Source organism: Roseovarius sp. YIN77 (assembly GCF_057219155.1).
In genome coordinates this window covers 1-55,824 of record NZ_JBXVVI010000014.1, presented here as the reverse complement: position 1 = coordinate 55,824, position 55,824 = coordinate 1, and the positions used below count along the sequence as shown (strand labels likewise).

Genomic DNA, 55,824 nt, shown 5'->3' with positions numbered 1-55,824 from the left:
GGCGGGCTCTGAACGGGTAATGTTTGCGGCACCCTGCCCGGAAAGCAGCGCTATATCAAGCGTGGCCAGGTGTGCGACGGGCTACACCCGGTGATACGGACTGCCAGCCAATATTGATGCGGCGCGGTAGAGTTGTTCCGTCAGCATCGTGCGGGCCAGCATGTGGGGCCAGACCATCTTGCCGAAACTCAGGGCAAAATCGGCTTCTGACCTCAGCGCCGGGGCAATGCCATCCGCGCCACCGATGATAAAGGCCACGTCGCTGCGCCCCATATCCCGCCAATTGCCAAGTTGGTTGGCGAAATCGGGCGAAGTCATCACCCGGCCACGTTCATCCATCACACAGATCAGCGCGCCACTTGGGATGGCGCGCCGCAACAGTTGGGCCTCGGCCTCCATGCCGCCACCCTTTTTATCTTCAACTTCATGGATGATCAGGGGCCCCAACCCCAAGGCGCGACCGGTTCTGTCGAACCTAGTGACATAATCGTCGATCAGCTCGCGTTCCGGGCCCGCGCGCAGGCGGCCCACCGCGCAAATGTGAACTTTCATGTTGGTGAGGGGCCTAGTTCTGGCCCGCGGCCGTCCCCAGCCACATTTTTTCTAGCTGATAGAATTCGCGCACCTCGGGACGGAAGACATGCACAACGATGTCGCCCGTATCGATCAGAACCCAATCGCCCTGATCCTTGCCTTCCATCTTGGACAGGATACCAAATTCCTGCTTCAGATCGTCGGCCAGATGTTCCGAAATCGCTGCCACTTGACGGTTGGACCGGCCAGAGCAGATAACCATGTAATCAGCCATGCTCGACTTGCCGCGCAGGTCTATTTGCACGATCTCTTCGGCCTTGTCGTCTGTCAGAGAGGTCAGGATACGCTCTAGCAACTGTTCACCAGAGTAATTTGCTGTAACGCCCACAGCTTGGGCATGTGCAGCGGCTGTTCCGCCAGCCACGTTCTCAGCATATGTCAGGACAGTGTCCTCCTTTCCATCGCGCCGAACAACACCCCGGCGCAGGGCGTAGGTTCAAGATAACATCGCGAATATGAATTCTCAATGACGGCTGACGCAGATGTGACATTTTGGCAGCAGTCAGTCGGCAACTGCTGGCTTACCAGGATCTTCGTCCTTATCCGCTAACATCCGAACCTCCCGTTGCGGGAACGGAATGTTGATATTGTTGGCCTGGAACGCATCCCATAGCGCCAGATAGACATTGCCGCGGATGTTGGTCAGCCCGCCTGTGGGGTCAGTAATCCAGAACCGCAGGATGTAATCGACGGAACTGTCGCCAAAGCCCACGATATGACAGACCGGGGCTTTCCAACTGAGCACCCGTTCGACGCTTTTGGCGGCCTCAATCGCGATCCGGCGCACATCATGCGGGTCATCGCCATAGGCGGTGCCGAAATAGATATCCAATCGCACCAGATCATTGGAATGTGACCAGTTCACAACTTGGCCGGTGATCAGGTCCTCGTTCGGGATCAGGTATTCGCGCCCGTCGCGGGTGACAACGGACACATAACGTGCGCCCAGGCTGTCGATCCAGCCAAAGGTTTCACCAAGGCTGATCACATCGCCGGGCTTGATGGATTTATCCAGCAGGATGATGACGCCCGAAATCAGGTTTGACACGACCTTTTGCAGACCGAAACCGATACCAACACCGATGGCACCGGACAGAACCGCAAGGCCCGTCAGGTCAAAGCCGACGGCCTTTAACCCGATGAAAAACGCCGCACCATAGAGGATCAATTGCAAAAACTTCGCCGCCAAGACCTGCATGGAGGGCGAGATATCCTTGTTCGACTTGATCTTGTTGGTCGAGGTGGTGGCGATCAGCCGGGCCGCGACAAACAGGATGCCGGTGATCACCAGCGCCTTGAGGATCGCATAAAGCGACAGGCGAAAATCCCCGAACTCAATCGCCAGATTGTCCAGAACCGCCATCGTCGCTTCGACAAACCCAAGATAGTACAGGACGACATAGGTCCAACCGCCCAACCGCACGATCCGGCGCAAAAAGGAATTGCGGATCACCTGCGCCAGAAGTGCAATCGCAAACCAGGCAAAAGAAATCGCAGCACAAATCGCAATCAGCCGATAGCGTGATGGAAACATCCCCAAAACATCGCGCATAACGATCAGGGCGGCGCCAGTCATCAGGATGAACAGCATCAGCTTGATCCGGCGGTACAAGATCAGCATCCAACGCAGTTGCCATTTTGGCCGGCCTTCCAGGCCACGCATCCACTCATGTATGCGGGGGCTGACAACATAGTTGATCCCCCAAGACAGCGCAAAAATTGCAACCAGAATTCCCACTTGCGTCAGGCGCGAGGGCAACAACAGGCTGTTGGCAAAGATCAGGACTTGATCAATGAAGCTCTGAACTTCTGGGGTGATAATCTCTGTTTCCTGCTCCATACGGGCACTCTGGCATGACAACCGGTGGGCGACAATAATTTTCCATTGCCGCCGCGTGTCTGCCCGCCTATGCCGGAAGGATGAGCGACTATCTAATCCTGTGTCTGGCCGGGTTTGGGGCAGGCATTATCAATGCCATTGCGGGCGGCGGAACGTTTCTGACATTTCCGGCGCTGATCTGGGCAGGTGTGCCGCCCGTGGTCGCCAACGCGACCAGCGCGGTTGCGGTCTTTCCGGGCTATGCGGCCTCGGTTTTAGGGTTTCGCGAAAGTGTATCCGACCTGCCTGCAGGGTTGTTGCGGCGCTGTCTGATTTGGGCTGCGCTGGGCGGGTTGATCGGTGGCGGGCTTTTGCTGGTATCCTCCAACGCGGCCTTTTCCGTGATTGTGCCGTTCCTATTGCTCTTCGCGACCCTTTCCTTTGCCTTTCAAAAGCAGGTCTTGGCTTGGACCCGCCGCAACGGAGGCGGGCTGGCGCTGGGTGGAGCCACTGGCCTGATGGTCGTGTCGACCTATGGCGGCTATTTCAATGGCGGGTTGGGCATCGTGATGCTGGCGCTCTTTGCGCTGTGGGGGATGACGGATCTGGCGCAGATGAACGGGTTGAAAAACGCGCTGTCGGTGGTGGTGTCGGCGGTGTCTGTCGCGGCCTTTGCATTGGCCGGGATCGTCGTCTGGCCACAGGCCCTAATTATGGCCGCGGCCAATATCGCCGGGGGCTATGCGGGCGCGCGGCTGGCCCGGGTGTTGCCACCGGTGATCACGCGCACTGTGATCATTGTGATCGGGGCGGGGATGAGCCTTATTTTCTTTGCGCGGCTAATGTGATCAACATCAGCTTGATGGAATCTTTCAACGGGTGTAAGGCAGCCTCATGAAACGCATCTATGATATCGACGACCGCGCCTTTTTACCTTGGCGGTTTTATGGACAGTCGCTTTCCATCACTGCCGGGCTATGACGCCCTGTGCGGGGTTTTCCCCCGTACCGTTTCGCCATTGGACTTTCAAAATCTGAACATATGGGAGAGGGCACATGTCCCCCAAAACACTCTATGATAAAATCTGGGATGCGCATGTCGCGCATGAGGCAGAAGACGGCACTTGCCTGCTGTATATCGACCGCCACCTGGTCCACGAGGTCACCAGCCCGCAGGCCTTCGAAGGGCTGCGCATGACCGGCCGCAAGGTCCGCGCACCGGAAAAAACCATCGCTGTGCCGGATCATAACGTCCCGACAACGCTGGGGCGCGAAAACCCGGAGCAAATGACCCCGGAAAGCCGCATTCAGGTCGAAGCGCTGGACAAAAACGCCAAGGATTTTGGCGTGCATTACTACCCGGTCTCTGACGTGCGCCAAGGCATCGTACATATCGTTGGTCCCGAACAGGGCTGGACCTTGCCGGGCATGACGGTTGTCTGCGGTGACAGCCACACCGCCACCCACGGCGCCTTTGGCGCACTGGCCCACGGCATCGGCACGTCCGAGGTGGAGCACGTTCTGGCCACGCAAACGCTGATTCAGAAGAAATCCAAAAACATGAAGGTGGAAATCACCGGCAAGCTGCGCCCCGGCGTCACCGCCAAGGATATCACCCTGTCCGTCATCGGTGAAACCGGCACTGCAGGCGGTACCGGATATGTCATCGAATATTGCGGCGAGGCGATACGCGATTTGTCGATGGAAGGTCGCATGACCGTCTGCAATATGGCGATCGAGGGCGGCGCGCGCGCTGGCCTGATTGCGCCGGATCAGACCACCTATGACTATGTTCTGGGCCGCCCCCACGCGCCAAAAGGCGCGCAATGGGAGGCCGCGCTGGATTGGTGGAAAACTCTTTATTCCGACGATGACGCCCATTGGGACAAGGTCGTCACCATCCGTGGCGAAGATATCGCGCCGGTCGTCACCTGGGGCACCTCGCCCGAGGATGTGCTGCCGATCACCGCAAGCGTGCCTGCAGCCAGCGATTTCACCGGTGGTAAGGTTGGCGCGGCGCAACGCTCGCTCGATTACATGGACCTGACCCCGGGGACCCCGTTGTCAGAGATCGAGATCGACACAGTCTTTATCGGATCATGCACCAATGGCCGGATCGAGGATCTGCGCGCCGCCGCTGAAATCCTGAAGGGCAAAAAGATCAAGGACGGCCTGCGTGCCATGGTCGTGCCGGGATCAGGTCTGGTTCGCGCCCAAGCCGAAGAGGAAGGTCTGGCCGATATCTTTATCGAAGCGGGCTTTGAATGGCGTATGGCGGGCTGTTCCATGTGTCTGGCGATGAACCCGGACCAGCTGGCCCCCGGTGAACGCTGCGCGGCCACGTCAAACCGCAACTTTGAGGGCCGTCAGGGCCGCGGTGGTCGCACCCACCTGATGAGCCCTGCCATGGCCGCCGCTGCTGCCGTCACCGGCAAACTGACCGATGTTCGGGAGATGATGTAATGCAAAAGTTTGAGACCCTCACAGGAATTGCGGCGCCGATGCCGCTGGTCAATATCGACACTGATATGATCATTCCAAAACAGTTCCTGAAAACCATCAAGCGTTCGGGCCTTGGTGTGAACCTGTTTGATGAAATGCGGTTCAATCAGGATGGCACGGAAATCCCCGATTTCGTGCTGAACCAGCCGCAATATCGCAAGACGCAGATTCTGGTCGCGGGCGATAACTTCGGCTGTGGCTCCTCTCGTGAACACGCGCCCTGGGCGCTGGCGGATTTCGGGATCAAGGTGATCATCTCCACTTCTTTCGCCGACATCTTTTATAACAACTGCTTCAAGAACGGCATGTTGCCGATTGTGCTGCCCGCCGATCAGGTCGAGGTGTTGATGAAAGATGCCGAAAAAGGCGAAAACGCCCGTGTGACCATTGATCTGGAAAACCAGACTGTGACCACCTCGGATGGCGAGGCGTTCAGCTTTGAGGTCGACGCCTTTAAGAAGCATTGCCTGATCGAGGGGCTGGATGACATCGGTCTGACCATGGAAAAATCCGCCTCTATCAATACTTACGAGGCCGCCGCCGCACAGGCCCGCCCCTGGGTCTAAGGCCGCTTCTGCTACCCCTAGCGGGTGAAAGCCCCACAAACACAACATCTGGAAGGGTCCCGTTTTCGGGGCCCTTTTGCTTGGGTGAAATGATGCAAAGTCGCACCAGTTTCTCCACGAAATTGCCGCAATGAGTCGATCAAAGTTAATGAAACCTTGCGACTTATGGGGAAAGTGGGCAAAAATTGGGCAAAAATAAGGCACAGCGCCACATTTGGCGCGAGATGACGAAAAAAAACGGGGGGCTGCAATGCACAGCGCCCCAGCTGGTTGAGGGCGCAAGGCAGTGATTTCTCGGCTCATAGGTGCGATTGTTCGCGCGTTTTTGACGGTGTTGCTGATTGCAATGCCGACATTGCTGTTGCCGGCCCCACCCCCCGATACGGCCCAGGTCGTGATGCTGATTGCGCTGTTTGCCGGTGGGTTGGTCTTTATGGATTATGCCTCCAGCTGCCCGAGCCTGGTCGAATTTCGCGACGCCCCGCCGTTCAACCGGGTACGGTTTTTGTCGCTGTTTTTAACCGTCTTCCTCTTGACCATCATCGCACGTGGGCGCACCGACCCGACCACGCTGACACAATTCACTGCCGCCGTGGGTGCCCTGATCGGCCACACGATTGATTTCCCCTACAGCCCGGTCCGGCTGGTTCTGGCCATGTTCCCGGATGGCACTGATCCGCGCAGCATCGCGCTTATTCGTGTCAATGCCGGGATGGCCTATTTGATTTCGCTGATCTCTTTGGCGGTGTTTGTGATCCTGATCCGCGTTCAGGGCTGGCCCAAAGGGGGCAAGTTCAATGTCTGGGTCAACCTGCCCACCTTTGACCCCACAGCCGGGGGCGATGTCGTCGACCGCCTGACACGGGACGCACGCATTAATATTTCCATGGGCTTTTTGCTGCCCTTCATGATCCCGCTGGTGGTGAAATCAGCCGCCTCTCTGTTTGATCCGATTGATGCCAATTCGGCGCAATCCATGATCTGGATCGTGTCGGCCTGGGCCTTTATCCCGGCGAGCCTCTTTATGCGCGGCATCGCCATGGGGCGGATCGCTGATATGATCCGCGAACAGCGCAAGCTGTCCTATCAGCCGCCTGTCGAGGCCGAAGATTACGCAGCAGCGTAAGGCGCGCGACTACAAAGGCCAGAACACGGGGATCAGGGCAGAGGCCAAGAGGCCAACGCTCAAGTTCAGGGGAATGCCCACTTTCATGAAATCGGTGAACCGATAGCCGCCCGGGCCATAGACCATCATGTTGGTCTGATAGCTGATTGGCGTCGCAAATGTGGCGCTGGCGGCAAACATTACCGCAACCACTAGCGGGCGTGGATCGACGCCCAGTTGGATTGCCAAACCAATTGCTACCGGGGTCAACACCACCGCCACCGCATGATTGATCAATTCTGACAGAACCGAGGTCAGCAAATAGATTGCCCAAACTATGAAAAAGGGCGGAAGCCCTGCGATCTGCGGCGCGATATGTTCCACGATCAATTCAATCGCCCCCGATGTTTCCAGCGCCGTGGCCACAGCCAGCATGGCAAAGATCAGCGCCAGCAACCGGCCATCAACGAATGAAAATGCCTCATCCGAATCTATGCAGCGGGTCAGGAAAATCATCGCCATGGACAGAACAGCCAAAAGCAGGATTGGCGCAACGCCCATTGCCGCCAATACGACGATTCCCATTAGTGATGCGATGGCAATTGGGGCGTGACTGCGCCGATAAGGGCGTTCTGCCGGTTTCGAAACATCGACCATATCCATATCGGCGGCCAGCCGTTGAATATCTTCTTGCGCGCCCTCCAGCAAAAGCGTGTCGCCAACCCGCACGACCAGATCATCCAGTTTTCGTCCGATGTTCTGGTTTCGGCGATGCACCGCCAAAGGATACACACCATAACGGCGACGCAGTCGCAATGATCCCAATGAACGTCCAACCATTTTGCACCCGGGTGAGATGAGCGCCTCGACCGTTGTGGTTTGGATAGAGCTCAGTTTGTCCACCATCCGCAAGTCTTTGGATTGCTGAAGCCCCAGCAGCTCTGTCATCTGAGAACGTAACACCACGCGGTCGCCTGCTTCTAGCACCACGCCCTTCAAGTCGCGCCGCAATGACGCATCACCACGAAGGACGTCGATTAAACGCACGCCGCCTCGTTTAAAATGGTCGATATTAGTGACGTTTTGCCCGATCAGTTCGCTCTCTTCGGGGATAGCGACTTCAGTGAAAAACTTCATTGGCTTCTTGTCTGATAACATCGAGGCCATGCTGGAGCGGACCGGCAGCAATCGCGGTGCAATGAAATGCAGATAAATTCCCCCCCAGATCACCAGGAATATTGCCAGTGGAGTGATTTCAAAAATCGTGAATGGCTCCAAACCTCGTGCGCGGGCCACACCATCAACCAACAGGTTGGTTGACGTACCAATCAGGGTAAGGGTTCCGCCAAGGATCGCCGCGTAGCTTAGTGGGATCAACAATTTACTAGCAGGTATATCTAGCCGCCGGGCCAATTGAACGAAAACCGGGATCATGACCACCACAACAGGTGTGTTGTTCATAATGGCAGAGGCCAGCATGACAAACGCCAGCAATGCGGCAATGGCGACGCCGGGTCGGGCATCGGCTTGTGATTCAGCTAACTTGGTAAATTTTTCCAGCGCACCGGTGCGCACCAGTGCCCCCATGACGATGAACATCGCTGCGATGGTCCAGGGAGCCGGGTTGGACAATACATGTAAGGCGTCCTCGTAAGGCAACAACCCTGTGATCATCATTGCCGCAGACCCGGCAATGGCCACGACCTCTGCCGGGTAGGCTTCTTTCATGAAGAGGGCAAACATCACCGCAACAATGGACAAGGCTAGGATCGCCTCACCTGTGGGGGATAGAAAACTTAGGTCGATCATCTGCACCTGCCCGTAATCTGTGTTGCGTCTATCATTGCCAAACCTCCGACAGGTGACAAGCGTCACTTTCGATGGATGCTGAAACAGAACGCCAGCGCGGAGGCTGGGTTGTTAACAATTTCGCCAATTCCGTTCTGCCACCGCCGCAGGGCTGTCGGAATACCGACGTAATACTGACAAGGGTTTTGGCGTTAACGATTGGCTGGCGGGGTCAATCCAGCGGGGTGGATTGTTCCAACCGACCCCCCACCCGGATCATCCTGACCGACGTGGCTTTGCCGGTCCGGTCATCGGTTTCGACGAAGAGGCCCGACAGCGTTGCCTCACCCTCTGCCGGGGTGAACCGGCCCTTGGGCATCCCGGTGATGAAACGGCGCAAGGGTTCGGCCTTGTCCATGCCAATGACCGAATCGTAGTCGCCGCACATTCCAGCATCTGCTTGAAATGCCGTGCCTTTTGGCAGAATCTGCGCATCGGCCGTCGGGATATGCGTATGCGCCCCAACCACCACGCTGGCCCGGCCATCGCACCAATGACCCATGCCCATTTTCTCTGACGTGGCTTCGCAGTGAATCTCAACCAGGCTGGCCTGAACCTGTCCGCCCAACGGAAATTTCTTCAGCTCTGCATCGATGGCAGAGAAGGGATCATCATAGGGGCGCTTCATGAAAACCTGTCCCAGAACCTGGGCCACCAAAATCCGCCGCCCACGCCCGGCATCATAGATCCGCGCCCCCCGGCCCGGCGCGTCTTTGGCAAAATTCAGAGGGCGGATAACCCGTTGTTCCTGATCAATAAAACTTAGCATATCGCGCTGATCGAAGGCGTGATCGCCCAGGGTCAGAACATCGACGCCGTTGTCCAGCAAGGCTTTGGCGTGCGCCCCGGATAGCCCCGCGCCAGAGGTTGCGTTTTCGCCGTTCACCACCACGAAATCCAACCGCCAATCCTGCCGCAGGGTTGGCAGCCGTTCGATCACCGCATTCCGACCGGTCCGGCCAACGATATCACCAAGAAAAAGAAGTCTCATATCCCCTCGCTAGGCCAGCCGGACGGGCAGGGCAACCGGTTTTCGCTCACGCCCCCACGGTAATTCGTCAACACTAATGGGCAATCATGTCCGAAGATCGATGACTTCGGCCTCGGTCACAATCATGTCCAGCTGCTGATCAGTGGGTTCCAGAGGCAGCATGTCGGCCTCTTGCGCGGCAAAGGCAAAACCAATCGCCAAGGTAGGGCGGATGGCGCGCAGCCCTTCGAGGGAACGGTCGTAAAAACCTCCGCCATAGCCCAACCGACCGCCAGCGCGGGTAAAGGCCACCAAGGGCACAATCAGAACTTCGGGGTCCAGATACATCCCTTCCGCAGGCACACGCGCACCAAAGGGACCATCGACCATTTCACAGTCCGGTGTCCATCTGCTGAATTTCAGCGGATGTCCTGCGGCCTCGATCACCGGGACGGTCACGAAACCTGTTTGAGACATTTTCACCATGGCCGACCGCGGGTTGATTTCTGTTCGGATCGGCATGTAACCGGCAACGGTTTTACCCGAATGTGGTTCTAGAACTTCCAACAGGCGGGCCGCGCCAATTCCGGTATCGCCATGATCAAAGGCAATTTTACGCCTGGCAAAGGCGGCTTTGCGTGCTGCGGCTTTTTGTGCCTCTAATTCTGATTGATCCATTATAGCAATACCCAAGCCGCGAGCCCCAGAAAGGCGAAAAACCCAACAATATCAGTGACGGTGGTGACAAAAGCACCAGAGGCCAACGCCGGATCAATCCCCATTTTTTCAAGGGAAACCGGGATCAAGATGCCCGCAAGCCCCGCGATCACCAGATTGATCACCATGGCCACTGCGATCACAACACCCAATACAGGACTGTCAAACCAGAGCATTCCGACCACCCCCATTACGACCGCAAATACCAAGCCATTTAACAGGCCAACTATCGCTTCCCGCCTGACGACGCGCAATGTGTTGGACCCGGTCAGGTCACGCGTGGCCAATGCCCGTACAGCGACGGTCAGAGATTGGGTTCCGGCATTGCCGCCCATGGAGGCGACAATCGGCATCAACACCGCAAGCGCAACGAATCCCGCGATTGTCGATTCAAACTGGGCGATCACGGCAGAGGCCAAAATGGCGGTGATAAGGTTCACGAAAAGCCACGGAAATCGCTGCTTGGCCGTTTCCAGAACCGTATCCGACAGGCTGCTTTCCTCGCCCACACCGGCCAGACGCAAGATGTCCTCTTCATGGGCTTCGTCCAACACGGCCATCGCGTCATCAATGGTGATCACGCCGACCAGCCGATCATCCTCATCCACGACCGGGGCAGAGATCAGGTGATATTGGTTGAAGGCATAAGCCACGTCTTCTTCGGGCTGGGTGACACGGATTGGGCGAAAGCTGTCTTCGGTGATGTCGACCAGTTTGGTGGCACGCGAACGGGCCAGAATATGGCCCAGCGTGACATAGCCCGTTGGCTTCATCCGTGGGTCGGTGAGAATGACGTGATAAAACTCTTCAGGCAAATCGTCCTGTGCGCGCATATAATCGATGGCTTCGCCAACGGTCCAGTGTTCGGGGGCAAAGACCACCTCGCGCTGCATCAAACGACCAGCAGATTCTTCGGGGTAGGACAGCGATTGCTGGACTGCGGCGCGGTCCGCACTTTCCAGAGCGTCAAGAATTTGCGTTTGCTGTTCTTCTTCAAGATCTTCGACCAGATCGACGACGTCATCGGAATCCAGATCGCGAACGGCCTCGCTCAGCAGCTCATTTGGAAGGCACTCGATCACCTCTTCACGCAGAGATTCGTCGAGTTCTGACAGAACCTCCCCGTCGATCAGCCGTTCTGCCAGCAAGATGATCTCTCGCCGTTCATCGCTGTCGACCTGTTCCAGAAGGTCAGCAATATCGGCGGCGTGCAGGGGTTCGAACAGGGTTTCGAGTTTTTGGCGGTCTTGTGCCTCTACCGCGTCCAGGACCGAAGGGATCAGGGTATCGTCAAGCCAGTAATCTTCATCTTCGCGTTCTTCCGCTTCGATGAACTCTTCGACCATGCCTGTCCCCTTGAATTGGCTTGTAATCTGCGCCCGCCTTGCGCGGTTTGTCGCGACTTTAGACAAAAGACCTTCAAAGAAACAGGCATAATCCGGTGATTTACGCAGATTTCATGACCCGGTATTCTGGGCGACGGAGGACAGCACATGTCGACAAAATCTTTGCTACTGGGTCAGGTCCTGCGTTTCGCAAGTGATCCGTTTCATACACCGATTGAAGAGGCCGCCGTATGGGAGCGCCGGGGCGCCATTTTGGTCGAAGGCCAACATATTGCCGCTGTCGGTACGGCGGACGTGTTGCGCGCGGCATATCCAGACGCCCAAGTGACCGATTATGGCGATTGCCTGATCAGTGCCGGGTTCATTGATGCGCATGTGCATTATCCCCAGACCGGCATGATCGCCAGTTGGGGCAAGCGGCTGATTGATTGGTTAAACACCTATACCTTCCCCGAGGAGATGCAGTTTGGCGACAAGGCGTTCGCCGATGATGTGGCTGCCCGCCATCTGGATCTGACGCTGTCAAACGGGACAACCACCGTTGCCAGTTATTGCACGATTCACCCCGAGAGCGTTGATGCCTATTTCGAGGCCGCAATCGCGCGCGGGCAACGGGTGATTGCTGGCAAGACCTGCATGGATCGCAACGCCCCGGAGGGGCTGCGTGACACCGCGCAAACCGGCTATGATGACAGCAAACGCTTGCTGGAAAAATGGCACGGGCAGGGGCGGATCGATTATGCGATCACCCCAAGGTTTTCGCCAACCTCCACACCTGAACAGCTAGAGGCGATGGGTGCTCTGTGGGCGGAACACCCCGATTGTCTGATGCAGACCCACCTGTCCGAACAAACGGATGAGGTCGAATGGGTGCAGGGACTGTTCCCCGCCTCGCGTGACTATTTGGATACCTACGAACAGTTTGGCCTGCTGGGGGCAGGGGGGCTTTATGGCCATGCGATTTATTTGACGGATCGCGAACGGGCCCGACTGAAAGAAGTGGATGCCAGCCTGATTCACTGTCCGACCTCTAACACGTTTATCGGATCTGGCCTGTTTGACATGCCGGGGTTGATGGCAGAGGGCCAGCGGATTGGCCTGGCGACAGACACAGGTGGCGGGTCGAGCTTTTCGATGTTGCGCACCATGGCGGCAGCCTATGAAATCGGCCAGTTGAAAGGCACGCCCTTGCACCCTGCGCAGCTTTATTGGCTGGCCACGGTGGGGTCGGCGCGATCCTTGCGGCTGGATGACAAGATCGGCAATGTGTTTGTTGGGGCAGAGGCCGACCTGGTGGTTCTTGATCTGAAATCAACGGATGCGATCCGACAACGGGCCGAGCGTGCCAAGACAGAATGGGAGCTTTTGTTCCCGACCATCATGATGGGCGATGACAGGGCCACGCGGGCGGTGTGGGTGAATGGAGTTCCGCTGAAAGCGTGATGGTCTGTGTCGGAACAGTAGGTTGAAGCTATCCGAGTGGTCAGATATCACCCCTCTGTTGTGAACAGGATGTCTGGTCGTTAATGTCAACTTTCTTAAGTGGACTGTTTCTGGGATTAAGCCTGATCCTTGCGATCGGGTCGCAGAACGCCTTTGTCTTGCAGCAGGGATTGCGACGGCAGCATGTCTTTGCCGTTTGTATGGCCTGCGCATTATCGGACGCTATTCTCGTCGTGGTAGGGGTTACGTCCTTTGCCTGGGTGGCAGAGCAACTGCCCATAATTGCCCCGGCCCTGCGTTATGGTGGGGCCTTGTTTTTGACGGCCTATGGTGTGCGTAGCGCGATCTCTGCTTTGCGGGGCGGTCAGAGCATACAGGCAGAAGGCGCCAAATCCATCGGATTGATACCGACCTTGGGCATTTGTCTGGCCCTGACCTGGCTGAACCCGCATGTCTATCTGGATACTGTGGTTTTGCTAGGATCCGTTTCGGCACAATACGACAATGTGGCGCTTTTCGGTTTTGGAGCCGTGTCTGCGTCATTCGTGTTTTTCTTTTCGCTGGGATATGGCGCACGTTTGTTAACCCCGATTTTTGCCCGACCACAGGCATGGCGGGTTTTGGACGCATTGATTGCGGTTGTTATGTGGTTGATCGCCCTTAAATTGATTTTCCATTGACCCTTGCCAAGCCGGGCCAACTGCATTCAATGGCTGCATGACAAATTCAGGCATCTCAAATGGCAGCCGCCCCATGTTGGGGGTGTTTTGGATGGTGGTTACTGGCCTGAATTTTGTCGCTGTGACAGCGGTGGTGAAACATGTTGGGCAGGGCATTCCCGCTGCGCAATCCGCGTTTTTGCGATACGTATTGGGGCTGATCTTTGTCTTGCCGATGTTACGACCGATGCTGGCGTTTGTTCCTACGGCGGGCCAGATGGGGTTGTTTTGGTTGCGTGGGGCAATTCACAGTTTGGGCGTGATTTGCTGGTTCTATGCGATGACCAAGATCACCATAGCCGAGGTGACGGCCATGAATTATCTGTCGCCGGTCTATGTCTCTCTTGGCGCGGTTTTGTTTTTGGGCGAACGGTTCGCGTGGCGCCGGATCGCGGCGGTCATTGTAGCCCTCATTGGGGCGTTGATCATATTGCGTCCCGGATTTCGAGAGCTGTCTACCGGGCATCTTACCATGCTGGTCACCGCGTTGGCCTTTGCCGGGGGATACCTGATCGCGAAAAAGCTGTCGGATGACTTTTCAGCCGCGGTGATCGTTGGCTGGATGTCCATCACAGTGACCATCGGGCTTGCCCCCTTTGCCTATGCGGTGTGGGTGCCCGTTGATTTGGTGCAGTGTTTTTGGCTGTTCATGGTTGCTGCCTTTGCCACGGCCGGACACTACACCATGATCCTTGCCTTCAGGGCGGCACCGGTGACAGTCACCCAACCGGTGGCGTTTTTACAATTGGTTTGGGCAACGTTGCTGGGCACATTGGTGTTTAAGGAACCCGTGGATAACTGGGTTATGTTGGGCGGGGCGATTATCGTGGCGGCGATCAGTTTTATCAGTTGGCGCGAAGCCAAGGTCAGGCGCAAATCCATCACGCCGCCGCATGTTGCGACCAAGGTTTAGCCCCTTGTGTTTTGGGCTGTAACGAGCCTATTTGCCCCAATCGGCATCCTGCATCTCACGCAGGCGGCTGGCGGTGCGGTCAAATTCAAAACTTCCTTCGCCTTCGATATACAGCATTTCTGGCTGGGCGGCTGCCGTGCAGATCAACCGAACACGCGCCTCGTAGAGAGCATCGATCAATGTCACAAATCGCTTTGCTTCGTTGAAGTTTGACCGCCCGAGTTGCGGAATTTCCCGAAGCACCAGAACACGGACCGCATCAGCAATGGCCAGATAATCCTGCGGGCCAAGCATTCGCCCGCACAGGTCATAAAACTTTGCCCGGGCGACACCGTTGCAATATTCGGGGAGAGTGACCTCTCTTTTCTGAATATGCAGCGTCAGGGGTTCTGGTGTGCCATCACAAAGGTTGCGCCAAATGCGCCGGACTTCTGCCCGGGTTTCAGCGTTGATTGGAGAGAAGTAAACCTGCCCTCCGGCCAAGCGGCCCTGTCGGTAATCTGTCGGGCTGACCAGTTCGTGAACCACCAGGTTCTGTTTCAGGATATCGATAAATGGTAGGAACAACTGCCGGTTCAGGCCGTCCTTATACAGATCATCAGGAACGCGGTTGGATGTTGTAATGACGATAACGCCTGCATCAAAAAGGGCCTCAAACAGGCGCCCGACAATCATCGCGTCGGTGATATCGGTGATCTGCATTTCATCAAATGCGAGTACCCGGGTTTCACTGACAATCGCGCTGACCACCGGGGCAAGGGCGTCCTCGACCCCTTGTTGCCGTGCCTTATGCATGCCTGCGTGAATTTCTTGCATGAACGCGTGGAAGTGGACCCGTCTCTTTTCAGGGATATTCAGATGCTCGACAAAGAAATCCATCAGCATGGATTTCCCGCGGCCCACCCCGCCCCACAGATACAGGCCCTGCGGGACATCCTGTGGTTTATGAAAAAGCCCGCCCAGAATACCGCGCTTTTTGGCCTTGATGGTTTCCAGATGATTGCGGATATTTTCCAGTATGGGCAAAACAAGTTCTTGCGCCGGGTCCGCGGAGATATCCCCAGCCGACACTTTCTGTGCATAGATATCCGGTAAAGTCGCGCCCATACCTGCCCCAGTTTTTTTCATTCATAACCTTCCTTGATGATGTGATCCACAAGGAATGAATTGACCATGGCCGCTTTCGGATAGACGTTGCCCGAAATTGTAGGGACATCATTGATGGATTCGCGCGCACCCTTGTTTACGCCCGTGCTGATTGCGGGCTGCATCATTATCATGGTGGGCTTTGCCATTCGGGCATCGTTTGGGGTGTTTCAAATTCCGATTGCCGAAGAATTTGGGTGGCTCAGATCAGAGTTTTCCATGGCGATTGCGATTCAAAACCTGTTCTGGGGGATAGGGCAGCCGATATTTGGGGCGCTGGCGGAAAAATTCGGAGACCGGCGGGCGATTATCGCTGGCGCGATTTGTTATTCGATCGGCCTGATCCTGTCATCCTTTGCTGTCACGCCCGAAGCCATGCAGTGGCTGGAGATTATCGTCGGCTTTGGCATTGCAGGAACAGGTTTCGGCGTGATTTTGGCGGTGGTTGGACGTGCGGCCTCTGATGAAAATCGCTCCATCGCGATGGGCATTGCGACGGCAGCGGGATCTGCCGGGCAGGTGATCGGCCCCCCCTTCGCGGAGTTTTTACTGGGCTTTGTCCCGTGGCAAACCGTGTTCCTGATCTTTGCCGGAGCAATTCTGCTGGTGTTGTTTACGCTTCCAATGTTGCGCGCGCCCGAAGCGGCCAGCAAGGCAGAGCTGGAAGAGAGTATGGGACAGATTCTGCGAAAGGCGTTTCGCGATCCATCCTATACGATGATTTTCCTGGGGTTCTTTGCCTGCGGATATCAACTGTCATTCACCACCGCGCATTTCCCGGCCTTCGTGACAGAGCTGTGCGGACCCATTGCACCCGGGGGTGTTCTGCATTCCATCGGGATTACCACCACGTCGGCTTTGGGGGCGGTAGCATTGTCGATCATCGGTCTGGCAAATATTGCCGGGACCATTTTCGCGGGATGGTTGGGGGCGCGATATTCGAAGAAATATCTGCTGGCTGCGATCTATACCGGCCGAACCATCATCGGTGCGACATTCATTCTGATGCCGATCACGCCCACCTCTGTCATCATCTTTTCAATCGCGATGGGATCTTTGTGGTTGGCGACGGTTCCACTGACATCGGGGTTGGTCGCGCATATCTATGGGTTGCGTTATATGGGTACGCTCTACGGGATCGTGTTTTTCAGCCACCAACTGGGCAGCTTCTTGGGCGTGTGGTTGGGTGGCCGGATGTATGACTCTTATGGAAACTACACTTTTGTTTGGTGGGTCGGTGTCGCAGTAGGGGCGTTTTCGGCGATCGTACATTTGCCGATACGGGAAAAGCCGCTGGCGGCAGCAAAGGTGGCCTAGTCGACCGCGCGGATCAGTTTTCGTTCCAGATCGCGTAATACGATTTTTAACTCTGCACCACGCTTCAGGATCTGTCCATTCAAGCCACGCAGGGCATAAAGCTGTTGCTTGGCGCGTAGCTTTGGCCGCTTTTCGATACAATAGAGTGGGCTTTCGGCGGTGCGCTGAAACACGGCAAACACAGCAATTTCCCTTAGACAGGATATTCCGTAGTCCCGCCATTCACCTGCGGCGACCATACGGCCATACAAAGACATGATTTCACCCAGTTCACGCCGATCAAAACTGACCTGTTCCGGTACCCGGCGATGGTGGGGGAAGGGCGTTACAGACTGGTATGTCATATAGAAAGAGTGGCCCCTAAGATGTATAAAATCAATCCCCGCCCTGATTTTGCCCAGAAATGACCTGCAAAAGTCCCACAGTGGCACGCAGATTCGCCCGGTTTCTCCTTCAAAAACAGCTTTAGCGAGCAATCGCTTCTCCGGCGTTGCGGTGTTCATTGCCCCCACCCAGCCCGCATCGCCGGAGCAGATATTACGCAACACCCTCGGCCAACCAGCCGGGGGTGTTGTCCTGTCTAGGTTAGCCGCAATACACTTTTTCGATGGCGCCGTTTTTTCCGATGAGGATATTCAGGCGATCAGGCCTGTGATCCATCGTTACTGCACTGTCCCAACTGAAAATGCGATGGGGGTCGTTGAATGTGTAGGTTTCGAGTACTGATGGATCTTGGCCAACGAGAACCTGAAAGTCATTTGCCCCACATGAATCGGGTTCCGGTTGGGAATTAGCAGCGGATGATGCGTCGGTTTCCTGGCATGCGGATGCTATGACCAGAAACAACATTGCGGCTCGTCTCATTCCTTTGGGTCCTTTCGCAAATAATTCTCCCCCGAAACTGCAGTGTGCATTCCGACTTTCGGTTGAAACAAGCGTAGGTTTCGCGCATGGTGAGTGCAACGAAAAATCAAATTTGGGGGGACGTTGATGCGTACTCGTGCTGCTGTTGCGCTTGAAGCTGGCAAACCGCTGGAAGTTATGGAAGTGAACCTGGAAGGCCCGAAAGAGGGTGAGGTTCTGGTAGAAATCAAAGCCACCGGGATATGCCATACCGATGAATTCACGTTGTCCGGTGCGGACCCAGAGGGGTTGTTCCCGGCCATTTTGGGGCATGAAGGTGCTGGTGTGGTTTTGGAAGTGGGTCCGGGTGTAAAGAGCCTGAAGCCAGGGGATCATGTCATCCCGCTTTACACCCCGGAATGTCGGGAATGTGATTACTGTCTACACCCTAAAACCAACCTGTGTCAGGCGATCCGATCAACACAAGGTCAGGGGCTTATGCCCGACGGAACCAGCCGGTTTTCGATGTTGGATGGCACGCCGATCCTGCATTACATGGGCTGTTCGACATTTTCCAATCACACGGTCTTGCCCGAAATTGCACTTGCCAAAGTGCGCAATGACGCGCCTTTTGACAAAATCTGTTACATCGGTTGCGGCGTGACCACAGGTATCGGCGCAGTGATCAACACTGCTAAGGTAGAGCAAGGTTCTGTCGGCATTGTCTTTGGCTTGGGCGGTATTGGTCTGAATGTTATTCAAGGCCTGCGCATGGCAGGTGCGACCATGATTGTTGGTGTTGATCTGAACGACGACAAGGCGACCATGGCCAAGCAGTTTGGCATGACCCATTTCGTCAATCCGTCCAAGGTTGATGGCGATATTGTTGGCCATTTGGTGGAACTGACCGGCGGTGGCGGCGATTATACATTTGACGCAACGGGCAATGTTGGCGTGATGCGGGCTGCATTAGAATCTGCGCATAAAGGATGGGGTGAATCGATCATCATCGGTGTGGCGCCGGCTGGGGCAGAAATTTCGACCCGACCCTTCCAACTGGTCACCGGGCGCAGCTGGCGCGGCACGGCCTTTGGCGGTGCGCGCGGGCGGACCGATGTGCCAAAGATCGTGGATTGGTACATGGACGGAAAAATCGAGATCGATCCGATGATCACCCACACGCTGAGCCTGGAAGATATCAACAAAGGCTTTGACCTGATGCATGCAGGCGAAAGCATTCGGTCCGTGGTCGTTTATTGATCTAACCTGGATATCAGACAAGATCGCCGGGCATTGCCCGGCGTTTTTGTTGAGACTGTTTGATACTTATACCCCGTAGCGCGCCATAAACAGATCAACCGCACCGTCGGCCACACGGGCAATCTGTGCTTCGCTGGCGGCACCTTGCACCTTGAAACTGACGCGTAGCCAGAGGTCGGTTCGGCACAGGCCGATGAGTTGTTCTGCGGCAAGGTCAATGTCTTCGATCCGCAGCTCGCCGCGTTCAACCCCCAAACTCAGCAGGCGTCTCACCCGTTCGTGCCCCAAGGCGGGGCCTGTTCGATAAAACTCTCGGGCAAATTGGGGAAACCTTTCAGCCTCTCCGATTGCGAGTTGGTGGATGTTTTGTGCAAAGGGGGAAACCAGAAACCGGATCAACAAATCCACACTCTGCCGCAAGATAACTTGAATCGGACGGTCAGATTGTTCCAGATCCAAGGCAGAATCGGCCAATGCGCGGCACTGGACAGCGCACACTTCTAAAAACAGCAGGCGTTTATCTGGGAAATACTTGTACAGCGTTGCCTTGGACACCTGCGCATTGCGGGCAATATCGTCGACGCTTGCACCTTCAAAACCGTCACGCAGAAAAATATCTCGTGCGCCTGCCACCACCTGATCAAACTTTCGGCCCTTGTAGATCAGGATATTGTCCTCTGCCATTTGCGCTCCTTTCCCCACTGGTGAATATAAACTGTTGAGTTCAGTTTTCGCAAAGGAAATTCGTCACTTTAGGGGGCAAGGCTGATTGTGAATATCGACTTGTGTCGAAGCGGTATTCGATTAAGTTAGAATCATTCTAATAAGAGACATGTTATGATCCCAGGAATTAGCAATCGCCGCCGCTTTTCAGAGTTGAGTGAGCAGGAAATCATTGCCCTTGCGATATCATCTGAGGAGGATGACGCGCGTATCTACCGGACTTATGCCGAAAAGCTACGCGCGGACTTTCCGGCCTCTGCAGCTGTGTTTGATGGCATGGCTGTTGAGGAAGACGAACACCATCGGCAGCTCATTGAGCTTCACAAGCGTAGATTTGGGACCGTTATTCCGCTTATCCGCCGTGAGCATGTTTCGGGCTTTTATGCCCGTCGCCCGATATGGTTGGTGGAAAATCTGGGATTGGAACGGATGCGGGATGAGGCGGCGCGCATGGAACATGACGCGCATACCTTTTACACGAAGGCCGCGCAGGTGACGCAGGATGCGGATACCCGGCAACTGTTGACTGATTTGGCCGCCGCTGAGGCACATCATGAACATTCCGCGAATGTGTTGGAAGAAACCCATTTGGATGACGAAAGCCGTTCAGACGAAGATCGCGCGGCACATCGCCAGTTTGTTCTGACTTGGGTGCAGCCGGGGCTTGCTGGCCTGATGGATGGGTCGGTGTCGACGCTGGCGCCAATTTTTGCCGTTGCATTTGCGACGGGCGACACTTGGACAACCTTTTTGGTTGGTCTGGCGGCGTCTGTGGGGGCTGGGATATCCATGGGCTTTACTGAGGCCGCTTCTGACGATGGGGAACTGTCGGGCCGTGGTTCACCGGTAAAGCGTGGCTTTGCATCGGGAGTAATGACCACGTTGGGCGGCCTGGGGCATGCACTGCCTTACCTGATCACGGATTTTTGGACGGCGACCACGATCGCGATCATTGTTGTGTTTATTGAACTTTGGGCAATCGTCTGGATTCAAAACCGGTTTATGCAAACACCATTCATGCGGGCGACATTTCAGGTCGTATTGGGTGGAGCACTGGTTTTTGCGGCCGGGGTGCTGATTGGCGGCGGATGACGCGCTGTAGTTGGCGTCGACAATCATTTCAAAGTGCACGCATCCATGCTAAGCGCGTGTGGTGTAGTGAAATATCGATAGATATCGTCGTCGCGGACTTGATGTCGAGCATCACGCGGCGGGCCAACGGGAGTAGCATGTTTAGCAAAGAAAACATTCGGTATGAACCAATCCCCCTGCCGGATCGTGCAGGGATGAGTGACGATGAAATGCGCGAAGCGGCGCACCGGTTTCTGACCCTCATGCAAAAAAGGCACACGGTCAGGGACTATTCCGAGCGTCCGGTTGAGCTGCAGGTCATCTCGGATTGTATCGCCACAGCTGGCACGGCCCCGTCGGGCGCGAACCACCAGCCTTGGCATTTCGTTGCAATTTCCGACCCGGAAATGAAAGCGAAAATACGTTTGGCCGCCGAGCAGGAGGAAGAGAACTTTTATGATGGCGGGGCAGGAGCGGAATGGCTGAAGGCGCTGGAACCCATCGGAACCGGTGTCGATAAACCGCATTTGGAAAGGGCGCCGTGGTTGATCGTGGTGTTTGCGCAGCGTTGGGGGATGTCCAAAGATGGCGAGCGGTACAAGAACTATTACGTGCCAGAAAGCGTCGGTATCGCGACGGGGTTTCTGTTGGCCGCGCTGCATAATGCCGGGCTGGTCAGCCTTACGCACACACCCAACCCGATGAAATTTCTGAATGAACTGTGTGGCCGACCTGACGGCGAAAAACCTGTGATGATCATTGCAGTCGGGCATCCCGAGGAGGATGCGACAATTCCCGCAGTGGCAAAGATGAAAAAACCGTTGGATGAAATCTTAACACTGTGCCGCTGACCGAGGTTCATTTCCCATGATGTTGACAGGTGCCTATCGGCTGTTTTTTCCGGCTGCCGCCCTTTTTGCCGGTCTGGCTGTGCCTATGTGGCTTCTGATCCTAGGCGGGGTACAGATAGCTCTGCCGCAGGATCCATTGGGTTGGCACATACATGAGATGCTGTTTGGCTATTTGGGCGCTGCGCTGGCCGGGTTTCTGCTGACCGCAATCCCAAATTGGACCAAGCGTTCACCGCTGGTTGGGCTGCCGCTGTTGATATTGTTTGGCCTATGGCTGATGGGACGAATTGCCCTGTTCTCCCTGACAGACACAATGATAGTCGCGATTGGAGCACTGCTGTTTCCGGTCTGTTTGGCGTCGGTGGCCACACGTGAAATCTGGCTAGGAGGCAATCGTCGCAATCTGCCTGTGGCGGGGCTCGTCTGGTTGTTCGCAGTGGCTGACGGGCTGTATTTGTTAAGCGACCCGATGCTTGGCATGCGGATGGGATTTGGTTTGGCGCTGATCATGATTGTGGTGATTGGTGGGCGTGTCACACCTGCCTTTTCCCGTAACTGGTTAAAGGCGCAAGGCAGGTCGGAGGAGGTTGCCGCCTTTGGTTTGATCGACAAGCTTGCGCTCGTCACCACAATCCTTTGTGTGATATTTTGGATCTTGTTTGAGGCGACGCCCGTGGTTGGGCTGCTCGCCGTTGTCGCAGCGGTCGCACATGTATTGCGCCTGATCGGTTGGCGCGGGCATCTGGTGCGCGGTGAGGCGTTGCTTGTGGCGCTGCATCTGGCCTATGCGTGGGTGCCGATTGCCCTGATATGTCTGGGCCTGTCGGCGCTGACGGATGTGGTGACACAGGCGCAGGTGTTTCATGCGGTGGGGGCGGGGGCGATCGCCTCTATGACCTTGATCGTGATGATGCGCGCGTTGTTGGGCCATAACAACCTGCCACTGGTTGCAAACCGGATGGACCAGATCATGATTGCCGCCCTGCATCTTGCCGCAATCATCAGAATTGCCGCGCCAATATATCCCGGATCAGACGCTTTATTGCACATTGCTGGTCTGTTCTGGGTGCTTGGGTATCTGTTGTTCCTGTTGCGATATTTGCCGATTGCTTTGCAGCCGCGCCACGAAACGTCGCATTAGGGGTGGCAGAGCGGCATCTTGCTGATAGGACTGAGAACAAGAATTGCGAACGGAGGCCGAGATGGAAACGAAATCAGAAAACCGATGCTTTGGCGGTGTTCAAGGGGTCTATTCCCACAAATCTGAGGCCTGCGGCTGCGATATGACGTTTGGCCTGTTCGTGCCAGAGGACGCCAAGGACGGACCTGTCCCGGTGCTCTGGTATCTGTCCGGGCTGACCTGCACCCATGAAAACGCCATGACCAAAGCAGGGGCGCAGGCCTGGGCCGCGGATGAAGGGATCGCGCTGTTGTTTCCAGACACCTCCCCACGGGGCGACGGTATTGCCGATGATGAGGCCTATGATCTGGGTATGGGGGCCGGGTTTTATGTAAACGCCACTCAATCCCCCTGGGCCCCGAACTACAACATGTGGGATTACGTGGCGGAGGAATTGCCCGCTCTGGTCTTTGAACATTTTGCGCTGGATCCGGAAAACCAGGGAATTGCCGGCCATTCAATGGGCGGACACGGGGCGTTGACGCTGGCGATGAACTTGCCCGGACGGTATCGATCGGTTTCAGCCTTTTCGCCCATTTCAAATCCGACGCAATCGGACTGGGGCCGTAAGCAGCTGTCTGCATATCTTGGTACGGATGAAGATAATTGGGCAAAACATGACGCGTCACTATTGATGCGGGACAAGGGATTTGATGGCCCGGTTCTGATTGACCAAGGGGCAGATGACCAGTTTTTTGATCTGTTGAAACCAGCAGCATTGGCCGAAGCCATCGCTGCTCGCGGGCAAGATGCCATCTGCCGAATGCACAAAGGCTATGACCACAGCTATTTCTTTGTATCGAGTTTCATGGAGGATCACATCGCCTTCCATGCGGACGCACTATATGCGGAGTGAGACATGAACCATTATGATTTGATCGTCATTGGCAGTGGTCCGGCCGGACGTTCCGCTGCCATTCAAGCCGGAAAGCTGAAGCGGCGGGTGTTGGTGATTGACCGTAAAGACCGCTTGGGCGGCGTGTCGGTTCACACCGGTACAATCCCGTCAAAAACGCTTCGCGAAACTGTGCTGAACCTTTCTGGTTGGCGCGAGCGGAGCTTTTATGGCCGCTCTTATCGGGTGAAGGACGAGATACACGCGGATGATTTAAAGATGCGACTGCACAAAACCTTGGACTACGAGGTTGACGTGCTGGAGCATCAGTTCAACCGAAATCATGTGGAAACATTGATGGGCGCCGCGCATTTCGTGGATAAGAATGAGGTTGAGGTGGAAACCGAGGCCGGTGAGACCGTGCGAATGAGTGCCGACAAATTCCTGATCTCGACGGGAACCAAAACCTATCGCCCGGCATCCGTTCCATTCAATGGCAAATCGATTGTTGATGGCGATGAGTTCCTGGAAATGGCACGTATCCCACGTTCGTTGGTGGTTGTGGGTGCCGGGGTGATCGGGGTTGAGTATGCCACCATGTTTTCTGCGCTTGATGTCAGGGTGACCCTGATCGAACCGCGGCCAACATTTTTGGATTTCATCGACAGAACGCTTATCAGCGAGTTCACCCATCAGATCAGAGAAAACGGCGTCGATCTGAGATTGGGGTCTGAAATTGAAAACGTGGAAGATGCGGCCGAACATGTTGAAGTGAGCCTTGCCAACGGGCGACACGTGCGCGCAGAAATGCTGTTATTCGCTGCCGGGCGGATGGGGGCGACATCAAAACTGAACCTCGATGCTGTCGGGTTAAAGACGGATCATCGCGGGCGTCTGAGCGTTGATCGCAAAACCTACCAAACCGAGGTGCCCCATATTTATGCCGCCGGCGATGTTATCGGCCACCCGAGCTTGGCATCGACGTCCTTGCAGCAAGGGCGCATTGCGGCCTGTCACGCGCTTGAGACGCCGACATTGCCCGAAAGCCCCTGGTTTCCCTATGGCATCTATTCGGTGCCGGAAATGTCGACCTGCGGCATGTCCGAAGAGGAAGCCCAGGAACTGGACATTCCTTATGAAATTGGCGTCGCCCGTTTCCGCGAAACATCACGAGGCCACATTATGGGGCTTGAGCATGGCATGTTGAAGATGCTTGTCAGCCTGAAAACACGGCGCCTGCTGGGTGTGCAGATCGTGGGTGAAGGGGCCACCGAATTGATCCATATTGCGCAGGCGGTGCTAAACCTGAAAGGGACGGTGGACTACTTCGTTGAAAATACCTTCAACTATCCGACTTTGGCGGAGGCCTACAAAATCGCGGGGCTTGATGCGTTTAATCGGATGCCGATCCCAGAAGAATACAAAGTTCCCAAGCAGACCGCGAAGAAAGCGAAAGCGTGAGTGCCATATATGTGGATGCAGACGCCTGCCCGGTAAAATCTGAGGCAGAACGTGTTGCCACACGCCATCGGTTGAAGCTTTACATCGTCTCAAACGGCGGTATCCGGCCATCGCAAAACCCACTGGTGGAAACGGTCGTTGTACCAGACGGACCCGATATTGCTGACATGTGGATCGCCGATCGTGCGACAGCGGGAGATGTGGTTGTGACCAGTGACATACCATTGGCCGCGAAATGTGTGGCCGCCGGGGCGCGCGTTTTGCGTCACAATGGTGATGCACTGACAAAAGCCAATATCGGCAATCAACTGGCAACCCGTGATCTGATGGCAGACTTGCGCGCCGCAGATCCGTTTCGACAGGGTGGCGGGCGACCCTTTTCCAAAGCGGACAGATCAAGGTTTCTGGATGCTTTGGAGCGCGAAATTCGCGGTGCTGCGCGCGATTTGACCTAATCGAAATTCGCCTAAAACGTCACCTTTGCTGTCGTCTGGGGAACAGACGGCATCTCGCCACAATGATCTGAAGTGAGCATGGCCATGAAAACTTTTCAACGCCAAGCGGGTCTGGGGGCCATTTCGGCCCTGATCGCTGTGCTATGCTTTTCCGTCAACGACGTTGCGATCAAGTTTCTTAGCGGCGATTACGCCCTGCATCAGATCACTTTGATCCGATCCGTGATCGGGATTTCTGTTCTGCTGGCGGTCATTGTGCCGCTGGAGGGAGGGTTTCAGATTCTGCGCACCCGCCGGCTGCCCGTTCATTTGCTGCGTGGGCTGTGCGTAGTCTTTGCAAACATGACGTTTTTCACCGGCTTGTCGGTCCTGCCCTTGGCTGATGCGGTTGCCGTATTTTATATCAGTCCACTGATCATCACGTCACTTTCGGTTCTGTTTTTGGGTGAGAAAGTAGGTCTGTTTCGATGGGGCGCAGTCTTTATCGGGATGCTGGGTGTGTTGATCATGTTGAGGCCGAGCATTGATGGCATCCAGGTTGCCCTGCTGTTTCCGATCGCAGCGGCATTTGGATACGCGTTGTTGCACATTTTGACCCGCAAAATCGGCATGACCGAAAGCGCCTCTACGATGGCGTTTTATATCCAACTGACATTCATCTTTGTCAGCGGGGCAATTGGTATGGGATTGGGGGATGGCGCCTATTCCGGCCGGGGAGGAGACGTCTTTGAATTCGTCCTTCGAGGTTGGGTCTGGCCTGCTTATATGGACTATCCGATCTTGATTTTAATCGGCGTAACCAGTGCCGCGGGCGGATATTGTATTTCACAGGCATATCGACTGTCAGAGGCCAGTTTGATTGCCCCAATCGAATACGTGGCCATGCCAATAGCAATATTTTTCGGTTTGGTCGTATTTGGGGAATGGCCTGATTTGATCGCTTGGATCGGGACAGTATTGATCATTGGTGGTGGTTTGCTGGTTGTGTGGAGAGAGAGTCGCGACAGTTCAAACCCGGCACTGGCACATCCAAAAACACGGCGCTAGGGTGCAGCGAACAACAGGCGAGGATTGCGTATGCCCGGGATAAAAGCAGTCATTTTTGATATTGGGAACGTCCTGATCGAGTGGCAGCCAGAGCGATATTATGACGCTACTATTGGTCGCGCACGCCGAGAGGCGATGTTTGCAGACGTTGACTTGCACGGCATGAATGATCGCGTGGATCGGGGAGAAAACTTTCGCGACGTGATCTACGCCACGGCGGACCAATATCCGGAATGGCGAAATGAAATCAGGATGTGGCATGACAATTGGATCAAGTTGGCAGAACCAGCAATCGATCATTCCGTTGTTTTACTGCGCAGATTACGTGACAAAGGGATCCCGGTATTCGCGCTGACAAATTTCGGGATCGAAAGCTTTGACTATGCGGCGACTCAATACCCGTTTCTGAACGAATTTGATCGGCGCTATATTTCCGGCCACATGAAGGTGATAAAGCCCGATCCGATGATCTATCAAATGGTCGAGGTAGATTGTGGCCTTGCGCCCGACGAACTGCTTTTCACAGATGATCGGATGGACAACATTGAAATGGCACAAAGCCGACAGTGGCAAACACATTTGTTTGATGGATCGGACGGGTGGGCGAAACGATTGGTTGATGAGGGTTTGTTGACGATTGCCGAGGCAGGGACACAGACATGCATATCATGAACTTGACTGAAGTTGTTGCGGTCCCTGACGCCGTCGCTTCAATGAACTACGGTTGTTCACAATCGGGATTAAAAACCATGTGTCGACCACAAACACAATGGATTGCAGGACGAGGCAGAATTTCGACATGACTTGGATAATCGTGATCGGGGCCATCTTTATTGGTTTGTTGATGTGGCCGGTTCTTTTGGAGTGGCGGCGAACATCGGTGGAACAGCTTCGGCACACCCGCTCAGGACAATTGGCGCATCTATCCCAGGGGCTGACTTACTATCAATGGTCTGGCCCAGAAGAGGGGCCGGTCATTGTTTGTGTGCATGGCCGCACCACCCCATCTTATGTATGGGACGGTGTTGTAAGTGAACTCACGTCGCGCGGATACAGAGTTTTGACGTATGATCTATACGGGCGCGGGGTGTCAGACCGGGCCAAAGGCGCGCAAACCGGTGCGTTTTTCGAACGTCAATTTCTGGATCTTCTGGACGATCAGAATATCCGCACACCGGTGGTTTTGCTTGGTTATTCGATGGGTGGTGCAATTGCTGCTCATATCGCAGCCAATAATCCAGAACGTGTGGAGCGCGCGGTTTTCATCGCCCCTGCCGGGTTGGGTTACGACCCTGGCGGAACGTCAAGGCTCTTTGCTCGTGCAGGGCTGTTGGGAAACTGGCTGCAGATCATTTTGGCGGGTAAGTCTCTGCGCGGCTATGTCGCCGAAGAGGCAGAACGGGTTGTGCCGGTTGTCCCTGATATTCACCAGCGAATGGCCCAGGAAACCTATAGCAAAGGGTTTGCAATGGCGGATTTATCGAGTGTTCGTCATTTGCTGAAGGGGGATTTGGCGACGCAGCACCAGAAGATTTCGGAAAATGGAACGCCGGTGCAGATCGTTTGGGGGGAGGATGACGATCTCATACCTTTGAGCGGACGCGACTGGTTGCAAAACATCAATCCCGCAGCAACGCATGTTGTGATCAAGAACTGCGGACATGAAATTCCGTATGCCTACCCAGAGAAACTGGTGCAGCATATTTCGGAATTCTTGGGTGGGGCACCTAAGCGTTGATCCTGCGGTGAGAGGTCACAAGGCCGCCAACCTGTTTCTCTATCCGCTGAATGGCCTGATCAATGGGTTCGTAAGCGACAGCCATGTGGTGGGCATTTGCGTGGATCAGTGTGTGCTGATCCACCGCCATTGCAACGTGACCTTTCCAGAAAAACAGATCGCCTCGTTTGGCATTAGTGCCGGGTTGTAAAGCCTCTCCCAGCGCGGTCTCTTGCAAATCACTGTCGCCGGGGCAGGGAATGGCGCAGGCCAGAAAGCTTGCCTGTACCAATCCGGAACAATCGATACCAAAGGCCGAATTACCACCCCACAGGTAGGGCGCGCCCAGAAAGGTTTCAGCAACTTCAACCGGATCGGCGGCATTCTCTTCAATCACTGCGATGTGTTGAATGGGAATAAAGCCATGTGATGTCTTGGCGAAGGAGCCCTCGATTGCAGTCACTTCCACGAGGGAGCCATGAGATATCGACAGCACTTCCTGACTTTTCAGGTCGGGAAGCGAATAGGCGTGAGTGCAGCGGGCAACAATCTGATGGGTCGGTAGAATAGGTGCGGCTATTGCCTCTTCGGCGATATAACCGACATAGCCGTCGCGTCTGGATCTGACAAATGCGTGGCCCTCATGTCGTTCGAAAACATCCAATGCCCACCCCAACAAAAGCTGCCTGTCGCGTTTTCCGTTTGGTGCGTCTAATAAATCCGCTACCGGAATCGAGACAGTGACCGAGTCTGGCGAGACGTAAGTCTCTGCCGTCACGTGTCCTTTTAGCGCGACATCAGCGATACGCCCGTTTGCGGCGGTCAGGCGGCGGTCATATCTAGGCGGAAGGGTCATAGGTCTAATATACCGGGCAATGCATCCAAGATGGCACGCGCGCCTTGCCCAACACCGCCTTTGGGTCTGGCGGGGGCTGCATTGGGTTGCCAGCCGTAGATGTCGAAATGTGTGTAGCTGGGGCAATCATCAGTAAATCGACGCAAAAACAGGGCGGCTGTGATCGCACCTGCAAACCCACCTTTGGGCGCATTGTCCAGATCGGCGATCCCGGGTTCGATCATCTTTTCATACGGGGTGTGAAAAGGCATGCGCCAAACAGGGTCAGCCACACGGCTTGCAGCGGCTTGCAATGCGCCAGATACGGCCAAGTCATCGGTGAAATACGGGGCAAGATCAGGGCCGACTGCAACACGTGCTGCGCCGGTCAGGGTGGCCATTGAAATGAGCAAATCTGGTTTTTCTTCGGACGCCAAGGTTAGGGCGTCTGCCAATACCAGTCGACCTTCGGCATCCGTGTTGTTGACCTCGACCGTTAGCCCGTTGCGGCCAGTTAAAATATCTTGTGGACGAAAAGCATTGCCCGCGACACTGTTTTCCACCGCTGGGATCAGCACCCGCAACTGAACGGGAAGGTTGAGGCCCATGATCATATGTGCAAGGCCTAGAACCGTTGCCGCGCCGCCCATGTCTTTCTTCATCAACCCCATGGAACTGCCGGGTTTCAGGTTCAGCCCACCCGTGTCAAAACACACGCCCTTGCCAACCAAAGTAATCGTTGGCCCCGCATCCCCCCAACGCATATCAAGTAAGCGCGGCACGCGGGTCGAGGCGCGACCGACCGCGTGAATAAGCGGGAAGTTCAAATCCAACAGACCGTCCCCACGTATGATCGAGGTATCGGCACCATGTGCGACCGCAAGATCGACAAAGGCGGATTCCAGTTCCCCGGGGCCCATATCAGAGGCGGGCGTGTTGATAAGATCACGAGTCAGGCATTCACCTGCGGCAATAACTTCCAATCGTTCTGCCTGAATGTCATCAGGGGCAACCAATCTGGCACGGATGCTGGATTGATCGCGATATTTGTCAAATGCATATTGCGCGAATAGCCATCCCAACGCTTCGGTTTCAATCGCATCGTCAGATATTCCTTCCGCGATGCGGTAAACCCCCTCTGGCAGTTTGGAGGCCGCCGAAGCAAGTGAAAAGCGTGATCTTTCACGCGCTGCCTGCGTCCCGTATCCCGCAATCGCCGCAGCGAGTTGCCCATGTTGATTAGGTATGAGGCAAACATCACCGATGGTGGCTTTAAACCCTGTGGCCGCTATCCAGTTGGCGACCGCCGGTGGCCGAGTTTGGCTCCAACTGTCCAAGTCTGATGACTGAACGACCGTCAGCGGGATCGCATTGTCGCGGTCAATTGCAAATTTGGGTATCATAAGCGTGGTCCTGGATATGTTTCCAACAGCCTATTGCAGCCAGCTTGAGCTGCAACAAAAGATTGCGTCAGTGCGCACCGATACAGTCACCGACGGCTTCGCGCCAATGACGACGGCAAAGGGATTGGTAAGTTTCATTGCCGCCGATTTGCACTTGGTCGCCATCCGTTACTGAATTTCCGTCAGCGTCACGCCGGACAACCATTGTTGCCTTTTTGCCGCAGTGACAAATGGTGCGCACCTCCCGCATTTCGTCGGCCAGTGCCAGCAGAGCGGCCGAACCGGGAAACAGTTCGCCGCGAAAATCAACGCGAAGACCATAGCACATAATCGGGACGCGCAGGTCGTCTACCGCTCGGGCCAACTGCCAGACCTGCTCTTTTGTCAGAAACTGTGCCTCATCAATAAAGACACATGAACAAGGACCTGCCGACATTCGTGTTTCAATCTTTTCGAAGAGGTCGTCATGCTTTGTGTATGTCTGGGCTGCTTCGCCTATTCCGATCCGCGATTCGATCCGGCCCTCACCAGCTCGGGTGTCAAATTTCGCTGTCATCAGAAAGGTTTGCATGCCCATTTCATGATAATTGTGCGACGCCTGCAGCAACACCGTCGACTTGCCAGCATTCATTGTTGAGTAATTGAAATAGAGTTTAGCCATGGCACAGATATGCCCCACCGAGTGATGAGTGCAAGAGCCAGTCTGAAAACACTGTGGTGGGGACGCTGTGCGTACTTGTTACTTAATTTGCAAACCCATCAGTCAAACAAATATAAGGACCGTTGGCTAAAAAGCCTGGGGATGGAACGAGTCCCGTTTAAAATATCTAACTGACGGGTCCACTGCGCTGCTGCCAAAATAAGGCTCCATCACTCCCACATAACGGACACACAGCGGACCCCCACCACCCGACGTTGGGAACGCCGGCACTCACACGATCCTGAACTAAGGATCGCTTTATAAATGACAAATGCGCGCAAGCAGATTAATGGGAAAAGAGTATTCCATTTCCCCGTTAAGGGCTTTTGGCAGAGAGGGTGCATGTCAACAGTTGGTCGTTATCTCAAGAAACACACGGAAGCATTGGTCAAAGATGTCGGTATAGAGACAGCTTGTAAGCTATCCGGAAAGTCCAAGGCGACGCTTGGCCGGTATTATTCCGATGCCGAAGAACACAGTGATCGCTTTATGCCGATTGACACAGTTGCAGCATTGGAGGCTGAAGCCAGTTATCCCCATGTAACAAGTGCATTGGCCGAACAGCGCGGTATCACCATGTCTTATGATGATGCTCGCAAGAACTCGGACGCGCAATCGGGTGGCGTCAACGCGGATGTGATTGCATTGTCTCAGCGATTTGCGATGTTGATGGCGGAATACAATCAGTCCATCGAGGACGGCATCATCACCATCAACGAAGCCAAGCGTCTGCTGCGAGAGACACTCGCGCTACAGCATGTGCTGATGGATATGAAACTGCATCTTGAAGACGAGGCCGTTACCTGATCAGCTACGCCTTTTGGCTTTCAGCGTAGGATCTGCCACGGTTGGATCCTCTGGCCATGGGTGTTTGGGATAGCGCCCTCGCATATCTTTGCGAACATCGGCGTAAGAGTTGACCCAAAAGCCGGGCAGGTCAGTTGTGACCTGAACCGGGCGATGCGCTGGCGACAGCAATGTGATGCGAACTGGTGTCCGGTCGGGACCAACGGTTGGATGCTGCGTGATGCCAAACATTTCCTGCAATCGCACTTCCACCCCCGGCGTGGCATTATCGTAACTCACCGGAATGCGCCGTCCCAACGGGGTTTCGAAGTGACTTGGGGCGAGCTCATCCAACTTTTGCATCTGCGACCAATCGAGCATGGCGCGTAATGCAGGAAGAACGTCAAAGGCGCGCAGCTCTGCTTCAGAGGTCATTGCAGGCAAATGCGGTAATAACCATTCGTCCATGCTTTCTTGCAGAACAGATAGCGACATGTCTGGAAAACCGCTGCCGCCTGATCGAACCAATTCAACCCGATCGATGAAACGCTGTGCGGCTTTGCCAATCGGAAGCCCGATATCCCGGTACCCATCCAGACAGGCCGCCGCAATCTGATCTTGCGGCGCGTCATTCCAGTTGCGGTCCGAGAGCACCAATGCGCCGAAACATTCTTGTTGCCTGGCGATCACGCGCCGGTGGCGTTTGGACCACATTGCCTGGTTTTGCCACTTGATCTGTGCACCGTAGATCGCGCGAAGCTCTGCCTCTGCTATGGGGATCGCCATGCGAATCCGTGCTTCTTTTGCGTGCCCGTCAAGATCGACGGCGACCAACAGTCGCTGACCAGCCATCGGATCATTGTCATCCATCTTGGCGCCTTTCCCACCAGACAGGATCCATCGTGGCGCGTCTCCGTCTCGGCGCAGGCCAATTCGATCAGGATATGCCAGCGCCGCCATTTGGGCGGGGCTGAGGGAGGAGCATCGTTTTGGCGCGAGCTTTGCCAAACGGCGCGCTTCGACCTTGATACGTTTAAGGGAAGGGGCCGCATTGTCGTGATTAGAGTGAATTTGGTTTGAGTGGGTCAGCATATCCAAGCGCATCTGTAAATCTACATCCCGAACGCGCAGCGGATCTCGATCGGCCAATAGTGCGGCCATCAGGGCCGCCTCTGACCCCGCAGTAGTGACCATATGTGCCAATCGCGGATGAAGCGGTAGCCTTCCCAAAGCACGCCCATGTTCTGTTAGGCGTGCCTGTTCGTCCAACGCACCAAGGCCATGCAATATTGATTGTGCCTCTTTAAACGCGCCTACATTTGGCTGAGACAGAAAAGACAATGTCGACGGGTCAGAAGCCCCCCAAATTGCCAGCTCTAGAGCGAGCTCGGTCAGATCTGCCACGTCGATTTCTGCAGGGGGATAGGGGGACAATCTGCCCTCCTCCCCTTTGGTCCAGAAACGGTAACATTTGCCCGCAGCAACCCGGCCAGCGCGCCCCTGACGTTGGTGGGCTTCGGCTTTGGTTACGCGTTCCGTTACCAGCCGGGACATTCCTGATCCGGGGTCGAACCGTGCGCGTCGTGCCCGACCGCCGTCGATCACAACACGAACATCCTGTATCGTCAGGGAGGTTTCAGCGATCGAGGTGGCCAATACGACTTTGCGACCAGACGCCAAAGGCTGAATGGCCTTTTGTTGATCTTTGAACGGTATGGCGCCGTAAAGGGGCTGAACAATACACTCATTCGGCAGGTCCAACATCGAGGCTGTTCTGCGAATTTCAGGCTCGCCGGGCAGGAAAACCAGAATGCCCCCCTCTGTTTCCAGCGCGGCGGTTTCAATCAACCGGGCAATCCCGGTTTCGTATCGTTGGTTGGGGGGAACGGGCTTGTTGAGCCACCGCGTTTCAACTGGATAGGCTTGGCCCTGTGACGAAATTGTGGGGGCACCGCCCATCAATTGTGCCACGGCATCGGTGTCCAGCGTGGCAGACATAACCAGAAGGATCAGATCATTCCGCAAGGCATCGCGAATTTCCAGACTTAGCGCTAGGCCCAGATCAGCATTCAAGGATCGTTCATGAAACTCGTCAAAGATTATCGCGGAAACTCCGGGCAATTCGGGATTTGATTGAATCATTCGGGTCAGAATGCCCTCGGTCACTACCTCAATTCGTGTGGCCTTGCTTGTTTTGGCCTCGCCCTTGATACGGTATCCAACGGTGCCACCGACGTGTTCCCCCAGATTTTCGGCCATCCGCTCCGCTGCTGCGCGTGCGGCCAACCGACGCGGTTCCAGCATTATGATGCGCCCCTCAACCAATCCGGCGTCGATCAGGGCCAAAGGCACCTTGGTCGTCTTACCCGCACCGGGCGGAGCCTGAAGAACGGCCTGTCTGTGATCCTGTAAGGCCTGGATCAAATCTGGTAAGACGTCGTCGATGGGAAGAAATGGTTGCATCAATATTCCTGTACTTGGCCAGATGTGCCTGAGCGACGGCTGGCAGGCAAGACCGATCAACGCTTTTCAAATCGCGGACTGAACGGCATAAGGTCAAAACCAAAGGAAATGGGCAACAAAGATATGGCACAGGATTTGGCAACGCGCGTGTTAAATGGTGAACGCCGTGCTTTGGCGCGGGCGATCACGCTGATCGAAAGCGCGCGTGGTGATCACAGGGCAGAGGCGTTGGAATTGCTGCGGGATGTCAGCGGAACAGATCGCCAGGCGTTGCGGATTGGTTTGTCGGGCACGCCGGGAGTTGGCAAATCGACGTTCAGTGAGTCGTTTGGCATGATGCTGGTTGGTATGGGGCTGAAGGTTGCTGTTCTTGCCGTTGATCCCAGTTCGGCACGCTCTGGCGGATCGATTTTGGGGGACAAGACGCGTATGGATCGCCTCTCCCGAGAGAAAAACGCATTCATCCGGCCTTCGCCCAGCCAAACGCATTTAGGCGGCGTTGCCCGGCGCACCCGGGAGGCCGTGACGCTGTGCGAGGCGGCAGGGTATGATGTGGTTCTGATTGAAACGGTCGGCGTTGGCCAATCTGAAACCGTTGTGGCGGAGTTGTGTGATATATTCGTGTTACTGATGGCCCCGGCCGGTGGCGATGAGCTGCAAGGGGTGAAGCGCGGGATCATGGAAATCGCCGATCTGATTCTCGTCAATAAGGCCGATGGCGATCTGAAACCGGCGGCCACCCGGACTTGTGCCGATTATTCAGGCGCTTTGCGCCTTATGCGTAAACGCGCAGAAGACCCAGCTGGATTTCCCAAAGCCACGGCAATATCGGCATTGGAAGAATCAGGTTTGCAAGCGGCCTGGGCAGATATGCAGGATCTAAGCAATTGGCGACAGGAAAATGGGCATTGGGCGGCCCGTCGGGCGCGTCAATCGAGGTATTGGTTCGAAGAGGAGGTGCGGCAGGGGTTGTTGGCAAAGCTGCATAAAGACCCAGATTTGCACAGCTTAATGCAATCCTTGGGGGCAGAGGTCGAACTGAATCAAAAAACCCCATCTGTTGCTGCGGCGCATTTGCTGAACAGCTTTAACAAAAACTGATGAATCGCTTGACGACAGAGAGTATTGGACGTAAATCCCGCCCTTGAGGAATTGCGGGCGCTGCCAATGCGGCGCCCATATGTGTTATGGGCCACAGCACGGCCCGATTGAGACGAAGGATAAAGCCATGTCGCGCCGCTGCGAACTGACCGGAAAAGGCCCGATGGTTGGCAACAATGTCAGCCACGCTAACAACAAAACCAAGCGTCGCTTTCTGCCGAACTTGAATGACGTGTCCCTGCAATCTGAAGTTCTGGGCCGCACAATCAAGCTGCGGATTTCTGCTGCAGCTCTGCGCAGTGTTGATCACCGCGGCGGACTGGACAAGTTTCTGGCAAAAGCCAAAGACAGCGAACTGTCTGACAACGCGCTGAAGGTCAAAAAAGAGATCGCTAAGGCACAAGCTGCTGCTTGAGCAGTTGTTCACGACTTTTGATGAAACCCCGTCCATTTGGCGGGGTTTTGTTTTTTAGGGTGCCACAGACCGAACTATCCCGGATTTCCACCGAATTTTTTACTGCCTGGGACGCCTGAAAACCAAGGCACAGACGAATGCGTCCAGCATTCAAACTGCGGGGTTAGATTTAGGCGCTGCGCAAGCGTTCCGAGCCGGATATTGAATGTGACTGGTGGGCCATCGGCGTTGGTCGCGTAGATGCCGGACCCACAACTTCCACAAAACGCCTGAATTCGACCATTTCCACTATCGCCAATTTTAACGTATTCTTTTGGTATTCCACGGGTCATTTTGAAATCACCCGCTGGAATAATGGCAATCGTCCGAAACGCAGAGGCTGACAGGGCCTGACAGTCGCTACAATGACAAATGCCAACTTTGGATGGATCCAGCTCGGCCTCATAAGTGATCTCGCCACAGTGGCAGGCGCCTGAAACTTTCATAGTCGACCTTTCATTTCCCGGATCATGCAGTTTGAGATTTAATCATTTCGGCGACGACCCCAGCATCCTCGCCCACCCCATAAAGAAGCGCAGATTTGCGTTTGCGCAGGAAATGCTGACCGACGAAATACAGACCCTCTACCGCGTCACTTTTACCATCGGTCTGGGAAGGGAATCCGCCCTCATCAAAGGCCTCTGCCCATGGAAGCCAGGACTGATAATCGGGCCGAAATCCTCCGGTGAACAAAACTGAGCCGAAATCAGACAGATCGATTGAGGAAGGCGAAGTGCCTGAAAATGATTCTGGGTCAGGCATATCTGGTTGGGGCATGCCTTGTTCCGCTGCGAAGGCCAAAATCACGTCGCGCAGTTGGAGGTAACGCTGATCGCCCCATTCAACACTTTGCTGTAGGTCATCGGCGAATTGGGCCTTGTTGCCCTTACATCCCAAGAAGCGGCCCGCCAGAGTTATCCCCTGATCACGAAGCAGGCGAAGATTAAGGTCATGACCGCCCCCGTGTCCTGTGGCCAGCACATTGGCGAATAGACGTGCGTCTTGTGGTAGGTCCGCGGCCTGTGCATCCATGAAACCAGATTCAGATAACCACCAGAACAGGTCCTTGTCAGCGATCCGCCGTGGCGCCCATGGCGCGCGGCCGCAGGCAAGAACGACCTCTCGCCCCTCTTGGCGGAGCTCTTCTGCGATCTGACACCCTGATTGCCCACTGCCGATGATCAGGATTCCCCCGTCGGGTAGATCGGCATTGCAGGTGAAGTCAGACAAATCGAGTTTTGACAGATAATTGGGCAATTGATCCGCCCCTGCCGGATGCAATGGTTTTTGAAACGCACCGGTCGCGATAATTAGGAATTTTGATCGCCAGTGATCCTGGTCTGTTGCTATGTCGAAGTCTTGCCCCGCCCCTCCGGAGACATTTCGGATTGTCACATTTTCCTGCACTGGTGCACCAAAGCTGCGCGCATAGCTTTCAAGAAATTCGACGATTTGATCCCGTGGCAAAAAACCATCAGGGTCATCGTCGTCATAGGTGTATCCCGGAAGCTGCATCGACCAGTTTGGGGTGACGAGGCAAAAACTATTCCATCGGCGCCTCCAGCTTTCACCGATATTGCCACGTTCCAAAATGACGTGATCGACGTTTCGTTTGGTGAGTTCGTAGCTGGTAGAAAGCCCCGCTTGGCCCGCGCCGATGATCACAACATCAGTGTTTCGCATCCCATTCCCCTGTGTCCCAACACGGAAAGTGTATCATGGTGACTGGATAAGTCGACTAAACTAGGGTTCTCCGCAACTTATGCTTTAGGAGCGACAATCTGTTCCTTGAACATTCACCCGAGACACATGATATCGAAGATGTAATTGTTTGGTGGGTGCGCGCGAATGCCATTGAAAGCCTTGGGTGTCTCAGTTTTTGTTCTGATAGCTGGATTGCTTCCAGCTTGGGCATCCGACATCGTGATCGTCGATGCTTATGCGCGCGCATCTAGCCCTGCGGCAAAGGCTGGAGCCGCCTTTATGGTCGTTGAAAACAAGGGCCAAGTTGGTGACCGACTGATACGTGTTTCATCCGAAGTGGCGGTGCGTACCGAACTCCATACTCATACAGTAACCGATGATGGCGTTATGCAAATGCGCCATGTAGAAGGTGGTCTGGACGTCCCGGCGGGTGGTCAACTTGTGCTGCAAAGGGGCGGACACCACGTGATGTTCATGGGTCTACTACAAGGCTTTGAAAACGGCGAGAGCGTGACAGTGATCCTGACATTCGAAGAGGCAGGTGATCTTGAGGCCGTGATTCCGGTAGATCTGGAACGCTAAGATTTAATCGAACGCATTCGTCGCGGCAGATAACAAATCTGACGGCGAATCTGGGTAGTCGTCAACGCCAACGGGCCGGCCAATCAAACATGTAATGGACGGTGCGAGCACAATGTCGTCGCCATTTCGTTGATCTTCCAAAGTTTTATCAATATCAACTTTTGCTTGAATGCGATCAAATGGGCCACTTTTGTGCAGGATGATGACAAGATCTCCGCCCCCGGAATGGCTCATCAAGCGGATACTGCTTTTTTGACTTAGGGTGATGGCTTCAGCCACGTTGGAAAGCATCCTGTAAAAGTCGCCCGATGACATGCTTTGCTGTAGCTCAGCCGTGTTGGCAACCCGCACGCAGACGGCCAAGACATCTTCGTCACGGCTGCGATAGAGCTGATCAAGGTAGTTGTGCATGGCCAATGTGCTGACCATTCCGGTGACGTTCAGCAGTTGGAGCGGGGCGAGCAAATCAATGCTGGTCGGTTCAACAAACTTTGAAACGGTCTTGGGCTTCTGAACCTCTGGGGTTTGCCCTTTATTGTCACGCCCGGCATCCGCATTTGTCAGACGTTCGTTTAAATCGTTCAGATCAAAAGGTTTTGTGACGTAGTCGGTGGCACCCGCCGCGAATGCATGATCCAGGCTTTCCCCATCCGATTTAGCAGTCAGCATGATTATCGGCGTGAATTTGTAACGGGGAATTGCCCTGATCTGTGCGCAAAGCTCAACGCCATCCATCTGTGGCATCTGAATATCGAGTAAAAAACAGTCAAACTGATCTTGGGTTTCTTGAATTGCGTCCAAGGCCGCGCGACCCGATGACACACAGGTTACATCCTCGTAGCCCATATTACGAAGCGCTGCCGACAGGACTAACAGGATATCCTGATCGTCGTCGACCGAAAGCACTTTCATTTACGGACCCTTTCAGATGAGTTCAATATTTAGCTTACGTTACGTAGCCCCAATTTGAAAGGTGCTGCATCGCGAAGCGGTTTTGATTGGAATTCGAAACCCAATGGCGGCATAAAATCAACGTTTACCCGAATAAAACAACATTTACCGACGAATTAGAAAAAAATTGATGTGCTTTGGCAACAAGTTTTATCTGACGAATATCTTTGTCTGATTTTTGCGAAGCGCGAAATATTCTTAGTTTCTAACAATTTGGAATGTTCACTGCCAAGCCGCCCAACGAAGTTTCCTTATAATTCGTGCTCATATCCTCGCCAGTTTGGCGCATCGTTTCGATTGCGGCGTCCAAGGGAACAAAATGCGTCCCATCCCCACGAAGCGCCAAAGATGCTGCGGATACCGCTTTGATGGCACCAAGGCCATTTCGCTCAATGCATGGAATTTGCACAAGTCCTTTAACGGGATCACATGTCATGCCCAAATGGTGTTCGAGCGCAATTTCTGCCGCATTTTCAACCTGCTCTGGTGTTCCGCCCATTACTGCGCAAAGGCCCGCGGCCGCCATGGCAGAGGCCGAACCAACTTCGGCCTGGCATCCACATTCGGCCCCGGAAATAGATGCGTTGTGCTTTACTAGGCCGCCAATAGCTGCGGCGGTCATCAAGAAATCACCTATTTTTGTATTTGACGCGCCGGGGACATGGTCGAGCCAATATCTGACCACCGCAGGAACGGTGCCTGCCGCGCCGTTGGTGGGTGCTGTCACGACTTGGCCGCCGGCGGCGTTCTCTTCGTTGACCGCCATCGCATATACGCTCATCCAATCATTGATTGTATGGGGTGCGCTTTGGTTCAATCCGCGCTCTTCGATCAGTGCGACGTGAATGCTTTTGGCGCGTCGACGAACTGAAAGCCCACCTGGAAGGATACCCTCATTTGCCAAGCCGCGATTTATGCATGCATTCATCACATCCCAAATACGCCCTAGGTCATGATCAAGTTCAGAGTTGCTGCGTTGAACAAGCTCATTGGCACGTTTCATTTCAGCGATGCTCAACCCGGACTGGGCGGCCATTTCAAGCATTTGTTTTGCGGATTTGAACGGATAAGGGTATTCACCAGCTTGCCCTTTTTCATTCTGACTTGACTGAAGTTCATCCTCGGTTACGACGAACCCGCCGCCGATAGAGTAATAGGTTTCTTGTGTTATCACATCGCCCTGAGCATCCGTGGCCATCAAGATGAGCCCGTTGGCATGACCAGCAAGCGCCGGTCCGTAGTCAAAAATCAGATCACTGTCTGGATCGAAATTCATTTCAGGAAGGCCGTCGACGTTAATTTTCTTTGTCCTGCGGATTTCTTCCATCGCGATTTCTGCGCGATCGGCATCATAGCTTTCTGGTTGAAATCCAGCGAGCCCCAGAATGACCGCCCTGTCGGATGCATGGCCTACGCCAGTATAGGCCAGCGATCCATGAAGTGATCCCTTGAACCCAGAGGGTTGGAAAGGGCTCGAACGAAGCCGATCCAAAAAATGCGCTGCCGCAACCATTGGCCCCATCGTGTGGGAAGAGGAGGGGCCAATACCAATTTTGAACATGTCAAAAACAGATAGAAACATATCATGCGTCCTTTCAGGTGGCACTGCCTTCCGGCGGTTGCGCATAAATGGGTGCAGAAAACGGGTTTGAACCTAAGCCTTCTGCATGTGCGGCTTTAATTGTTGCATCGCGCGTCTCCAACCGTTTGGCAAGCGATTCCAGCGAGGGATATTCAGATAGCGTAAACCAGCCCGCCCATTTTACCGGATACAGCCCCAACCAGCGCAACAGGCAAGCGATATAGTAGTCAAAAGCGGATGGTTCAGCTGCGTTAAACCAGGTGTGACCTTGCTCTGCAGCGGCCTCGAACTGAACCAGGTGATCCAGCAATCTGCTGCGGACAAGAAGATGATGCTGGTCATGGGCGTCTGGTCCCGACGTGTATTTTTCTGGATAAAACAGCTGGCGCAAATCGGCATGCAAGCCATTCGATGCATAAAACAACCATTTTAGATAATCGCCTCGGTCAGGCGCACTCACGGAGGGCGCCAGTTGCCCATGCGTGTCGGTCAACCACAACAAAATGGCTGCCGTTTCAAAGATTGGACCATTCGGCGTCAACAGCGTCGGGATCAGTCCGCGAGGGTTCAGTTTTTTGTATTCAATGCTGTTTTGTGCGTTTGAAAGCCGATCGAGGAGTTGGGCTTCGAACGGCAACTTCATCTCTGTCAACACCAGTCGGATGATCAGCGATGCGTTGTCAGGAGCGTAGTATAGACGATAGGGTATCATGCTAATGTGATATGGGGTTTCTGGAAAGATGGGGTAATGAAAACGACGTCTGCGATATGTAATGAGACGGACATAAGTTCAATTTCTTGGTCGCCGGGCGCGTACAACGATATGCGTGATTGAGAAGAAAAACCTGCCATCACGTGCAAGATCGAATTGTTCCTGTGCCCAGCATTCTATCTCTTTCGGTTCCATCAGTTCATTCTGGGTCACAAATGACTTGATCAGGTGTAGCATCATTACGGCCAAACCATCCGGGCGTAGCACATGATCAACGAAAGTAACGGGCGTCAGTGAGATGTCTGTGAACCCGCTATCTCTGAGCAATGCTGGCAGTTTCTGAGGAACACAACGATCACTGAAATGGTTATCCCATGCGCTTTCCACCCGTTTCATGCGCTTTGGATTTTCACTGAACCAGATCAGGCTGTCCCAGTGGATGTCACTGATGACCAAGATGCCATCAGGCCTTAAAACCCGCTTCAACTCATCCAGCGGTTTGTGCAAGTCGGTTAGATATTCAAATACCTGAACTGATACCGCCTTATCGATACTTTGATCCGGCACCGGTAAATCATCTGACGAACCTTCACGTATTTCAATTTCGCTGATTCCTGCGCAGCGTTTCATTGCAGTGTTTCGCATGTCGCGGCTCGGATCCAGGCCGATGACCTTACCGCCAATGCCAACCGCGCGCGCGATTTCCTGGAGCAACAAGCCGGTGCCGCATCCTAAATCCAAAACGATTTCACCGGGCCGGAGGTCTAGCGCGTCAAAACTTGCCCGTCGCCGACGAATGACATCAGAACCCTGATAGGCATTATCGAGTATCTGTGCAGTTTCAGCGTCAAATTCCAGCATAGGTTTTCCTAAATCTACACAGATATTCTAAGTGATGCTGTGAGAATGAGAAGGGGCTTAAATTTCCCGCTCGCAGCGTGGGGGACATTTCCCTATAAGTCGCTTGGGTATTGCTGTGGGGTCGAAAAGGGAATCGTTGCAATGACTGGAGAACTGTCACCAATTGACCGGGCGAAGTTTGCAGCGTCCAAGCGGGCGGTTGATTTCATCGAAGACGGCATGCGGGTCGGCTTGGGAACAGGCTCTACGGCGGCTTGGATGGTACGTTGTTTGGGGGAGCGTGTTCGTGATGAGGGATTGAGAATTCAAGGTGTCCCCACATCCAGTCGAACCGCGGATTTGGCCCGAGAGCAGGGCATTGAAGTCGTCACATTGGATCAGGCACGTTGGCTTGATGTCACGATCGACGGGGCTGATGAATTTGATCAGAATCTGAATCTGATCAAAGGTGGAGGTGGGGCGCATCTGCAGGAAAAGATTGTTGCAACCGCCTCTGACATGATGATTGTCATTGCCGATGCGGCAAAGGAAGTCGAAACGCTGGGCGCATTTCCGTTGCCTGTCGAAGTTATCCAGTTCGGGTGGCAGACGACCAAAGCGCTGATTGAGGAAACTCTGGCAGGTCTGGACGTGTTGGGTCGTGAAACCAGCCGCCGTATGAGTGGTGATACACCCTTGCTGACCGATGAGGGTAACTATGTCGTCGACCTGCATCTGAAACATATTAAGAATCCTCGGCAATTGTCACTGGTCATCAATCAGATACCGGGTGTCGTTGAAAATGGCCTGTTTATTGATATCTGTGACAAAGTTGTGATCGGTCATGGGGATGGAAAAGTGGAACTGCGCGACATAAATGCCGGAACTGTTGAGCAGAGCCAGGTATCGTTCGCAGAAAATGAGAACTTGTTCTCTGACATTTGATTTCTGAGGAGTATTTATGTCGTTTGACTATGATCTGTTTGTAATCGGTGGCGGTTCCGGTGGTGTTCGTGCGGCCCGCTTAGCGTCGTCAGAGGCAGGCGCCCGTGTCGGGCTCGCCGAAGAATACCGAATGGGCGGAACATGTGTCATTCGCGGTTGTGTGCCGAAGAAGTTGATGGTTTTTGCGTCGTCTTACTCCGAAGCGTTCGAAGACGCTCGGTCTTATGGTTGGAGCGTTCAAAACGGTGCGTTTGACTGGGGCCATTTCAGAACGAAACTGGATGCAGAACTTGATCGTCTTGAAAATGTCTATCGCGCCAATCTGGCAAAGGCTGACGTGGACGTTTTTGATGCACGCGCAACGCTGAAAGATGCCCACACCGTTGCGTTATCAACGGGGGAAAGTTTCACGGCAAAACATATCCTCGTCGCAACCGGGGGATCGCCGTTCAAGCCAGACCTTCCAGGAATTGAGCATGCCATCACATCAAACGATGTGTTCAAATTCGACGCATTGCCAAAATCCATTCTTGTCGTTGGTGGTGGTTTCATCGCCTGTGAAATGGCATGTATTTTGAACGGGTTGGGAGTAAAGACAACGCAATTCTATCGCGGTGCCCAAATCCTGCGCGGTTTTGATGGTGAGGCCAGAGGGCACGTGGCTGAATTGATGATCGAACGCGGGGTGAACCTGCATGTTGGAACCGATGTTCTGAATATTGAGAAAACCGATCAGGGCCTGAAAGTTAAAAGTACCAACGGCTCTGAGGATGTGTATGATCAGGTTCTCTATGCCACAGGCAGAAAACCGAACACCGACGGTTTGGGATTTGAAGAACTGGGTGTCAATCTTGGACGTCAGGGGGAGATCGTCGTCGATGACTATTCTCAATCAACTATTCCGTCAATTTACGCCGTCGGTGACGTGACAAATCGCATCAATCTAACACCAGTCGCAATTCGTGAAGGGGCGGCATTTGTTGAAACAGTCTTCAAAGGCAACCCGACGAAGCCAGATCATGATCTTGTGGCCAGCGCCGTGTTTACACAACCGGAATTTGGCACCGTTGGTCTGACTGAGGAAGATGCCCGAGATCAAGAACCGATCGAAGTATACTCAGCTTCGTTCAGGGCCATGCAGCCAGCATTCGCCGGCAGAGATGACAGAGTGATGATGAAACTGATCGTTTCGCAAACAACACGGAAAGTATTGGGGTGCCACATCGTCGCCGATCACGCGGGCGAAATGATCCAATTGGCAGGCATCGCGATAAAAATGGGCGCAACGAAAGAGGATTTCGACCGTACTGTTGCGGTTCATCCAACAATGTCCGAAGAACTGGTCACAATGAAGTCTCCGACCCGGGTGTCTTGAATTTTGGAGAAAACGGAACCACTTTGACCGTAACGAAACAAAGAACGTAACATAGGAAGGAACTGACCCTTATGTCAGGAAATAATGGCGGCCCTTGGGGCGGCGGTAACAGGGGCGGCGACGACGACCGCGACCGGGGCAATCAGGGCGGACGACGTCCGGGCGGGGATAAACCGCAAGTTCCGGAAATTGAAGAGATTGTCAAAAAGGGTCAGGAACAACTGCGCGTATTGATGGGCGGACGCGGCGGCGGTGGCCGATCCGGTGGTCAAGGCGGGGGCGACGGACCGCAATTTGGACGTGGCACGATTGGCGTCGGTATCCTAGCAGCACTCGGGCTGTGGGCCTTTGCATCGTTCTATACGGTCAAACCCGAAGAACAATCCGTGGAACTGTTTCTGGGAGAGTACTCTTCGACAGGGAATTCAGGATTGAACTTTGCGCCTTGGCCGTTTGTAACGGCCGAGGTTATCCCGGTGACCCGCGAACAATCTGAAGATATCGGTGTTGCAACCGGTCGGGGTGATGGCACCGGATTGATGCTGACCACCGATGAAAACATTGTCGATATCGATTTCCAAGTGGTTTGGAACATCAACGATCCGGCAAAGTTTCTGTTTAATCTTCAGGACCCGCGCCAAACCGTACGTTCTGTGTCTGAATCGGCTATGAGAGAAATCATTGCCAAATCGGAACTTGCCCCCATTCTGAACAGGGATCGGGGTCAGGTTGAACAGGATGCGTTTGAGCTGATTCAAAAGACACTCGATGATTACGATTCTGGCATTACGATTGTCCGGGTAAACCTTGATAAGGCCGACCCACCGCGAGAGGTTATTGATAGCTTCCGTGATGTTCAGGCGGCAGAGCAAGAACGTGATCGCTTGGAACGTCAGGCTGATGCATATGCCAACCGGGTGCTTGCGGGGGCCCGTGGTGAAGCAGCGCAGGTGCTGGAGGAGGCTGAGGCGTATCGCGCCCGGGTCGTGAACGAAGCCGAGGGTGAGGCCAGCCGCTTCACCGCCGTTCTTCGCGAATATCAACTGGCACCAGAGGTGACGCGTAAGCGACTTTATATTGAAACGATGGAACGTGTGTTGGGTGGTTTGGACAAGATCATTTTGGACGAATCAGTGAGCGAAGGTGGCCAGGGTATCGTGCCCTATCTTCCATTGAATGAACTGCGGCGCAGTGGAGGAACAAACTAATGCGTAAATCTGCTCTACTAATGCCTATTGTCGTTGTCGCAATCGCGCTTGGCCTGTCGTCAATTTTCATCGTTGATGAACGGGAAAAGGCTCTGGTGCTGCAATTTGGTCAGATCAGGTCGGTTAAGGAAGATCCTGGACTGGCGTTTAAAATCCCCTTCATTCAGGAGGTCGTTCGCTATGACGACCGGATCCTATCGCTGGATACGCCACCGATCGAGGTGACGCCTTCGGATGACCGTCGTTTGGTCGTGGATGCCTTTGCCCGATATCGTATCGAGGATGTTGTGCAGTTCCGTCAGGCCGTTGGTGTTGGGGGTATTCGTGCCGCAGAGGACCGGCTCGCGTCGATCCTGATCACCCAGACACGTGCGGTTCTTGGTTCCAAAGATGTGACCTCGGACACGATCCTGTCGGATGGGCGTGCTGAACTTATGGTTCGCATCCGCAATTTGTCGCAAGCGCGTGCCAAAGCTTTGGGTTTGGACGTGATCGATGTGCGCCTGAAGCAGACAAACTTGCCAGAGCAAAACCTTGCAGCCACATTCGCCCGGATGCGAGCCGAACGTGAGCGTGAAGCAGCGGATGAAATTGCCCGAGGTGAAGAAGCTGCGCAGCGTGTTCGTGCACAAGCGGACAGAACCGTTGTGGAACTTGTTTCCGAAGCTCGCAAAGAAAGCGAAATTGCCCGAGGCGAGGCCGATGCGGAGCGCAACAATATCTTCGCGCAAGCGTTTAGTGCTGATCCGGATTTCTTTGAGTTCTATCGTTCATTGTCTGCATATGAAAATGCGCTGAAGGGTGAAAACTCTTCTATGGTGATCACACCTAACAGTGAGTTTTTTGAGTTTCTGGGTGGCGACGGGCTGGAGTGATGCTCTGGTTAACGATCGGACTTGGAATGGTTTTAGTTGTGGAGGGGCTAGTGCTTGCGCTGGCCCCTTCGCGCATCGAAGATATGTTGGATATGATACGCCAGTTGCCGATTGAAACGCGTCGGACAGTTGGGTTGATTGCAGTTGCGTTGGGTGTTGTGATCCTGTGGGGTGGCAAAACTTGGCTGGGATCTTGATTGAAAACCTTGTTCGGTTGGCGAGTGTCTGCCAGCATCACGGTTTTTTTATCTGATGTTGCCGACAAGATGTTGAAGATTGCGCCGCGTGCCCAACATATGGATGCAGAAGTTAAAAAATGAATGCCGAGCAGGTACAAAGGAGAAGCAAGTGAAGTCGAAGGCGATTGCAGTGTCTCGTAGTAAATATTCAGCGCCATATGTATTCTGGATGTTTGCCCTTGGTTTGGCGTTTGTTCTGGTTCAAGCATTCGCCCTGCCAGCGCGGTCGGCCCCTGACAGCTTTGCTGATCTTGCAGAATCGGTCAGCCCCGCCGTCGTGAATATCACGACATCGACCACAGTCGCGGCGCGCGGTGGCCCGGCGCCCTTGGTTCCCGAAGGTTCACCATTCGAAGATTTCTTTAATCGGAATGGCCCTGGAGGAGATCAACCCTCACGCCGCAGTCAGGCACTTGGTTCAGGCTTCATCATTTCTGAGGATGGTTTTGTTGTCACCAATAATCACGTCATCGATGGCGCGGATGAGGTTCTGATCGAATTGTTCTCTGGAGAGGAACTGCCTGCCAAAGTTGTCGGAACTGATCCCAATACAGATATCGCCCTGCTGAAAGTCGAAAATGATGATCCTTTGCCGTTTGTGCCATTTGGTGACAGCGATGTGTCTCGGGTCGGGGATTGGGTCATGGCGATGGGCAATCCTCTGGGGCAGGGGTTTTCTGTCTCTGCCGGGATTATATCTGCCCGGGGGCGTGCCCTATCCGGCACTTATGACGACTTTATTCAAACGGATGCTGCGATCAACAGGGGCAATTCTGGTGGGCCGCTGTTTAACATGGATGGACAGGTGATTGGTGTGAACACCGCGATCCTTAGCCCCAATGGTGGATCCATCGGGATCGGATTTGCGATGTCTTCCGCGGTTGTAGAGCCGGTTGTCGCCCAACTGAAAGAATTTGGCGAAACCCGCCGCGGATGGCTTGGTGTGCGCATTCAGGATGTCACCGATGATGTTGCAGAGGCAATCGGTCTGGATGAGGTTGCTGGTGCATTGGTGACGGACGTTCCGGAAGGACCAGCCGCAGAAGCGGGTATCGAAGCGGGCGATGTGATCATTTCATTTGACGGGCGTGATGTTCAAGACACCCGTGATCTGGTGCGAACAGTGGGCAACACCGAGGTTGGCAAAGCCGTGCGTGTGGTTGTTTACCGTGATGGCGGAACGCAAACCTTGTTGGTGACGCTGGGCCGCCGTGAAACCGCGCAAAACACTGACAATGGCGGGGACGCGCCGGCGGAGCCGTCACGTTCCGAAGTTTTGGGGTTGGCTGTGCAGGAACTGACGCCCGATGTCAGAGAGGGCATGGGGCTGCCAGAGGATGCAACTGGGCTGGTGGTGACTGATGTTGACCCAGACTCATCTGCCTACTCGAAAGGCGTGCGAACCGGTGATCTGATCACCGAAGCAGGTCAGCAGGCCGTGTCCAGCATTGGCGATCTGGAAGACCGGATAGAAGAGGCGACAGAAGCCGGCCGTAAATCCCTGTTGCTGCTTGTCCGGCGAGGAGGCGACCCCAGATTTGTTGCCCTTCCACTCGAAGAATGAGGACTGATGTTGTGGACAAAGGGCATCTTTAGATGCCCTTTTACTACTTCTTACCGACCTGACTGAACCACTCCATCAACGAAACTATTGCATTAACACTTGTGTTTGATAAGGAAGCGGACTGAACGCAGTTGTTAATCCTGCTCTGCAGATTGCCCTTTAAGGAAAGCGCGACGAATGGCAAAAATTACCTATATCGAATTTGGCGGCAAAGAACATGTTGTCGATGTCGCCCCAGGCCTGACCGTGATGGAAGGGGCGCGTGACAACAATATTCCGGGAATCGAAGCAGATTGCGGTGGTGCCTGTGCGTGTTCCACATGCCATGTTTATGTTCACCCTGATTGGGCAGATAAACTCCCCGCCATGGATGCGATGGAAGAGGATATGCTGGATTTCGCCTACGAACCCGATATGGCGCGGTCCCGACTGACCTGCCAGTTGAAAGTCACGGATGAATTGGATGGTTTGGTTGTGCAAATGCCGGAAAAACAAATCTGATGAAACGGGTGGCGATCATGGGATTGGCCGCCCTGTTCATGACTGGGCCTTCGAGCCTGTTGGCCGAAGTCAAATCAGCAATTTTTACTGAACCCACCTCAAGATATGCGCATGGCGTTTTGGGGGATTCGATAGAATTCCGCGCTATTGTTCTGGGCGTCGGAGCTTCGGAAATTCAGTTCACCTTGCCGACCGATCATGTTTTCGAGGATTTAGAGCCCCGACTGATTGATGTAGATGGCGACCTAGACCATGAAGTTGTGGTGGTAGAGACCGACATGCGCCTGGGCGCCGCGCTGGCGATCTATGACGAAACGGGAAAGCTGGCAGAGACACCGCATATCGGACGCTCCCATCGCTGGCTTGCCCCGATTGGTGGCGCCGACCTGGATGGGGATGGCTTCACAGAGCTTGCGTATATTGATCGACCACACTTGGCCAAAACACTGCGGGTATGGCGCTTTCGTGATGGAAGATTGGAACCGGTTGCCAACTTGCCCGGTCTGACCAACCATCGCATTGGCGAGGATTTCATTTCTGGCGGAATTCGAGATTGCGGGCAGGGGCCGGAAATCATCACCGCGAATGCAAACTGGTCACAGGTGATGGCAACCCAGTTGCGAAACGGTCGGCTAGAGAGCCGCGAAATAGCTGATTTCAAAACTCACGAAAGCCTCACCCGCGCACTTGATTGCAACTGATCAGCTGCTTGTGGATTTGTCCACAACCGAAGTTCTCTGGGGATAACCTGAAAAAATTCCTTTACACGGCGTCTCTTTGCACACACCATATGTTGTATGGGATAGCGGGCTGAACCTGCTTCCATAGTGTAGACTCCCAGCTCTTGTGGGCTACCACCCACCTGAAGCTACAGCGAAAGAGGCCGGGCATGTCGCTTGCAGAGCAGTACCATCCGTCAGATGACCTTCACCCGATTGATATCGTCGAAATCCTTGCCGAGCATCACGATTGGGATTTTGACCGGATAGGTGATGATCAGATTGCGATGGCGGTCGAGGGACAGTGGCGTACATATTCGATCACGTTGGCGTGGTCTGGATACGACGAAACATTGCGGCTGATCTGCACATTTGAAATGGACCCACCAAAAGAGCGCATGCCAGAACTCTACGATGTTCTGAACCGGGCAAACGATATGTGCTGGGCGGGTGCATTTACCTTCTGGCCCGAACAATGCCTGATGACGTATCGGTATGGGCTCGTGCTGGCAGGTGGGCAGATGGCCGGCGAAGATCAGATTGATACGCTGATCAACGCCGCGGTTTTGTCTTCTGAACGGTTCTATCCCGCATTTCAACTGGCGGCTTGGGGGGATCGGTCCGCATCTGATGCGATGCAGGTCGCTATTGCCGAAGCTTACGGTCGTGCCTGACCGGGATTATCAATTCGCGCGTTCCATGTGAAAACCGATTGCGATCTGGCGGTCACATCTTATTCTCCCTTAGAAATTTGCGGAGAATACAATGTCGTTTGAAGAGATCGAACAGCGCGGGCTTGTCCTCTTGGGATGTGGGAAGATGGGCTCTGCCATGCTGGAAGGCTGGTTGAAGCAGGGCCTACCACCCAGTGCCGTTTGGATTTTAGATCCCTATCCCTCAGCTTGGCTGGAACAACTGGTGTCGGAGGGTCTGCATATGAATGACGATTTGCCCTCTGCCCCGGCAATTATTCTGATCGCAGTAAAGCCGCAGATGATGCAAGCAGCGCTTCCAAAACTGAAACCACTGGGGAATGCTCAGACTTTGTTTCTGTCTGTCGCGGCAGGCACACCAATCACGTATTACGAACAGGTTTTGGGAGACCGGACCCCAATTGTGCGTGCCATGCCAAATACCCCGGCGGCAATTGGGCGCGGGATCACTGCGCTAGTGGGCAATCAACAAACAGGACACGCTGAAATCGAGGTGGCGGAATTGTTGCTGTCGGCCGTGGGACAGACGGTAAGATTGGACAATGAAGGGCAGATGGATGCGGTGACTGCAGTGTCGGGATCTGGCCCGGCCTATGTGTTTCATTTGGTCGAAACGCTTGCATCGGCTGGTGTTCAGCAAGGTTTGCCAGAAGATTTGGCGATGCGTCTGGCCAAAGCCACGGTTGGGGGCGCCGGGCAACTTGCCGAAGAGTCTGAGGATACGCCCGCGCAGTTGAGGATCAACGTCACCAGCCCTGCTGGCACCACAGCGGCAGCCTTAGAGGTGCTGATGGACCCGACCAATGGCTTTCCCGATTTACTGAACCGAGCGGTGGAGGCTGCGGCGGAACGGTCTCGGGAGCTTGGGCGTGGGTGACTTAGAGTTTGATGAATTCCTGCGCGTCGATATCCGCGTCGGCGAAATTGTTCAGGCGGAACCTTACCCCGAGGCGCGAAAACCAGCGATAAAGCTTTGGGTCGATTTTGGACCAGATATCGGGGTCAAGAAAAGCTCTGCCCAGATTGTTGCGCATTACACGCCAGAGCAACTGCCCGGTCTTAAGGTCATGGGGGTCGTGAACTTCCCGCCGCGCCAAATTGGCAAGTTCATGTCAGAAGTTCTGGTTCTGGGGGTGCCTGACGAACACAATAACGTGGTGCTTTTACGACCGGACAAAGATGTGCCCATCGGCGGGCGAATGTACTAGGGGATGGCGATCCCACTGAACTTTTCTTCGCCTATCCCGAACGGTCTTGCAGTTTCCAAACCGCACGAAGCGATTTTTCACTAAGCCTGCCTAGCCTGGCTGAAGTGGCGGCAATGGCGGGTTCGTCCCCACGTAGCACACAGTGCGATACGTCATTTGCAACGCGGTTCAGATCCGTCAGCCCCATATGCAGCGACAGTTCACTGACCAGCCGTGTTGATCGAACCAGCTGCGCCGTATCTGTAGCGGCCTCCGCCTGACAGATTTGCTGGATATGGTGGGCGATCTTTTCCGTGGCCCGACAGATCAACTCCTCGGCCTCCCTCTTGCCAAGGCGGGCGTATAGCAACTTTATCTTCTCTGGCTGCAGGCCAACTGCCTCCGAAGTATCTGTCCCTGGTCTGTTTTCCATTTTAGTTTACCTTCTGATGGGTATTGGTATTTCGATGCACGTTATTATCTTCTTAAACACACGCGAATTTTTGCTCGAAATCTGGACCTTCTTCACCTAAGCAGAGAGCCAAGTACAAAAAGGGGACGATGCGATGAAACATGCCAAGCCGCTGCCGACTTATCTGACAAAACGCTACCACGGTTGGAAAGCGACGGAGTATTCGGAGAATAAATCCTGGTATCGTCGTCTGTCTGAGGGCCAGCATCCCCGTGCGATGGTGATTTCCTGCTGTGACAGCCGGGTTCATGTCACGTCGATCTTTGGCGCCGACCAGGGTGAGTTCTTCATCCACCGCAACATTGCTAATCTGGTCCCCCCCTATAAGCCTGACGGCGTTCACCACGGCACGTCTGCCGCGATTGAGTATGCAGTGACCGCCCTGAAAGTCGCGCATGTCATTGTGATGGGGCATTCGAGCTGCGGTGGCGTGAACGGCTGCCATGACATGTGTGCAGGACATGCGCCGCTGCTGGAAGAGAAGACCAGCTTTGTCGGACGGTGGTTGGATATTCTGCGGCCCGGATATGAGCGCGTAAAAGGGATCGAGGATGAAGGCCAAAGGAGAAAAGCGCTGGAAAAAGAAGCGGTCCTTCAGTCGTTGCAGAACCTGATGACGTTTCCCTTTGTCGCCGATGCGGTGAAATCGGAAGAGCTGAGCCTTCATGGTTTGTGGCACGATATTGGTGAAGGCGGCCTGGAGGTCTATAACGCAGAGCATAAGGCCTTTGAGGTCGTTTGAATCCGGCAATGAAAGCACGGCGTCGTCTATTTTCCTAGGCGGTGCAGAACCAACCTGGCTCAGATTCGCCCCTGACAAATCAGCTGTCATTGTTGCCCCATATCACTCTTTACAATCGTGTCACCCACGGCCTTCAGTGATGACATGATTTCGCCATATTTAAACAACTTAATGGGGTGATGGATTTAAGTATTTGAAATATATAAATTATATTTATAGTTGCGCGGTGATCATGAACACAGTTCCGACACAATTCGGGGAATTGAAAGACTTTGTTGAGCCTTCAGCACAGAATACAGATCGCGATCACTGACTGATCACTTCGATCAAGAATCTCAAATGGCATAAAAAAAGGACCGCCCATTCAGAGCAGCCCGTTAATCATCTGATTTTCGTAGAGCTTATGCTTTCCTAAGAATTTCGCGCCCGTAGAGTTCTGCAATCTGAACGGCGTTCAATGCGGCGCCCTTGCGTAGATTGTCGGAAACACACCACAAGTTGATACCATTCTCAATTGTCGAATCCTGACGGATCCGGCTGATGAATGTGGCAAAGTCACCAACGCATTCCAGCGGAGTCACATATCCGCCTGCTTCACGTTTATCGATGACCATGATGCCGGGGGCCTCGCGCAGAATGTCGCGGGCTTCGTCCTCGTCCAGGAACTCTTCGAATTCAATGTTGATGGATTCAGAGTGGCCAACAAAGACTGGCACACGAACACAGGTTGCAGTGACCTTGATCGACGGATCGACGATCTTTTTGGTCTCGGCCACCATCTTCCATTCTTCCTTGGTCGATCCATCGTCGAGGAAGACATCGATATGTGGAATGACATTGAACGCGATCTGTTTCGGATAGACCGATGGCGCGACCTCTTGGCCGGGGACGTAAACGCCTTTGGTTTGGTTCCACAACTCGTCAATCGCTTCTTTGCCAGAACCAGACACGGACTGGTAGGTCGACACAACCACACGTTTGATGGTTGCGCGGTCATGCAGCGGTTTCAGCGCCACGACCATCTGAGCTGTTGAGCAGTTCGGGTTGGCAACGATCATCTTGTTGCGATAGCCCTCGATCGCCTCGGGATTCACCTCTGGCACGATCAGAGGGATCTGCGGGTCGTAGCGATAAAGCGAGGAGTTATCGATCACCAGGCAGCCGGAAGCCGCCGCTTTGGGCGCGTATTTCTTGGTGGCGTCGGAGCCGATGGCAAAAAGCGCCATGTCCCAGCCTTCGAAATCAAAGGTATCCAGATCCTTGGTCTTGATGGTCTTATCGCCAAAGCTGACTTCGGTCCCGAGGGATTTGCGCGAAGCCAGCGCAACAATCTCATCTACAGGAAACTGGCGTTCTGCCAGAATGTTCAGCATCTCGCGGCCCACATTGCCTGTGGCGCCAACGACAGCGACTCTATACCCCATCACGGGTCTCCTTTGCGTCATGTCCGGTATTGGACGGGCGGGGTTTAGCGCAAGCGGGCTGCGGGGGAAAGGGGCAGAGCCATGCTTTTTCTTGATCGTCGCCGTTCTATTGCTTGATGAGGCGCTGACAACTGTCTTGATGTCTTTGATGATCTTCTCGCCAGAGCTCTTCGTAGTCTTTCTCATCATCCACTCCTCAGTGGTCACGATGAGCCAACAACTCTTTTTAGCAATTTACCCTAATTGGACCCATAGGCGCTGACCTCAGACAGTAGGGGTATATTCCATCTGGATCATCAATCAAGTATCAAAGATGTCGTCCGCGGGGTTCAATCCATAATGGAACTAATGAACTTACTATGACAAGTCGCATAATTCGTCGTGCTGATCTGGCGGCAGTCTTTTTTCCGCAACCAACTGAAAGCATAATTCCTTGCTCCACAATGCATAGAAGTGTTCCCCTGGAAAGCCGCTTAGGTCTTGACTGGTTTGGGTATGTTTAATGGCCGATGTAGTAGAGAAAAAAACGGCTAGTACTGTGGCCATCGAGGTCAATAGATAGGCTTGTCTTCGGAAGCGAATTGGTTGATCGCGGCGAAAAAAACCTGCGATTGAGAAAATAGACAAAACAGAGATCAAGGGCCACAGGTCAACGCGATATCGAAAGTGCAGGGATGCAAAGCAGAAAATCAAAAGAGTTGTTGCTAAGCCGCCGATCATAGCAATATTCAAGACCTGAAAGCTTTCTGGTCGGAGCGCAACTTTCCGGGACATCAACGTGTAAATTATCATAACGATCCAAGGCATCCACAAGAAAACAATACCCGCATAAGGTCCCCAGATACGTGGTGGACCGTAAGCTTTCAGCATGGCGCCATATAGTTCAAGCTGGCTTTGAAAATTATGCGGTAAGCCGACAACTTGCATCATCAGATTTGCAGGTAGGCGGCCGATGTTGAATGTGCCATGTTTTACAAAGTTTTCAGCATAGTCTTGGCCTTGTTTTTCCCATAATCCCCAATAGATGACGGCGTGTTGTACGTGTTGGTCTTGTTCTGGATCTAAGCTACCGTGCATTTGCGTTACACTGCCAAAACGCGCGTAGTTACTGGCCAGTAAAATGCCTAACCCGGTGGCGCATATTGGAGTTCCCCCGGTTTGATGGACACTTTTTCATCGATGAAGGAGAATGTTTTTCATGCCGAGAACGAGGAACCCGTACCCTGCGGAATTCAGGGATCAAATGGTCGCGCTGGTGCGAACCGGGCGCAGTGTTGAAAGCCTGGCGCGGGAGTATGAA

The 55,824-nt window shown here is 54.3% G+C and carries 59 protein-coding genes; 35 read left to right on the top strand and 24 right to left on the bottom strand.

What is annotated here, in order from left to right; translation table 11 throughout:
• Positions 1-81 precede the first annotated feature (81 nt).
• The 3 genes from rlmH to AC2D8P_RS12400 form a co-directional block, all read right to left on the bottom strand.
• Positions 82-552 carry a 23S rRNA (pseudouridine(1915)-N(3))-methyltransferase RlmH gene (rlmH, locus tag AC2D8P_RS12410; RefSeq protein ID WP_484703077.1) on the bottom strand — a complete coding sequence of 157 codons (471 nt, stop codon included), beginning with the start codon at positions 550-552 and terminating at the stop codon, positions 82-84.
• Between the two features lie 13 nt (positions 553-565).
• A complete protein-coding gene (gene rsfS, locus AC2D8P_RS12405) occupies positions 566-958 on the bottom strand; it encodes a ribosome silencing factor (RefSeq protein WP_484703076.1) in 393 nt (130 codons plus the stop codon).
• 138 nt (positions 959-1,096) lie between these two features.
• A complete protein-coding gene (locus AC2D8P_RS12400; RefSeq protein ID WP_484703075.1) occupies positions 1,097-2,434 on the bottom strand; it encodes a mechanosensitive ion channel family protein in 1,338 nt (445 codons plus the stop codon).
• Between the two features lie 80 nt (positions 2,435-2,514).
• Between AC2D8P_RS12400 and AC2D8P_RS12395 the strand changes: the two genes are divergently transcribed.
• The 4 genes from AC2D8P_RS12395 (at position 2,515) to AC2D8P_RS12380 (ending at position 6,606) form a co-directional block, all read left to right on the top strand.
• Positions 2,515-3,261 carry a sulfite exporter TauE/SafE family protein gene (locus AC2D8P_RS12395; RefSeq protein ID WP_484703074.1) on the top strand — a complete coding sequence of 249 codons (747 nt, stop codon included), beginning with the start codon at positions 2,515-2,517 and terminating at the stop codon, positions 3,259-3,261.
• A 207-nt stretch (positions 3,262-3,468) separates the two neighbouring features.
• Complete coding sequence (leuC, locus tag AC2D8P_RS12390; protein ID WP_484703072.1) at positions 3,469-4,875, top strand: 3-isopropylmalate dehydratase large subunit; 1,407 nt, start codon at positions 3,469-3,471, stop codon at positions 4,873-4,875.
• Positions 4,875-5,480, top strand: a complete 606-nt coding sequence (leuD, locus tag AC2D8P_RS12385; protein WP_484703071.1) for a 3-isopropylmalate dehydratase small subunit — start codon at positions 4,875-4,877, stop codon at positions 5,478-5,480. The genes leuC and leuD overlap by 1 nt, the downstream gene beginning before the upstream one ends.
• 286 nt (positions 5,481-5,766) lie before the next feature.
• Complete coding sequence (locus AC2D8P_RS12380; RefSeq protein ID WP_484703069.1) at positions 5,767-6,606, top strand: hypothetical protein; 840 nt, start codon at positions 5,767-5,769, stop codon at positions 6,604-6,606.
• A gap of 9 nt (positions 6,607-6,615) precedes the next feature.
• Here the strand turns inward: AC2D8P_RS12380 and AC2D8P_RS12375 are convergent, their stop codons facing one another.
• From AC2D8P_RS12375 to mgtE, 4 genes are all read right to left on the bottom strand, one after another.
• Positions 6,616-8,394 (bottom strand): SLC13 family permease, encoded by a 1,779-nt coding sequence (locus AC2D8P_RS12375; RefSeq protein ID WP_484703068.1) that lies wholly within the window; start codon positions 8,392-8,394, stop codon positions 6,616-6,618.
• Positions 8,395-8,605: 211 nt separating this feature from the next.
• Positions 8,606-9,424, bottom strand: a complete 819-nt coding sequence (locus AC2D8P_RS12370; RefSeq protein WP_484703067.1) for a TIGR00282 family metallophosphoesterase — start codon at positions 9,422-9,424, stop codon at positions 8,606-8,608.
• 84 nt (positions 9,425-9,508) lie between these two features.
• The gene (locus AC2D8P_RS12365; RefSeq protein WP_484703065.1) at positions 9,509-10,081 is read right to left on the bottom strand and encodes a 5-formyltetrahydrofolate cyclo-ligase; all 573 of its coding nucleotides are present in this window, start codon (positions 10,079-10,081) and stop codon (positions 9,509-9,511) included.
• Positions 10,081-11,466 carry a magnesium transporter gene (gene mgtE, locus AC2D8P_RS12360; RefSeq protein ID WP_484703064.1) on the bottom strand — a complete coding sequence of 462 codons (1,386 nt, stop codon included), beginning with the start codon at positions 11,464-11,466 and terminating at the stop codon, positions 10,081-10,083. Before mgtE ends, AC2D8P_RS12365 begins: the two co-directional genes overlap by 1 nt.
• A 147-nt stretch (positions 11,467-11,613) precedes the next feature.
• On the opposite strand from mgtE, the gene guaD reads away from it, so the two are divergent.
• From guaD to AC2D8P_RS12345, 3 genes are all read left to right on the top strand, one after another.
• Positions 11,614-12,909 (top strand): guanine deaminase, encoded by a 1,296-nt coding sequence (gene guaD / locus AC2D8P_RS12355; RefSeq protein ID WP_484703063.1) that lies wholly within the window; start codon positions 11,614-11,616, stop codon positions 12,907-12,909.
• An 83-nt stretch (positions 12,910-12,992) separates the two neighbouring features.
• Positions 12,993-13,589, top strand: coding sequence for a LysE/ArgO family amino acid transporter (locus tag AC2D8P_RS12350; RefSeq protein WP_484703062.1), 597 nt, complete (start codon positions 12,993-12,995; stop codon positions 13,587-13,589).
• 37 nt (positions 13,590-13,626) lie between these two features.
• Positions 13,627-14,541 (top strand): DMT family transporter, encoded by a 915-nt coding sequence (locus AC2D8P_RS12345; RefSeq protein ID WP_484703061.1) that lies wholly within the window; start codon positions 13,627-13,629, stop codon positions 14,539-14,541.
• Positions 14,542-14,568: 27 nt separating this feature from the next.
• Here the strand turns inward: AC2D8P_RS12345 and zapE are convergent, their stop codons facing one another.
• Positions 14,569-15,669, bottom strand: a complete 1,101-nt coding sequence (gene zapE / locus AC2D8P_RS12340) for a cell division protein ZapE (RefSeq protein WP_484703060.1) — start codon at positions 15,667-15,669, stop codon at positions 14,569-14,571.
• Between the two features lie 93 nt (positions 15,670-15,762).
• Between zapE and AC2D8P_RS12335 the strand changes: the two genes are divergently transcribed.
• Positions 15,763-17,004 (top strand): MFS transporter, encoded by a 1,242-nt coding sequence (locus tag AC2D8P_RS12335; protein ID WP_484703058.1) that lies wholly within the window; start codon positions 15,763-15,765, stop codon positions 17,002-17,004.
• Here the strand turns inward: AC2D8P_RS12335 and AC2D8P_RS12330 are convergent.
• Both AC2D8P_RS12330 and AC2D8P_RS12325 read right to left on the bottom strand, forming a co-directional pair.
• Complete coding sequence (locus AC2D8P_RS12330; RefSeq protein WP_484703057.1) at positions 17,001-17,348, bottom strand: DUF2794 domain-containing protein; 348 nt, start codon at positions 17,346-17,348, stop codon at positions 17,001-17,003. The genes AC2D8P_RS12335 and AC2D8P_RS12330 overlap by 4 nt on opposite strands.
• Positions 17,349-17,589: 241 nt before the next feature.
• Positions 17,590-17,853, bottom strand: a complete 264-nt coding sequence (locus AC2D8P_RS12325) for an I78 family peptidase inhibitor (protein ID WP_484703055.1) — start codon at positions 17,851-17,853, stop codon at positions 17,590-17,592.
• Between the two features lie 141 nt (positions 17,854-17,994).
• Between AC2D8P_RS12325 and AC2D8P_RS12320 the strand changes: the two genes are divergently transcribed.
• Complete coding sequence (locus AC2D8P_RS12320) at positions 17,995-19,107, top strand: S-(hydroxymethyl)glutathione dehydrogenase/class III alcohol dehydrogenase (RefSeq protein WP_484703054.1); 1,113 nt, start codon at positions 17,995-17,997, stop codon at positions 19,105-19,107.
• Between the two features lie 66 nt (positions 19,108-19,173).
• On the opposite strand, the gene AC2D8P_RS12315 is transcribed toward AC2D8P_RS12320, so the two are convergent.
• Complete coding sequence (locus AC2D8P_RS12315) at positions 19,174-19,791, bottom strand: TetR/AcrR family transcriptional regulator (protein ID WP_484703052.1); 618 nt, start codon at positions 19,789-19,791, stop codon at positions 19,174-19,176.
• Positions 19,792-19,944: 153 nt separating this feature from the next.
• Between AC2D8P_RS12315 and mbfA the strand changes: the two genes are divergently transcribed.
• The 9 genes from mbfA (at position 19,945) to AC2D8P_RS12270 (ending at position 28,468) form a co-directional block, all read left to right on the top strand.
• Positions 19,945-20,922 (top strand): iron exporter MbfA, encoded by a 978-nt coding sequence (gene mbfA, locus AC2D8P_RS12310; protein WP_484703051.1) that lies wholly within the window; start codon positions 19,945-19,947, stop codon positions 20,920-20,922.
• Between the two features lie 137 nt (positions 20,923-21,059).
• Complete coding sequence (locus tag AC2D8P_RS12305) at positions 21,060-21,752, top strand: nitroreductase family protein (protein WP_484703050.1); 693 nt, start codon at positions 21,060-21,062, stop codon at positions 21,750-21,752.
• A 16-nt stretch (positions 21,753-21,768) separates the two neighbouring features.
• Positions 21,769-22,893, top strand: coding sequence for an NnrS family protein (locus tag AC2D8P_RS12300; RefSeq protein ID WP_484703049.1), 1,125 nt, complete (start codon positions 21,769-21,771; stop codon positions 22,891-22,893).
• 61 nt (positions 22,894-22,954) lie between these two features.
• Positions 22,955-23,788, top strand: a complete 834-nt coding sequence (fghA, locus tag AC2D8P_RS12295) for an S-formylglutathione hydrolase (RefSeq protein WP_484703048.1) — start codon at positions 22,955-22,957, stop codon at positions 23,786-23,788.
• 3 nt (positions 23,789-23,791) lie between these two features.
• Positions 23,792-25,228, top strand: coding sequence for a Si-specific NAD(P)(+) transhydrogenase (gene sthA / locus AC2D8P_RS12290; RefSeq protein WP_484703046.1), 1,437 nt, complete (start codon positions 23,792-23,794; stop codon positions 25,226-25,228).
• Positions 25,225-25,683 (top strand): YaiI/YqxD family protein, encoded by a 459-nt coding sequence (locus tag AC2D8P_RS12285; protein ID WP_484703045.1) that lies wholly within the window; start codon positions 25,225-25,227, stop codon positions 25,681-25,683. Before sthA ends, AC2D8P_RS12285 begins: the two co-directional genes overlap by 4 nt.
• An 84-nt stretch (positions 25,684-25,767) precedes the next feature.
• Positions 25,768-26,730, top strand: coding sequence for a DMT family transporter (locus AC2D8P_RS12280; protein WP_484703044.1), 963 nt, complete (start codon positions 25,768-25,770; stop codon positions 26,728-26,730).
• Between the two features lie 30 nt (positions 26,731-26,760).
• Positions 26,761-27,402 (top strand): HAD family hydrolase, encoded by a 642-nt coding sequence (locus tag AC2D8P_RS12275; protein ID WP_484703043.1) that lies wholly within the window; start codon positions 26,761-26,763, stop codon positions 27,400-27,402.
• Between the two features lie 127 nt (positions 27,403-27,529).
• Entirely contained in the window at positions 27,530-28,468 is a 939-nt protein-coding gene (locus tag AC2D8P_RS12270; protein WP_484703042.1) for an alpha/beta fold hydrolase, read from the top strand.
• Here the strand turns inward: AC2D8P_RS12270 and AC2D8P_RS12265 are convergent.
• From AC2D8P_RS12265 to AC2D8P_RS12255, 3 genes are all read right to left on the bottom strand, one after another.
• On the bottom strand, positions 28,458-29,303 hold the full coding sequence (locus tag AC2D8P_RS12265) for a C40 family peptidase (protein WP_484703041.1): 846 nt from the start codon (positions 29,301-29,303) through the stop codon (positions 28,458-28,460). The genes AC2D8P_RS12270 and AC2D8P_RS12265 overlap by 11 nt on opposite strands.
• Positions 29,300-30,685: a leucyl aminopeptidase family protein gene (locus AC2D8P_RS12260; protein WP_484703039.1), complete on the bottom strand. Its 1,386-nt coding sequence runs from the start codon at positions 30,683-30,685 to the stop codon at positions 29,300-29,302. The genes AC2D8P_RS12265 and AC2D8P_RS12260 overlap by 4 nt, the downstream gene beginning before the upstream one ends.
• A 67-nt stretch (positions 30,686-30,752) precedes the next feature.
• Entirely contained in the window at positions 30,753-31,346 is a 594-nt protein-coding gene (locus AC2D8P_RS12255; RefSeq protein WP_484703038.1) for a thymidine kinase, read from the bottom strand.
• Between the two features lie 381 nt (positions 31,347-31,727).
• On the opposite strand from AC2D8P_RS12255, the gene AC2D8P_RS12250 reads away from it, so the two are divergent.
• The gene (locus AC2D8P_RS12250; RefSeq protein WP_484703037.1) at positions 31,728-32,192 is read left to right on the top strand and encodes a hypothetical protein; all 465 of its coding nucleotides are present in this window, start codon (positions 31,728-31,730) and stop codon (positions 32,190-32,192) included.
• Here AC2D8P_RS12250 and hrpB read toward each other — a convergent pair whose 3' ends face one another.
• Entirely contained in the window at positions 32,193-34,634 is a 2,442-nt protein-coding gene (gene hrpB, locus AC2D8P_RS12245) for an ATP-dependent helicase HrpB (RefSeq protein WP_484703036.1), read from the bottom strand.
• 123 nt (positions 34,635-34,757) lie between these two features.
• On the opposite strand from hrpB, the gene meaB reads away from it, so the two are divergent.
• Together meaB and rpmB are read left to right on the top strand one after the other, a co-directional pair.
• Positions 34,758-35,735 (top strand): methylmalonyl Co-A mutase-associated GTPase MeaB, encoded by a 978-nt coding sequence (gene meaB / locus AC2D8P_RS12240; RefSeq protein WP_484703035.1) that lies wholly within the window; start codon positions 34,758-34,760, stop codon positions 35,733-35,735.
• Positions 35,736-35,862: 127 nt separating this feature from the next.
• Complete coding sequence (gene rpmB, locus AC2D8P_RS12235) at positions 35,863-36,150, top strand: 50S ribosomal protein L28 (RefSeq protein WP_484703033.1); 288 nt, start codon at positions 35,863-35,865, stop codon at positions 36,148-36,150.
• 74 nt (positions 36,151-36,224) lie between these two features.
• Here the strand turns inward: rpmB and AC2D8P_RS12230 are convergent, their stop codons facing one another.
• Entirely contained in the window at positions 36,225-36,635 is a 411-nt protein-coding gene (locus AC2D8P_RS12230) for a GFA family protein (protein ID WP_484703032.1), read from the bottom strand.
• Between the two features lie 22 nt (positions 36,636-36,657).
• Positions 36,658-37,872, bottom strand: a complete 1,215-nt coding sequence (locus AC2D8P_RS12225; protein ID WP_484703031.1) for a flavin-containing monooxygenase — start codon at positions 37,870-37,872, stop codon at positions 36,658-36,660.
• Between the two features lie 165 nt (positions 37,873-38,037).
• Between AC2D8P_RS12225 and AC2D8P_RS12220 the strand changes: the two genes are divergently transcribed.
• Positions 38,038-38,475, top strand: coding sequence for a copper chaperone PCu(A)C (locus AC2D8P_RS12220; RefSeq protein WP_484703030.1), 438 nt, complete (start codon positions 38,038-38,040; stop codon positions 38,473-38,475).
• 3 nt (positions 38,476-38,478) lie between these two features.
• On the opposite strand, the gene AC2D8P_RS12215 is transcribed toward AC2D8P_RS12220, so the two are convergent.
• From AC2D8P_RS12215 to AC2D8P_RS12200, 4 genes are all read right to left on the bottom strand, one after another.
• Positions 38,479-39,387: a response regulator gene (locus tag AC2D8P_RS12215; RefSeq protein WP_484703029.1), complete on the bottom strand. Its 909-nt coding sequence runs from the start codon at positions 39,385-39,387 to the stop codon at positions 38,479-38,481.
• Positions 39,388-39,631: 244 nt separating this feature from the next.
• A complete protein-coding gene (locus AC2D8P_RS12210; protein ID WP_484703028.1) occupies positions 39,632-41,008 on the bottom strand; it encodes an L-serine ammonia-lyase in 1,377 nt (458 codons plus the stop codon).
• Between the two features lie 13 nt (positions 41,009-41,021).
• Entirely contained in the window at positions 41,022-41,720 is a 699-nt protein-coding gene (locus AC2D8P_RS12205) for a glutathione S-transferase family protein (RefSeq protein ID WP_484703027.1), read from the bottom strand.
• Between the two features lie 78 nt (positions 41,721-41,798).
• A complete protein-coding gene (locus AC2D8P_RS12200) occupies positions 41,799-42,581 on the bottom strand; it encodes a methyltransferase domain-containing protein (protein ID WP_484703026.1) in 783 nt (260 codons plus the stop codon).
• A gap of 141 nt (positions 42,582-42,722) precedes the next feature.
• Between AC2D8P_RS12200 and rpiA the strand changes: the two genes are divergently transcribed.
• The 12 genes from rpiA (at position 42,723) to AC2D8P_RS12140 (ending at position 51,907) form a co-directional block, all read left to right on the top strand.
• Positions 42,723-43,505, top strand: a complete 783-nt coding sequence (gene rpiA, locus AC2D8P_RS12195) for a ribose-5-phosphate isomerase RpiA (RefSeq protein WP_484703025.1) — start codon at positions 42,723-42,725, stop codon at positions 43,503-43,505.
• Positions 43,506-43,521: 16 nt separating this feature from the next.
• A complete protein-coding gene (gene gor, locus AC2D8P_RS12190) occupies positions 43,522-44,880 on the top strand; it encodes a glutathione-disulfide reductase (RefSeq protein ID WP_484703024.1) in 1,359 nt (452 codons plus the stop codon).
• Positions 44,881-44,951: 71 nt separating this feature from the next.
• The gene (hflK, locus tag AC2D8P_RS12185; RefSeq protein WP_484703023.1) at positions 44,952-46,088 is read left to right on the top strand and encodes an FtsH protease activity modulator HflK; all 1,137 of its coding nucleotides are present in this window, start codon (positions 44,952-44,954) and stop codon (positions 46,086-46,088) included.
• Entirely contained in the window at positions 46,088-46,963 is an 876-nt protein-coding gene (gene hflC, locus AC2D8P_RS12180; protein ID WP_484703022.1) for a protease modulator HflC, read from the top strand. The genes hflK and hflC overlap by 1 nt, the downstream gene beginning before the upstream one ends.
• Entirely contained in the window at positions 46,963-47,160 is a 198-nt protein-coding gene (locus AC2D8P_RS12175) for a DUF2065 domain-containing protein (RefSeq protein WP_484703021.1), read from the top strand. The genes hflC and AC2D8P_RS12175 overlap by 1 nt, the downstream gene beginning before the upstream one ends.
• Positions 47,161-47,283, top strand: coding sequence for a hypothetical protein (locus tag AC2D8P_RS12170; protein ID WP_484703104.1), 123 nt, complete (start codon positions 47,161-47,163; stop codon positions 47,281-47,283).
• Positions 47,264-48,766, top strand: a complete 1,503-nt coding sequence (locus tag AC2D8P_RS12165) for a DegQ family serine endoprotease (RefSeq protein ID WP_484703020.1) — start codon at positions 47,264-47,266, stop codon at positions 48,764-48,766. Before AC2D8P_RS12170 ends, AC2D8P_RS12165 begins: the two co-directional genes overlap by 20 nt.
• Before the next feature lie 177 nt (positions 48,767-48,943).
• Entirely contained in the window at positions 48,944-49,267 is a 324-nt protein-coding gene (locus AC2D8P_RS12160) for a 2Fe-2S iron-sulfur cluster-binding protein (protein ID WP_484703019.1), read from the top strand.
• Positions 49,267-49,968: an FG-GAP repeat domain-containing protein gene (locus tag AC2D8P_RS12155; RefSeq protein ID WP_484703018.1), complete on the top strand. Its 702-nt coding sequence runs from the start codon at positions 49,267-49,269 to the stop codon at positions 49,966-49,968. The genes AC2D8P_RS12160 and AC2D8P_RS12155 overlap by 1 nt, the downstream gene beginning before the upstream one ends.
• Before the next feature lie 188 nt (positions 49,969-50,156).
• The gene (locus AC2D8P_RS12150; RefSeq protein WP_484703017.1) at positions 50,157-50,660 is read left to right on the top strand and encodes a type III secretion system chaperone family protein; all 504 of its coding nucleotides are present in this window, start codon (positions 50,157-50,159) and stop codon (positions 50,658-50,660) included.
• Positions 50,661-50,751: 91 nt separating this feature from the next.
• Positions 50,752-51,576: a pyrroline-5-carboxylate reductase gene (proC, locus tag AC2D8P_RS12145; RefSeq protein ID WP_484703016.1), complete on the top strand. Its 825-nt coding sequence runs from the start codon at positions 50,752-50,754 to the stop codon at positions 51,574-51,576.
• Positions 51,569-51,907 (top strand): tRNA-binding protein, encoded by a 339-nt coding sequence (locus tag AC2D8P_RS12140; protein WP_484703015.1) that lies wholly within the window; start codon positions 51,569-51,571, stop codon positions 51,905-51,907. The genes proC and AC2D8P_RS12140 overlap by 8 nt, the downstream gene beginning before the upstream one ends.
• Before the next feature lie 31 nt (positions 51,908-51,938).
• Here AC2D8P_RS12140 and AC2D8P_RS12135 read toward each other — a convergent pair whose 3' ends face one another.
• The gene (locus AC2D8P_RS12135; protein ID WP_484703014.1) at positions 51,939-52,319 is read right to left on the bottom strand and encodes a hypothetical protein; all 381 of its coding nucleotides are present in this window, start codon (positions 52,317-52,319) and stop codon (positions 51,939-51,941) included.
• 133 nt (positions 52,320-52,452) lie between these two features.
• Here AC2D8P_RS12135 and AC2D8P_RS12130 point away from each other — a divergent pair, with 133 nt between their 5' ends.
• On the top strand, positions 52,453-53,100 hold the full coding sequence (locus AC2D8P_RS12130) for a carbonic anhydrase (protein ID WP_484703012.1): 648 nt from the start codon (positions 52,453-52,455) through the stop codon (positions 53,098-53,100).
• A gap of 401 nt (positions 53,101-53,501) precedes the next feature.
• On the opposite strand, the gene AC2D8P_RS12125 is transcribed toward AC2D8P_RS12130, so the two are convergent.
• The gene (locus AC2D8P_RS12125) at positions 53,502-54,524 is read right to left on the bottom strand and encodes an aspartate-semialdehyde dehydrogenase (RefSeq protein WP_484703011.1); all 1,023 of its coding nucleotides are present in this window, start codon (positions 54,522-54,524) and stop codon (positions 53,502-53,504) included.
• A 357-nt stretch (positions 54,525-54,881) separates the two neighbouring features.
• Positions 54,882-55,601, bottom strand: a complete 720-nt coding sequence (locus AC2D8P_RS12120; RefSeq protein ID WP_484703010.1) for a hypothetical protein — start codon at positions 55,599-55,601, stop codon at positions 54,882-54,884.
• Between the last annotated feature and the right edge of the window lie 223 nt (positions 55,602-55,824).

Bases quoted from the DNA above. Each gene is read 5' to 3' on its own strand.
- AC2D8P_RS12365 (WP_484703065.1), bottom strand. From the start codon at position 10,081: ATGGATCAATCAGAATTAGAGGCACAAAAAGCCGCAGCACGCAAAGCC.
- AC2D8P_RS12335 (WP_484703058.1), top strand. From the start codon at position 15,763: ATGGATTCGCGCGCACCCTTGTTTACGCCCGTGCTGATTGCGGGCTGC.
- AC2D8P_RS12210 (WP_484703028.1), bottom strand. From the start codon at position 41,008: ATGTTTCTATCTGTTTTTGACATGTTCAAAATTGGTATTGGCCCCTCC.
- AC2D8P_RS12225 (WP_484703031.1), bottom strand. From the start codon at position 37,872: ATGCGAAACACTGATGTTGTGATCATCGGCGCGGGCCAAGCGGGGCTT.
- leuD (WP_484703071.1), top strand. From the start codon at position 4,875: ATGCAAAAGTTTGAGACCCTCACAGGAATTGCGGCGCCGATGCCGCTG.
- rlmH (WP_484703077.1), bottom strand. From the start codon at position 552: ATGAAAGTTCACATTTGCGCGGTGGGCCGCCTGCGCGCGGGCCCGGAA.
- zapE (WP_484703060.1), bottom strand. From the start codon at position 15,669: ATGAAAAAAACTGGGGCAGGTATGGGCGCGACTTTACCGGATATCTAT.
- AC2D8P_RS12350 (WP_484703062.1), top strand. From the start codon at position 12,993: ATGTCAACTTTCTTAAGTGGACTGTTTCTGGGATTAAGCCTGATCCTT.
- AC2D8P_RS12305 (WP_484703050.1), top strand. From the start codon at position 21,060: ATGTTTAGCAAAGAAAACATTCGGTATGAACCAATCCCCCTGCCGGAT.
- AC2D8P_RS12330 (WP_484703057.1), bottom strand. From the start codon at position 17,348: ATGACATACCAGTCTGTAACGCCCTTCCCCCACCATCGCCGGGTACCG.
- AC2D8P_RS12160 (WP_484703019.1), top strand. From the start codon at position 48,944: ATGGCAAAAATTACCTATATCGAATTTGGCGGCAAAGAACATGTTGTC.
- mbfA (WP_484703051.1), top strand. From the start codon at position 19,945: ATGATCCCAGGAATTAGCAATCGCCGCCGCTTTTCAGAGTTGAGTGAG.
- AC2D8P_RS12325 (WP_484703055.1), bottom strand. From the start codon at position 17,853: ATGTTGTTTCTGGTCATAGCATCCGCATGCCAGGAAACCGACGCATCA.
- AC2D8P_RS12265 (WP_484703041.1), bottom strand. From the start codon at position 29,303: ATGACCCTTCCGCCTAGATATGACCGCCGCCTGACCGCCGCAAACGGG.
- AC2D8P_RS12400 (WP_484703075.1), bottom strand. From the start codon at position 2,434: ATGGAGCAGGAAACAGAGATTATCACCCCAGAAGTTCAGAGCTTCATT.
- AC2D8P_RS12300 (WP_484703049.1), top strand. From the start codon at position 21,769: ATGATGTTGACAGGTGCCTATCGGCTGTTTTTTCCGGCTGCCGCCCTT.
- sthA (WP_484703046.1), top strand. From the start codon at position 23,792: ATGAACCATTATGATTTGATCGTCATTGGCAGTGGTCCGGCCGGACGT.
- AC2D8P_RS12230 (WP_484703032.1), bottom strand. From the start codon at position 36,635: ATGAAAGTTTCAGGCGCCTGCCACTGTGGCGAGATCACTTATGAGGCC.
- AC2D8P_RS12255 (WP_484703038.1), bottom strand. From the start codon at position 31,346: ATGGCTAAACTCTATTTCAATTACTCAACAATGAATGCTGGCAAGTCG.
- proC (WP_484703016.1), top strand. From the start codon at position 50,752: ATGTCGTTTGAAGAGATCGAACAGCGCGGGCTTGTCCTCTTGGGATGT.
- AC2D8P_RS12135 (WP_484703014.1), bottom strand. From the start codon at position 52,319: ATGGAAAACAGACCAGGGACAGATACTTCGGAGGCAGTTGGCCTGCAG.
- AC2D8P_RS12120 (WP_484703010.1), bottom strand. From the start codon at position 55,601: ATGCACGGTAGCTTAGATCCAGAACAAGACCAACACGTACAACACGCC.
- hflK (WP_484703023.1), top strand. From the start codon at position 44,952: ATGTCAGGAAATAATGGCGGCCCTTGGGGCGGCGGTAACAGGGGCGGC.
- AC2D8P_RS12155 (WP_484703018.1), top strand. From the start codon at position 49,267: ATGAAACGGGTGGCGATCATGGGATTGGCCGCCCTGTTCATGACTGGG.
- fghA (WP_484703048.1), top strand. From the start codon at position 22,955: ATGGAAACGAAATCAGAAAACCGATGCTTTGGCGGTGTTCAAGGGGTC.
- AC2D8P_RS12250 (WP_484703037.1), top strand. From the start codon at position 31,728: ATGTCAACAGTTGGTCGTTATCTCAAGAAACACACGGAAGCATTGGTC.
- AC2D8P_RS12215 (WP_484703029.1), bottom strand. From the start codon at position 39,387: ATGAAAGTGCTTTCGGTCGACGACGATCAGGATATCCTGTTAGTCCTG.
- hrpB (WP_484703036.1), bottom strand. From the start codon at position 34,634: ATGCAACCATTTCTTCCCATCGACGACGTCTTACCAGATTTGATCCAG.
- AC2D8P_RS12315 (WP_484703052.1), bottom strand. From the start codon at position 19,791: ATGGCAGAGGACAATATCCTGATCTACAAGGGCCGAAAGTTTGATCAG.
- AC2D8P_RS12370 (WP_484703067.1), bottom strand. From the start codon at position 9,424: ATGAGACTTCTTTTTCTTGGTGATATCGTTGGCCGGACCGGTCGGAAT.
- AC2D8P_RS12130 (WP_484703012.1), top strand. From the start codon at position 52,453: ATGAAACATGCCAAGCCGCTGCCGACTTATCTGACAAAACGCTACCAC.
- AC2D8P_RS12150 (WP_484703017.1), top strand. From the start codon at position 50,157: ATGTCGCTTGCAGAGCAGTACCATCCGTCAGATGACCTTCACCCGATT.
- AC2D8P_RS12165 (WP_484703020.1), top strand. From the start codon at position 47,264: ATGCAGAAGTTAAAAAATGAATGCCGAGCAGGTACAAAGGAGAAGCAA.
- AC2D8P_RS12205 (WP_484703027.1), bottom strand. From the start codon at position 41,720: ATGATACCCTATCGTCTATACTACGCTCCTGACAACGCATCGCTGATC.
- rpiA (WP_484703025.1), top strand. From the start codon at position 42,723: ATGACTGGAGAACTGTCACCAATTGACCGGGCGAAGTTTGCAGCGTCC.
- leuC (WP_484703072.1), top strand. From the start codon at position 3,469: ATGTCCCCCAAAACACTCTATGATAAAATCTGGGATGCGCATGTCGCG.
- guaD (WP_484703063.1), top strand. From the start codon at position 11,614: ATGTCGACAAAATCTTTGCTACTGGGTCAGGTCCTGCGTTTCGCAAGT.
- AC2D8P_RS12125 (WP_484703011.1), bottom strand. From the start codon at position 54,524: ATGGGGTATAGAGTCGCTGTCGTTGGCGCCACAGGCAATGTGGGCCGC.
- AC2D8P_RS12345 (WP_484703061.1), top strand. From the start codon at position 13,627: ATGACAAATTCAGGCATCTCAAATGGCAGCCGCCCCATGTTGGGGGTG.
- meaB (WP_484703035.1), top strand. From the start codon at position 34,758: ATGGCACAGGATTTGGCAACGCGCGTGTTAAATGGTGAACGCCGTGCT.
- AC2D8P_RS12275 (WP_484703043.1), top strand. From the start codon at position 26,761: ATGCCCGGGATAAAAGCAGTCATTTTTGATATTGGGAACGTCCTGATC.
- hflC (WP_484703022.1), top strand. From the start codon at position 46,088: ATGCGTAAATCTGCTCTACTAATGCCTATTGTCGTTGTCGCAATCGCG.
- rpmB (WP_484703033.1), top strand. From the start codon at position 35,863: ATGTCGCGCCGCTGCGAACTGACCGGAAAAGGCCCGATGGTTGGCAAC.
- mgtE (WP_484703064.1), bottom strand. From the start codon at position 11,466: ATGGTCGAAGAGTTCATCGAAGCGGAAGAACGCGAAGATGAAGATTAC.
- AC2D8P_RS12260 (WP_484703039.1), bottom strand. From the start codon at position 30,685: ATGATACCCAAATTTGCAATTGACCGCGACAATGCGATCCCGCTGACG.
- AC2D8P_RS12220 (WP_484703030.1), top strand. From the start codon at position 38,038: ATGCCATTGAAAGCCTTGGGTGTCTCAGTTTTTGTTCTGATAGCTGGA.
- AC2D8P_RS12395 (WP_484703074.1), top strand. From the start codon at position 2,515: ATGAGCGACTATCTAATCCTGTGTCTGGCCGGGTTTGGGGCAGGCATT.
- AC2D8P_RS12270 (WP_484703042.1), top strand. From the start codon at position 27,530: ATGACTTGGATAATCGTGATCGGGGCCATCTTTATTGGTTTGTTGATG.
- gor (WP_484703024.1), top strand. From the start codon at position 43,522: ATGTCGTTTGACTATGATCTGTTTGTAATCGGTGGCGGTTCCGGTGGT.
- AC2D8P_RS12200 (WP_484703026.1), bottom strand. From the start codon at position 42,581: ATGCTGGAATTTGACGCTGAAACTGCACAGATACTCGATAATGCCTAT.
- AC2D8P_RS12320 (WP_484703054.1), top strand. From the start codon at position 17,995: ATGCGTACTCGTGCTGCTGTTGCGCTTGAAGCTGGCAAACCGCTGGAA.
- AC2D8P_RS12375 (WP_484703068.1), bottom strand. From the start codon at position 8,394: ATGATCGACCTAAGTTTTCTATCCCCCACAGGTGAGGCGATCCTAGCC.
- AC2D8P_RS12280 (WP_484703044.1), top strand. From the start codon at position 25,768: ATGAAAACTTTTCAACGCCAAGCGGGTCTGGGGGCCATTTCGGCCCTG.
- AC2D8P_RS12175 (WP_484703021.1), top strand. From the start codon at position 46,963: ATGCTCTGGTTAACGATCGGACTTGGAATGGTTTTAGTTGTGGAGGGG.